This is a genomic window from Butyrivibrio sp. MB2005 (assembly GCF_000424285.1).
In the GTDB taxonomy this organism is placed as follows: domain Bacteria; phylum Bacillota; class Clostridia; order Lachnospirales; family Lachnospiraceae; genus Butyrivibrio.
On the sequence record NZ_AUJP01000008.1, the window covers coordinates 173,015 to 230,685 of the forward strand.

The window sequence follows — 57,671 nt, forward strand, 5'->3', positions numbered from 1 at the left end:
TATAGCATTATATGAATTTCTTGAATTATTATATCGCAATACACAATCGTTTAAGAATAGTCAAGGCGGGTGTCAGTTTTTTAAGAAAGTTCCGTATGATCTAGACATGGTTAATATTGGATCTGGTCCGGGAAGATATGGCATATCATACGAGTATTATGATTCACATGGTTTTAATTTCGCAACAGCTCCACAAAGTTATAAAACGGGTTTTAGTTTGCTAAAAAGATTTAAGAATCATATAAAAAAAGACGCAGTTGTTATAATAATAGTTATGAGTCCGCTATCTTTTGGAAGAAATAATGATCATGATCGTCCAGGATATATGGATAAGTTTTATGGGATTTTACCTAAAGAAGATATAGATAACTATTCGTTATTTCGCTTTTGGGTAACTAAGCATCCGTTAGCGTGTCTTTTTTTTAAAAAAATAAAGAGACTAATTTTTCAAGAACAGAAAGATATTGGTAAGCAAGATGACACAGTACCATCAGTGGTTAATGTTTGGAAAAGTGAGTTCAATTTGACAGATTTATATAATTCTGCGCAGGCGATAAAACACAAAGAAGCATTCATTGAAAAAACGCAGATTTTGAACGATTGCATTGATTTTTGTGAAGAAATGGCATGGCATCCAATTCTTGTTATTCCACCAATACCATCAGAAACTAGGGAGTTTATTAGCTATGATTTTGTAAAAGTCTTTGTTTATGATAATATAAAGCCCGTTCTTAGTAAACACAAGGGACTTAAAGTATTAAACTACTATGATGATGCAAGATTCGATAACGTATGTTTTATGAATGATATATTCATGAATGATTTTGGTAGAGAGAAATTTTCAAAAATCTTATTTACTGATATTCGGAAAGAAGAAGGGATAGTATAAGGAATGTTGCAGGAAAATGGTGTTATGAATGAAATGCCATATTATAAGCTATACAATGGAGTTATGATTCCATTTATGGGCTTTGGTGTAGGTACTGTAAAGCCTGAGATGTCATTAAATAAATATGCGATATTGTATATGAAGGAAAAAGTAAAAAATGTTTTAGTACCTAACTATAAAATTAGTAATAGATATCCTGTAAGAAGAGATATGCTTAAGACTAAGAAAATAGCAGGTGTTATAGATTATGCAGTGGATATATGTGGATGTCGTTTGTTTGATACAGCTAGAGCCTATCAAAAAAGTGAATACTATTTAGGAAACGCCATCAAACCGTATGTACAAAACGATAGAGATGATTTCTTTATTATTACAAAAGTCACAAATCAAGCACAAGCCACACATGGTGTTCGTGAATGTTATGAGGAATCTCTCAAAGAATTACAAATGGAATATGTTGATTTGTTAATGCTACACTGGCCTCAGACAGATACATTTGTAGAAGCATGGAAAGAACTTGAGAATATATATTTCGAAGGAAAATGCAAAGCCATCGGTGTGTGCAATTGTAATATAAAACATTTAGAGATGTTAATGAAAAATTGTGACGTAATACCAATGGTAAATGAAATCGAGTGTCATCCACTATTGCAGCAAAATGATGTCATAGAATTTTGTTCAAAAAATAATATTCAGGTAATTGCACATACACCTACAGGTAGAATGGATAAAAGAATAATTGATGGATTAAAAGATATTGCAGAAATGCATAATGTATCAGTAGCGGATATAATTATGTGTTGGCATTATAAGAGAGGGATTATACCAATACCGAACAGTATAAATACAAGACACTTAAAAGATAATTTTTCAGCAATATCAAAAACAAACCTAACAGACGATGAAATGGAGTCAGTAAAGAAGCTGAACTGTGATGTAAGAATATGGCCGGATCCGGACAATTGCGATTTTTCTGTGTTATAAGGAAGATAATTGAAAATGAAAAGTATTATTAAAAAAATTTATATGGCGATTACAAAACTATGGGGGGTTTCACCAATTAAGTTTATATGGTGGAATTTTTGTTCTAGAAGGATAACGAGACTTGGAAAACATTATATTTACCCATATTTCGGAACGCATATAACAGTGGACAAATCAGCACATATTGAATTGAACGGAGATTTGTTTCTTAATGCATATAAGATAAGAGGTTCAAAGCAAGAATGCCTGGTAGTGCTTCGGAAAGGTGCTAAATGGGTGATTAATGGTGAAACATATCTATACTATGGAGCAGGAGTTCAGGTTCATAATAATGCAGAACTAACCACGGGACGTTTATATATGAATACAGGTAGTATTATAATTTGTGGTCTCAAAATTAATTTGGGTGATGTTGTATCGATGGCAAGGATGTCAAGTATACTGGATGATGATCATCATCCTATATACAATTCGGAAGGAAAAATAATAAATAGTGCGAAAGAGATTGTGATTGGAAATAATGTTTTAATAGGAATGAAGGCATCAATACTTAAAGGGGCTACTATAGGAGATCAATGTGTTATTGGAGCTAATAGTCTTGTGGGAAATATAATTCCTTCTAATACTATGGTTGGGCAAACAGGTGTGAGGCCTATAGCAAAAGATATCACATGGGAGCGATAAAAATGGTAGATGCTTATAAAGGAGAAAAGTGTAATGGATGCAAGATGTGTGCGGATATTTGCCCTAAACATGCAATCAGCTTCCGAGATGATGAAAAGGGATTTTGGTACCCAATAGTAAATTATGATGAATGCATAAGATGTAATTTATGCGAAAAAAAGTGTCCCCATAATAATGAATATGAGAAAAAGAATGATGTTTGCAATACTTATGCAGCGTGGTTGTTGAATGATGAGATAAGACTTAATTGTACGTCAGGCGGTGTGTCATACGCATTTAATAAGTATATTGTGGATAAGGGTGGTTATGCTGTTGGGTGTAGATATACAAAAGACTATAAAGGAGCGGAGCAGTTTGTTGCAAATAACAATGATGATCTATTGCTACTTACGCAATCAAAGTATCTTCAGTCTGATACACAAGGTATATATAGGAGAGTAAAAGAATTGCTCGATTCTGGAAAGCTGGTTATATTTACTGGTGCTCCATGCCATAATTCAGCGTTGAACAATTTCTTAGGAAAAGAATATGAAAATCTGATACAAGTTGAATTTATATGCTTGGGAATTTCTTCGCCTTATGCACACAGGAAGTATATTGATTATTTGGAAGAGAAGTTCAATTCGAAGGTAGTATATTTTAAATCTAAAGACAAGCGATATGGGTGGAATAATTTCGGAACGTATGCACGCTTTGAAAATGGCGAAGAATACTTTTCACAAAGAGGAAAAGATCCCAAAACAGTTAGTTATCATCAAAAACTTACGATTAGAGAAGCTTGCGAGAAATGCAAATGTAAAAGTGATGAGCGAGCGGCAGATATCACAATTGCTGATTTTTGGGGAATAGAGCAAGATGAGAGAAATCCTTATCTTGAACATGGTACATCGGCAATAATTATTTCGTCAAATAAAGGTCAGGAATTCTTTAATCAGGTATCTGATAGTTTGGGATATTATGAAAAAACCAAAAATGATGTTATTAGAGAAAATCCGGCTTTTTTAGAATGTGTAAAGGTTTCAAAGTTCAGTACTGATTTTTTTAAAAATATAGGCAGTATGCCATATGATATGTTGGTAGAGAAATACACAAAACAGGGAAGTACATTTGTAAGGTTTTTGAACCTTATTTTGAGAACTGTAGTAAAACACGTTAAAGGAGATAACAAAAAATGAATGAAAAATTCGAAAAGATTTTTATTGAATCGCTAGGATTGGGAGAGGATTTTGAGGTAACAGAGGACTTGAAACCTGGAGATATTCAAGAATGGGATTCTATGGGGAATCTTACACTTATTGGAAATCTTGAAGAACAGTTTGGAATAGAGTTTTCGTTTGATGATTTAATGAACATATCTAATGTGGGTTCACTAAAAGAAGTTATAAGACGAATGGTAGAAGGGTGAACTATGGTGCAATTAGTAATTGTTATAGGGTATTTCCTTATTACTTTTCTTACCGGAATTTTAGCGCGAAAAAAAACTGTAAATTCAAAAGCGTTTGATGGTGCCGGGTTGGGAATGCTTTTATGTGTAATGGTTGGTGCTGGAGAATGGATGGGGGGAACAGCGACGACGGGGGTATCTGAGTATGGATATATTTATGGTATTTCTGGTGCTTGGTATACAATTGCAAATGGTATAGGGATATGCGTGTTAGCAGCTTTTTTTGCAAAACTGTTTAGAAGCATAGAGAAGCCAACTGTAGCTGGAATAATTGGTAATTATATAGGGCAGAAGGCTAGATTTGTTTCAGCATGTATTCTTATTTTTGTTATGGTTACAGTAGGTACATCTCAGATGATAGCGCTAGGGACCTTAGGTCAGGCGCTTTTTGGTTTTGATCCTAATATTTCAATAATAGTATTAGGGTGTGGAGTTCTTATATATACAGTATTAGGTGGTATGGTTGCAGTAGGCTATACCAATATCCTGCATATGATTGTAATGTATGCGGGGATTGTTCTAGCATTGGTAGTTTCATCAAATAAAGTTGGTGGGATTTCAAATTTAGTAACATCTTTAGATGATTCTTTTTTTTCAATGAGCAGTATTGGTATTCCAAAGGTGTCTTCGTGGGTTACAGCATCTGTTTTGGGAGCGTGCACAGCGCAGGCTGGTCTACAGCCCATTTTAGCAGCTAAAGATGAGAAAACGGCCATCTCTTCATCGTTTTTAATTGCATTATTGGTTGCTCCCTTTGGCATATTCACGGCATTACTTGGTATGATATCAAAAACTATATATCCAAATTTGGAGAATGCAAAGATGGCACTTCCAACGTTATTAATGAATCTATCTCCATTGGTAGGAGGTTTGGTTATGGCTTCTATCTTTGCGGCGATACTTTCTACAGCATCTCCCATTTTTTTATCGTGCGGAACTTTGTTTAGCAGGGATGTATATAGTTACCTTAAGCAGAATAAGACAAATGAAAAGCTGCTTGATTCGCAGGTATTGAAAGTGGCTCGTATCTCAACAGCACTTTTGGGAGGGGGGTGCATAGCAATTTCTGTACTGTTGAGAAATGCATCGACTATTTTGGATATAGTTTATTTTGCATATAGCCTTAGAGGATGCTTGTTTGTTATTTTACTTTTTGGTATTTATTGGAAACAATTACATGAAGAAGCAGCTGTGATTGCTATGGTGTTTTCTGGAATTGTGGGATTAGGTTGGGTGAGTTATAAGAGTATTTTTCATACATACCCTATATTTCCATATTTCTCAGAGACATATGCTACTTTGTTAGTGGCTGTCATCTCAACTGTTATAATTAATACTATCGTAAATCATAATTCAAAGAACTGAGAGTGAGAGGAATCGTAATGGAATCAATTGTAGAATTTTTAGATAAACATTCAAAGGATATGCCAGATAAAGCGGCTGTTATTGCAAATGGAAACAGTGTTAGTTATTCATTGCTTAATACTTATGTTAATAAATATGCTGGATATCTTATCTCATGTGGGGTAAAGCACGGTGATCTTGTTATTACAAGGGCATCACAGACAGTTGAATATGCAGTTCTTTACTTGGCGGTTCATTTGGCAGGAGCTAAAATAGCATCTCTTGAGAAAAACACGCCACATAATGAGTTTATCAGTGTTGCTATGAAATTGAAGGCGGATTGTGTTATTGGAGAAGAATGCGAAGGATGTGAATCAATTCATATCGATAGTCTAAATCTTTTGGAACTTGATAAAAAGGAATTTCCAGTAGAACGGCTAAAATTTCCGAAAGGAACAGACTCAGCTGATATTTTATTTACTACAGGAACAACTGGTACATCTAAAGGTGTTGAATTGTCACATCGTGCACTCGTTGCTACAGCAGAGAATCTTATTAGAGGATGTAAATATAGTGACAATACTTTTTTAATTGTTCCAGGACCATTAAATCATGCAAATGCTATTAGAAAGCTGTTCACTACTATTGTCAATGGCAGTACAATTTATATATTGAATGGTATGTCAAATATCAGAGAGTTTTTTGAAGCACTGGATTATCAAAATGGAAAGGTTGCTTGTTGTTTGCCACCTGCAGCTATAAGAACGATTTTTACGTTGACTAAAGACAAGCTTTCAGATTATAAAGAAAAAATTGACTTCATAGAATCTGCTACCGCTCCATTACCAGAGCCAGACAAAATTAGATTATCTAAGTTGCTTCCATATACTCGATTATATAATAATTATGGCTCATCAGAGTCTGCGTCAGTGTGTATATATAACTATAATGAAGTACGGGGAAAAGATGGTTGTATTGGAAAACCTACAGTTAATGCAGAAATCTTGATTGTTGATGATCAAAAAAAAGCAATTGCATCATCGAAGGATAATGTAGGGCTTATTGCATGTAAAGGTGATATGAACATGAAGGGTTACTGTAATGATGATGTAGCAACTAGTGAGGTCCTTGTAAATGGTATAGTCTATACAAATGATGTTGGATATATAGATGATGAAGGATATGTATATATTATCGGTAGAAAAGGTGATGTGATAAATGTTGGTGGAATAAAGATTGCACCAACAGAAGTAGAGTCAGCGGCTTTAGCAATTGATGGAGTCGATGATTGTATTTGTGTGCCAATTGAAGACAAAATAACAGGCTATGCATTAAAATTACTGGTCGTTTGTAATGATAAATCCGTTTGTTCTGAAAAAGAAATTAAAGAGCAGTTAGCTTCAATGCTGGAGTATACTAAAATTCCTAAAGTGGTTGAAAAAACGGAAAAAATAGCAAGGACATATAATGGAAAATTGGATAGAAAGTTTTATGTGAATGGTTAAAATACGAAGGGCGTGAACGAAAATGATAATAATAGGTATTTGTTAAAAATATATACTATATGCGGTAGTGGGGATGGGAATCTTGATATGGTACAGGTTATTATGCGTGAATACAAAATCAAAATTCTTGAGAATGTCTTACGTATATACGGTTGTTAGATATAGATTTGTGTTACAAGATAATTAGAATCTGTGTCAACCATACTTGTTTTATTGATAAATGATTGTTTTAATATGCAAATAAAATGCATGTGATTAAGAAAACTGGTTTCATCTATATTTATGATTGGAATGTATATGATATTAAAAAATTATTACACTAAAGAAAGTTTACTTCATATCGCTCAGATTAGTATTCTTACATTTGCCACTGAATTATTACTGTCTACAATTGTTTTTTTTATTGGACAGAGTATAAGTTGGCATTTCTTTTTGTGCTCATTTACAATTTCTGTAATAATATGTTCTTTTTCTAATAGTAATAGTCCTAATTGGTGTGAAGTAATAACTGCTCTAATAATATTTGTTGGTTTGTCATGTATTGCTGGATTAGTTTTTGATTATTCATGGGATGGAAATGCTTACCATAAGTTAGCAGTAGGGTTACTAAGGTATCATTGGAATCCGTTAAAATCATTGCCCAGTCTTTCGTTAATAGAAGGGGCTGGAGAGTATTCTGGTAATACTTTGTGGGTGGAGGCATATGGTAAAGCTACATGGATTTTTGGGGCTAGCATTTATTCGTTATCCGGAAATATAGAAAACGGTAAATGCTATACGATGATAGCAATGTTAAGTGCTTTCATGCTGGTCTATTATTATATGGTCAAGAAGAAGCATAGTTATACCAACGCACTAATGATGGCCAGTGTTACTGCATTTAATCCTATTTCCATTCAACAGATGTTTACATTTTATATTGATGGTTTCCTTCATACTATGCTGATTATATTGGTAGTCTCCCTATTAATGTTCGAGGATGATAAAACATTTGAAAGAACTACATCTGTATGTCTAATAGCAGCCTCTATGATTGTGTGTGGGAACATAAAGTTTACGGGGCTACTATATGGGGGGATTTTCTGCATTGCTTATTACATATATGATTGTTATAGACTGATAAGAGGCGATAAGGATTGGCTGCAAAAGGTGCTTAGTGAAAGTGTAGCGTATTTATTTTTGGTATTTCTTACGGTTGCGTGGGGGGGATGTTCAACATACATTACGAATGTTTTGCGACATGGGTCACCAATTTATCCATTGATGGGGGAGGGAAAAGTTGACATTATGTCTAATAATTCTCCTTTTAGCGAAGAAAATCACTTTAAGAATCTATTTCTTTCTTTGTTCTCTAGGGTGGATAATTTTACTGCAGATAGTGGAAAAACTGTTGAATTGAAGGTGCCATTCACATTTTCATTTAATGAGGTCGTGACAAATTGTGATGTGGATGCAAGAGTATCGGGATTTGGTGTTTTTTTTGGTGGATTGTTTATTGCTGCTATTATTGTATTGCTGATATGCTTAGTGAGAAGCAATCATGAAATAGATAGAAATTTAATTATACTGAATGTTTCGGTATGCGTAGGTTTGATGTTTGGAATAAAGGAAAGCTGGTGGGCAAGATATTCACCATATATTTATATGCTTTTGCTGATATCAGTATTTATTTTGCTGGCTAGTGATAAAAGAAAAAAGACTATTGTTGCAACAATATTTACAGTGCTGATATTACTAAATAATTGCCTACCATTATTAGGGATAATAGTTAAGAATTATGATGATTCGAAGGCAATAGATTCATGCTTTCGAGAGTTGAAATCATATGGAATGATTGAGATTCGAAATAAAGCATTTGAAGGTATTTATTTCAATTTTAAGGATTATGATATTTATTATCGTATAAATGAGGAACTTAAGAATGAAGATAATTTAAATACAACAAATTACCGCGGGACAGTTTGGAAGCAGATAAAATGCAAGTAAACTTGATGAGAGATTTGATTTATGAAAAATGACTCAGTTATTGGTAGTAAAACTAACCAACGTAATGATTATATAGATTTTTTACGCGGAGTAGCTGCAATAGGAATAGTTGCAATCCATACAGCTTTTTGGAGCGGAGAGAGTTATACTCCAGAATGGTTCCAGAGTATAACACTTCTACTAGATGTCCCATTTTTCTTTTTCTTGTCTGGATGGGGATCTGGATACAGTAATGTAAGCTTAAAGAAAACTATTAAAAGTCTTAGTGGAATCTGGACCAAATGGATTGTTTTTGTGATTTTTTTAGAAATGGCGTGTGTGATATTGCAGTTTTTGCATGTTTTGGGAGCAAGTAGCGGCTTACTTGATGGCAGAGATTTTGTTAATAATGTGTTCTTTCATGTTGGTTTTTCAGGTTTTCCTGTTGTTGCTGGATCAATTTGGTTTATGCCAGTGTATTTTGTGGTACTTTTATGTAATACAATTATTCTTTGTTTAGTGAGATGTGATTTTTTGGGGGGCAAGGAAATTGAGACATATATATTGATTTTTGTTTTTTTGTTTTTGTGGATTTATAATGGAAATTCTTTTTTGGGGTTAGATACTTCTATCGCTACTTTCCTATTTTATAGTATTTTTTGGACAATAGGATTTTACTTATCTAAGAGCGATTCTGGGCTTAAGTTAAGCAGAATGAAATTAGTTAGGGATGTTGTCATTATCTTGATTGGCGCTATTGTAACAAATTATTTGCAGCATCTTCCAATTTATAATATACAAGCTGCAAAGTTTCCTCCAAGTCCTAAATATGGTATTGTATCTCTTCTTAGCATTGAAATAGCAATATTTGTTCAGCCATTCATCAAGAAAGGTATAATATACAAATTATGTGCTCATGTTGGTAGAAATGCAATTTACTATTTCTTTGCACAAGGCGTTGGTAGTTCTTTGATCTATTATTATGTTAAGCATATGGATATTGAGTATTGGATTGTAAAGTGGACAGGTGCCTTTCTGATTAACCTGGCTTTAACCATAATAATAGCAGAGCTAATGGGATATGCTTATAGACATATATGTAATATGTCTATAAACATTTTTAGAATGATAAGGTTATAGTGTAGAGGGTGATTTTTTATATGTTTAGTAGAATAGATAAACTTAAGAGAATTGCTGATATAATTGCATTGCCTTTTCAAGTTATATTATTCTGTTGTCATTTGATATACTTAGTGTGGTATTTATATAGTCATTGGTATGGATATATGAACGCTGATATAGCAGGAGATTTATTATTAGCGAAGACTCTTGCTGATGAAGATAAGCTTTTTCTTACGCGTAATTGGTGGACTTCGACTGAATTACACCTTTTACATACACAGACTTTACAATCAATTCTATTTCGGTTTACAAGCAGTTTTCGACTAGTTTTTGTCATTAGTTTTATCATATTTGTTATTATGATAACAATAACAAGCTGTTTAATTGTATACCAATTGACCCATAATAAAAATCTGATGTTCATACCAGTGCTGATTTCATTAGCACCCGTAGGTGAATACTGGGCTTTTTTATATCAAGTTCAGGCATATATTACATATGTTTTTTGGTGTTATTTATTTTTGTATCTGATTTTGCAATTGGAGAAAAATGAGATTGCGGATAATTGCAGTAAGCAGCTGCTTTCTATTTTCATCTCGCTTTTATCATTTGCTCTGGGAGCCAGTGGAATTCGCTTTTTTATTCAAGTCATCATCCCTATAATTGTAACCTTTATTTTAGCAAAGAAAAGAAAGCCGATAGAATATATACGTATTATTGTTCCTGCGTTAGCGGGATTTTTGGTTTATGAGGTAATTATTAAACATTTCTACAGTTGTGGGAATCCCGGAAAAATAATCTGGGCTACTAAAGATGCTATAAAAGAAAACTTATATACTCTACCGGTGGGCATTTTAGATGCTTTTGGAGCTCTTAATTTTGCGGGGCAAGAACTTGCTTCCGTAGGGGGAATGCTAGAGCTGGTAAGTGTATGTTCAATAATTGGAGTATATGTAATATGTATTTCACAGTATTTTAGAATACCGGATGAAACTGCCAAAATGACATTTAATATAGGATGGATAGCAGTAGGAGTGACATTGTTTCCTCTTATATTCACATCTATGGGACAGGTGTGGGGACGACCATTAGAGACTCATTATTTAGCAATGAGTCTGTGTTTTATTCCAATTATGTTTGCAGTAGCGATTTCTGAGTCAAATAAAAAGCTATTGTGTTATGGCCTTTTAATATTGTTGGTATTTAGGGTAATACTTGCTGATGTATTAGTAAAGAATGAAGCGATTTCAGATAGACCACAATACATAGAATTTCTTATGGATAGTGGTTATTCATTTGGATATTCTGATGATTATTGGTCAGCAAGTTTGGTAAATGCACTTTCAAATGATGTTGTAGGAGTTGTTCAGGTGAATGAAAGTGATGATGGGATAAAGGTAAGACGATTTAACAATCGATCTGAGTATGATAAATTATCACCTGAATTTATTCTTATTAGTAAAGAAAGTGGTATAGATATACAGAAAGTACAATATGAATTAGAACAAGTCTATGAAGATGATAAAAGATATATTTTTGAGGTTAAATAGAGTATGAAATCAAATAATTCAGTGTTATGGAAAGATTATTTAGGATTGGGATTATTAGTATCTATAATTATATCCCTTTTAGACTATTCACGCGATGGATACTTACATATAGCATTAGTTATTGCGTTCATATTTTTGAGTGGATTAAAGGAATCAGTTCGTCTGTTAATAAGTTTTATAAGAAAGCATCCTATTATAGTTGTTCTTATGGGCATTCTAACAGTATATTTTAGGATATTTAGCAGAACTGAGCCTTTTTCGGATAAATTTTCAGTTTCGGTATATTTACTAATCTTTTCAGGGTATGTTATTGGTAATGTAAGCGATAATATAAAAGAGAACTATGTATTAGTGTGGAAAGCCCTGATGGTGTTGAGTGTTATGGCGCTTTTTCATTATGTACAGGTATTTCAGAATGGTGAGAGGATGAGCGCAGCATTTCAGAATCCCGTTCTGGAGGCAGATGCGATGATAGTGCTTTTGCTTATTTCTGTTTTATATATTGATAATGTATATATGAAGATAGCAGGAATTGTTATAGCCAATGTATGTATAGTGCTGACTTCAGTGAGAGTATGCATGATAATGGCTTTTTTTATTGTTATACTATATGTTTTTATTCACAGGGATATAGTGGTTGATAGAGTTCGTACAATAGATAGTAACAAGAGGAATGTATTGATTGTTGGCGTGGTTATTTGTGGTTTGTTATTGGGTGTTGTGTTTAGGAATGCTTTATTCAATATATTTGTTATAACAGTTACAAGATTTGGCGCTCTTTTCAGAGTGATAAAAGGAGATTTTTCATTAGGAAATGATTATAGTATAGGCACCAGAGTTCTTGCTATACGAGAGATTTTAAAACTGTATCCCGAAGGAACAATTATCGAAATGCTTTTGGGAAGAGGACAATTACATGGTTATTATGCAATTAAAAATTCAATGTCAGAATTGACAGGGGTTAATGCTGCAAGTGAATACGCTGGACCTATAGAAAATACACTTTTATCCATTTTGTATGATTATGGATTGTTATCAGCTGCTTTATATGCTGTAGTATTTATAAAGATCAGTATATCAGCAATAATATCAAAAGATAATACTATAAGAAGGGTTGCTATTTTCTCTTTTTGCATGATAGTACTGAGTCTTTTTGTAGATATGGAGTATTGGATGAATTTATCGTTTGTATTGTTTACAGGCATAGGTATATATATTGGTGCAACTGATAAATTTAATGGTCACTGTGTTAACGAGGGCAAATTATGAATTATAGAGAAAAGATTGAAATAGATTTTAAGGATATGGTGTTGTTTATATCTTTAAAATGGAAAAATATATTAGCTGTTGCATTATTAGGGACAGTTCTTTTGGGTACATATGGTTATAGCAAGTCTAGCGTGGTGATGAGTACTGGGGATGGCTCAAATGATGCAAGATATAATACTATTTATAATTTAAATTCTTTAAGGGAAGGGTTATCTGACATTGATGCTAATAAAGTCGAGACAAGTGCAAATGCTTATCTTTCTTATATGAAAGAATATATTAAAACGATTGACTATACGAAGTCATCAGCGCTTATGAATTTCGATGCTTATAATTTGTCATCTTTTACAGCGTTATATTCCATAGATGATTACTCGCACGCATTTAGAACAGTAGAAGGGTATTTTTATAGTAAGAATGATTCTGATATAGAAGAGGAAAAAAATTCTGATTCTGAATTGCTAATAAGTGATGCTAAAAATATTATTGCGATATATGAAGAATCACTTCTGAATAAAGAGACGGTAGCTAATATCTCCAAGGAATTAGGTGATAAATATACTGAAAGTCAGGTAAAGGAATTTATCAGTGTCGATATTGATGGAGATAGTGTGATGGCCATTTCTGTACTAGGACTTGATGAGACTGATAGTCAGACAGTTATGAACATTTTCCAAAAAAAGATGGAAGAATTAGACAGTGAAATACACAAAACATATAATTATAGTATTAGTTTTGTTGATGAGTATTATAGTATAGGAGAAAATGAGGAACTTCTGAATAAGCAGCGAGCCAATAGTGATTATCTGCAATCACTGACTTATAATATGACCTATCTGAAGACTAATATTCCCAGAACGCAACAGGATTATTTTAATGCGCTTATTGAGTTGATAGATGAAGAACTTATGACAGATATGAGTAATATTTCTGATGTAAATAGTGTTCAAGATATAATAAGCAAGTATTCTTCTACAGTAACTCAGAGGAGTGTTGTTAAGAGCATAAACAAGAAGTACATTGTAGCCGGATTCCTTGCCGGATTCTTTATGATGGTGTTTATATATGCGTTTATGTACTTAATTTCTTCGTGCTTGCGCCTGGCAGAAGATATACGAAATGTCTTTGGAGTTCCTCTTTTTGCGGAACTTAATGATATAAATGAACAGGATAATTTTGAGGTAGCCTTAACAAGTATAGAACTGGCTGCGCGGAAAGATAATTATAGGAATATATGCATTATTGGTTCTTGTGAGGATAATTCTGTAAAAGATTTAAGAAGACAAATGGTGGAGCATTTGATACCGTCAGACTTTTTGGAACGGGTTGATGTTTGTAATAACCTTATGGAGGATTCGACTGAAATACAGAAACTGGATAAAATGGACGCTGTGGTTTTGGTGGAAAAAAAGAATAATTCTAAGTATGAACAAATAGCGAAGGTGATAGAGTTTTGTAACAATTGCGGGGTGCCTATTTTAGGTGCGGTTGTTTGCTGAGGTTGTTGTGAAGAAAATGATGAAACAGTTATTAAAACTATTGAGAGTAAAGCATTACATCAAGAATGTGCTAGTATTTCTTCCAATGTTTTTTGGGGGAGTGATTTTCGAAAAAAATAGAATTATAAATGCATGTTTAGGATTTATAGCTTTTTCTTTTTTATCATCAGTAGTCTATATCATAAACGATTATCGCGATATAGAAAAAGATAGAAATCATCCAACTAAAAGAAACAGACCTTTGGCTAGTGGAGCAATCAGCATAAGAAGCGCAGCGTTGTGCTCCGTGGTGTTGCTTGTAGTGATTATTTCGGTATCAACTCTCATTGGTAATTATATTGCTTCAGCTTGCTTACTTGGGTATCTATTATTGAACGTGCTATATAGCATGGGATTAAAAAATAAGCCGGTCATAGATGTTGTAATCCTGGCGACAGGTTTTGTAATAAGAGTGATTTATGGAGGACTGGTAACAGGGGTTACTATCTCAAAATGGCTATACTTGGTTGTTGTTACGGGTAGCTTATATATGGGACTTGGTAAAAGAAGAAATGAATTGCGGGGGCAGACTGATTCCAGAGAAGTATTAAAGTACTATAATGAGAGCTTTCTTGATAAGAATATGTACGTTTGTGTTGCCTTAGTGAATGTGTTCTATGCATTGTGGTCGATTGAAATGCCTAATCCCAGGATGATATGGACGGTTCCTTTTTTTATTGTTTTGCTTATGTGCTATAGCCTTGATATTGAAGGTGATTCTGATGGAGATCCAGTCGAGGTTATTATTCACGATAAGTCTTTAATGACTTATATTATTATGTATGCGGTATATGTTTTTCTATTTTTGTATATTTTTTGAGAGGAATAAATTATAAGTGATCAAAAAGACAATAAAAGTAAGCTGTTTAAGGGAATTTTACTTGCAAAAAACAAATGCCGGAGAAATAAAGCTAGGAGAGAAAAATGAAAGTTGTACAGGTAGGATACGGTTACTGGGGAGCAAACATTTCAAAGAAACTGGTTGCACTCTCAAAATTTGAGTTCAAGGCGTTATGTGAGAGTTATAGATAATCGAAAGGTTTACCTCTCAGAACTTCATTGTTCTTTGCACGTTTGTTATTACATAGGTGCAAAATATTAGGTGGATAGCTACCGACACTAAATAGGTTCTTAATGGATTCATACATCAACTACTTTAGTCTGATATTACAGGAAGGAAATAAAATGCGAAAAAAAATAAAATTAGTGCCAATCATTTCGGTTATTTTTTCGCTATTACAGGCTATAGGATTATATTTATATCAATACAATTCTTTTTCAATAATTGGTGAATCGTATTTATGGATGAAATTTGTGGCCTTTTTTCTTTGTTCATATGTATTAATATGCTGCTGTTTGTATGGCTTTCGATTTTTTTATTTAAAGATAGTAACTTCTTATATAAACAGGAAGAGCAATGTGGAAAAGCAGGTTAATGATAAGAGAGTGTGTGTAATAACTTTTTTTATCATTTCTTTGTGTTGGGCTCCGTGGCTAATTGCTTTTTATCCAGGATCGGTGTATTGGGATATGACATATCAATTAGAACAGTATTATGGATATTTAGCATTGCAATTTCATCCGCCATTTTCAACATTAATAGCAGGAAAGTGCGTCGATCTGGGTAAGTTATTGTTTGGCTTCGATAATAGGGGAATATTTATATATACAATGCTGCAATTTTTTGTGTGTGCTGCTGCTTGTACTGCCTCTGTTAAAGAGTTAGTAAGGATGAATATTCCTAGATGGGTGGTTTATGTAGCAATTTCATTTTATTCTGCATTTCCTTTTTTTGGTGCGACTGTTCAATGTGTTATGAAGGATACTGTTAATTATGGGCTCACATTACTAGCGTACGTTATGATTTTAAGACTTTATAATAATATTTCCGAGACTCAGTCGTTTAAAAAAACAAATGTATTGTTGTTTTCCACTTTTAGTTTGTTAAGCTGCCTATATAGAAAAGAAATGATATACGTTTTCCTATTGGTATTGGTTGCTTTAGGCATTTATGCTTACATAAAGTCATCAAAAATAAGAACGCTATTAATCCTTATACCAGTATTAGTTTTAGTATTACTATCCGGAACTATAACAAACAAGACTATAGCCAGGGGATATTTTGGGCAAGAATTCTTTGCTGGATCTTCGGAAGGGTTATCGATTCCGCTGCAATTTGTCGCAAGAGTTGCAAAATATCATGATGATACATTGTCCGAAGAAGAAAAAATGATAATTGGCGAGTGTTTTCCATTTGGATATGAGGGAGTTTCCCAAAGCTATAATCCGTATTTATCAGATCCAATTAAAAATTCGTTTAATAATACAAAGGCGAAAGAGAATGGTTTTTGGGAATTATATTGGAAATTACTGAAAAAGAATCCATTTGTCTTTTTAGAAAGTATCTGCGCAGGTGGATATGGCTATTTTTCTATAGTCCCAAATGTCCCGACTACTGTAGATGACGCACCAACTAATGGATTACCAGGAGGACGAATTCCATCTTTGTATATAAATATAGGTGTTGCCGGAGAATATGGTAATTTAAATATATCATTTCACGATAGTACCAGTGAATTTAGGAATTTTTTGGGAAATTATATTTTAGCGTTTCAGCTGCCATATAATTTGCTTTATTCATTTGGCTTTTATACATGGGTAGTTATTCTTTTGGTGTGCATGGTGATGAGAAAAAGTAATATTTTTGCAGTAATACCGTTTATTCCAATTATCTTGCTGATAGCGGTATGTGTAATGTCTCCTGTAAATGATTATGGTAGATATTATATGGGAATTATATTTGCTATACCATTGCTTGCGGGATATTCATTGGAATTGCTGATAAATAAATGAGCCCGGAATAAAAAAGAACAAAGGTATGAGATAAGACTTTAAAAAGAGAGGAAAGTTATTTATGAGAAAGATTGGTAAGGCCGGGGTGTTAGTAGGTATCATAGTGTTAACATCGTTGCTCTATATTGTATACATAGCAGAGACATTTGTTGAAGTACCATATTTATCAGCTTTTGACTTTTTACATATAGCAGAACATTATTATCAGGGAACGCTTACATTAAGTGATTTTATCAATTCATATACTGAGCACGGGATGCTTGGAGCGAATATTATCTTTTTTATAAATGTTGTTCTTTTTCGATTTTCTGTGGCTTTTGAAGAAGTGATAAATGTAATAAACACAGTAGTTTTTTGTGTTGTGTGTGTATATTTATCTTCGAAGGGTGACAATTCAGACGGGAAAATTCTTAATAAGGCAATGTTTTACTTGATGACTATTGTTATGAGCGCGTTTGCTTTTGGACCAATGCAGCAGGGCTTGTCAGGAATGGACATGCAAGTTCGTTTGGGAATGCTTTTTTCCTTCCTGATTCTTGTTTATTATGACAAGGTGCTTCATTCTTGCAAAGATAAGAAAAACATAGGCAAAACTATGCTGATTATATTGGTTGGAACGAATGTTTTTGGCACTATTTACTCTTTTTCAGCTATACCTGTGTCATGTTGTATCGTGATAGCGTTATGGATTAAGAACAGAAAAATTGATTTCTCTGAATTCATAATCATGCTGTTTTGGGCAATTTGTTCTGTGGGTTATTTTTTTGAATATAAGCTTATAGGCTATGGAAATGTAAATAGTGGTAATATTTCTCCTAGTATAATTGATATGCTAAAATCTCCATACGAATTGGCTAGAGGAGCACTTATATACAGTGCTAGTTTTGTGATAGGTTCTGCTCCTTATTATGATGGTTTGATTCCTGTAAAGACTTATGCGTTAGTTGGAATATTGGTATTTTTTGTAATAGTTGCATCAATTATTTGCTTCTTTTGGGCAAAGATGTATGAGAAAACATGGTTGCCATTGTTCATGATTGGATATGCATATTTTGTATGGTTTTTAGCAAGTGCCAGTAGATGGAATACCGGAGCTAAAGAAGGTGTATGGCTAATTAACGAGTGGTATTGGGTACATACCCGTATGGCTTCAATTGCCACAATATGGATAATTGGATATTGTTTCTCTTATGTGAAAGGTATTAGGAAGTCAATACTAATAATTTTTATGTTATGTATGGTAATACCTTTTATTTGGGGCACAGTTAAACAGTACAAGAGAGCTCCGGGAGTGAAGGCATATTATGCAAACATGCAAAAGTATTTGTATGTTGATGATCAGGATTATATGCCTGTAGAAAATGGAACAACGCCGCTAAGAACGTCCTTAGAGGCTTCCATGTATGCAATTGATGTGATGAGAAAATATAGGTTAAGCGTATATAAATACTTTGATGCCTATGAAGGAATGATGTTACTGGAGGATAAACCGATAGATGCATTTAAGTACAGTGAGCAGGAATAAAGTATTAAGAATTATAGAAATAGTACTGTTCTTGTTGTTTATTATGTATGTTATTGCGCATCATAGGCATGTCGGAATGTATTTTGATGATTTTGGCAACGCATCACTTAGTTATGGATATTCAAATCCTGATGTTCATGGAACGAATTATACATTCCGACAGATAGATAATTGAATGGTGCTATCACAACTATATGGGATGGGGAGGCCGCATAATAGGTGCTTTCTTTTGGATGCCGCTTCTAAAGGATGGAGCATCCCTATATAGTGTATGCTCAGCAACCGGCTGATTTTTCAGCCGATGCTTTCGCATAAAATATAACAACAATTGTACCTTGAAAAAATCAAAATCAATTTTTGGAACAAAGAAAGCCTTAGCAGGCTATCCAGGTTCATTGATATAATCGACAGAACAATTGAGCTACGTGTTGTATCTTCACGTTTTGTCATTATCAATCCCAGTCCATGGCTGTGTTTTGATAATCCAAATTTACGCCTGACTTCTATTCTGTCTACGCTATCAATGTATTCTGTACGCTTGTCAACAACTGCATCCTTACCTGGTCTGCCTAGTGCTGGTCCAGCAAGTCTGATTCCACGTTCTTTGCAGTATGCGAGATTGATTCTGTTTCTGTATATCCTATCTGCAAGAACCCTTTCCGGATAATGACCATTTCTTTCGCGGTATCGTTCAATGGCAGGTATCAGCACTTCACTTTCGTTGTATGCCTCAAAGGATATCTTTTCGATTCTGCCAAGACCATTCTCTACGCTCAGGTCAAGCTTAGCTCCGAATTCAACAGGCGCCTTGCTCTTGCCTCTGACGATTGGCCTGATGTATGGCTGAGAAATACTGACTATCCTGTTCTCTACCGTATGGGTGCTATTGTCATGCATGTACGGCTGTTGTTCAACAAGCTTGTCCAATACCGCAAGCCGCTCCATTTGCTTTTCATCTGGACAGTAGCCATAGCTTGCGAGCCAGTCAATGTACTTTCTGTCTCGGCGGATGTACTGGAGTTGCTTTTTTATGGCTTTTCGGATCTTTTTGGCGCTCCTCTTTCTGCTCTTTGCAAGCGAAAGATAATCTTTTCTTGCATTTTCTCTGCACATCCTTGGCCTTTTGAGATTGTACACATAGCAGATGGAGCAGATGATAGCATCGAGATTCTCTCTGGCTTCATTCAGGAGATTTACATCCTGCGGGAACTCGATATTCTGTGGAGCACAGCTTGCATCTATGATCATTGTTCCGGCGTTGCTATTATCAGGCTGATCTTCGTCTGAAGATCCACTATTGTTGCCATCTGAAGGAGTGTTGCTATCGTCATGCTTATTGTTTTCAATGATCATTTCATTAATTTCTGTCAGCTTTTCTTCAGTCAGACGCTTGCGGAATTCAACAAGCAATGATGGTGCAAATGGATGTTCCATTTGGAATCCATGAAGTCCGATGAAGTACTGGTAGTACGGATTCATCTGGATCTGCTCTACGAGCTCTCTGTCAGAATAATCATATTTCTTCTGTATCAGAAGAGCTCCTAATGCCATTCGCAAAGGTTTGGCAGGCATTCCACATTCCGAAGGGAAGAGACCAGCGTATTCTTCTTCGATAGCATCCCATGGAATCATGGAGCTTTCTTTATCCATTTATTCTCAGGATCCAATTTCAGTCATAAAGGCTGATTGAAATCTTTGAGTGTTATTTGACGATTTTGATTCTTTTTATACATGGGAATCTCCGTGTGAGAAGTGCAAGGTTTTTTGATGTAAAATCTACGATTTCCTTGCATCTATTATCTCACGAATAGCCCGCAAAGTCAGTAATATCAAGGGTTATTAATTGTTGAGTACGTACTGATTAGCCTTATATTTGCCCTTTTGATGCGAATTAGGGGTGAGAGAAATATAGTTTTTTCAAATTTTTCGTTAGTGTTTATTTTTATTACTTCATTTTACTTATGGGCCAAGACCACGGGATATGCAAGATATTTTGTGCCTGGATACATACTTTTAACGATTTGTTCGTTTGTAATTGGTATTGAATTAGTTGGATATCTAAATGCTATCGGTAGAAAAAAACTCTATTTTGTGCGTGGATATTACTTGTTGGACTAATAAGTGTTAATCTTATTAAGATTCCGGTTGAAATAGCATATGACTTTAAAGGTAATGATTTTTCTTTTAGATTTGTGACAGATGATGCACTAGAGAAAAATATAAGATATGTCTTCCACGATCGGGATGAAAGTATAGATAAGGTTGACAATGGTACATTTCTTATGCTGGGTGATTTGGCGGTAAATGCCGGAATAGCTGGACTTTTTTCTCAAAATTCTAGAGTATATAGGTATTCGTATCTTGATTCTATAGAAAATGAGAATAGGTTGTTTATAGAAACGCAGATGTGGGATGAAATTGATAATAGTGAAGGGATATATTCTTTTTGCTCCTTTGAGGGATTTAGTAAAAAAATCTTTCAGACTATAATAAATTTGGATTTTATATTGATTCGATGAAGTGAATAGATTATAGCGCATTTCAAAATCAAGCCAAGACGGCGTTAATGCACCTTGTTAAGTCTGATAAGAAGAACTCACTAGTGAAGTTGCCGCTTGTTCATAGGTATAATATAAAAAATGGCGTGCATGCCAGTGGTGGAATCTATATTGGAAGATGTAGAGATTGGTATCGCGGATGTGATTTAAAAGTTGCAGTTTCCGTGAAGTATGATGGAGAAGAAAAGGAAGTTTATTCAATTCCAATTTATGAAGGAGAGTTCTTCCCGTTTGAGTTTGACATTAGTATTGATGATATGGATTATGAGAATGTAATAATATGTTGGAAATGGTATTGTGATGGAGTAGAACAGATAAACGATTCATATCCTATTTATCTGATGAACTACGAGATTAAATAATAAGGTTGGTAGAACAATATGAGCACAAAACGATACGTATATATTGATGTTTGCAAAGGGATAGGAATAATTCTTGTAATAGCAGGACACTTATTTACATATGGTGGTTTGCCTATGAAGATGATTTTTTCTTTTCATATGCCTTTTTTCTTTTTGATTAGTGGGGTGTTTGCAGATAGAAAATATTCAATTTCCAAACTGTTCAAGAGTATATTGGTGCCGTTTGTTTGCTTTTGCGCCATCGGTGGTGCGGTTTCTATGATGATTCCTGCTTGGAGAGGGGGAATAACATTAGCAGCAATAAAATCTACGATGAATTCTCTTCAGCCAGAGATTTTTCATGTTGGACAGATATGGTTTTTGATTGCTTTATTTTGGGTAAAATTGCTATACAGGTTTATTGATTATTATATTAAAGGCGATAAAAATAAATGGTTAATATGCGTTGCGATTATTGTTTTTTTTATGTATTATTTATATTCAATTTGCGCTAGCGTGATAAATGGCAGGCTGCCGTGGAAGATGGATACTGCTTTAATAGGGCTGACATTTTATGTTATTGGATGGATACTCAAGGACTATATATTAGATGATAATAATTGGGTAATAACCTTTGTTATAGGAGTTGCAATTGTCTACTATTATGCCCGCTATAGCGCTGAAGCAATAAATATTTGTAATTATTCCATGGGCAATGATATAGGTCTGTTTATAGCTGTTGCATTTTGTGGTAGTGTTGGCATCATAAGTTTATCCAAATTGTTATGTAGAATATTTAGTAAGATAGGGGTAAACCTTGAGTGGCTGCAGATACTAGGACGTAATTCTTTAGTCGCTTTTGGGATGCATTCTTTATGGCTATATTTATTTGAATTTGTATATTTGAAGATAACAAATATAAAGATAGTGCATATGGAGAATTTAAATACTAAGCAAACTATTATAGGAATTATTTTTGTTTCTTTTTTTACACTTATTACATGTGTTATTTGGGAAAAGTGCGTTAAGAATATTGGCAAAAAGAGAATTTCGGTTAGATAGGTGATGAAGTGTTATTTATTATATTTTTAATATTTTTAGTTGGAAATCTACACAATAGTGATTACATATTGGTTAGTATTAGTTTGTGCGGATTTAATGCTTGCTATACGGCATGGCTATGCAACAAAGCTTGCAACCACAACGGCGTTAAGTATCATTTTTGCAATTCAGTCGTATTATAATATTGATTATATTTCATTAAAAATGAACGATGCTATAATAGTTGGAAAGAATAGAGCGATAGTTGGTGCGCAATCGAATATGTCTGATGGAGTAGTTGTTAGTAGAGAACATGAAAGCTATTACAGACTAGTAGAAAAAGGATTGTTTATTGGAGGCATAGACAACAATACTATCATTGCAATTCCAGACAAATATGGAGCGTATTATGTTGCAGGTCATCCTCCACATGGATTTTATTTGGATTATGAAAATGGTGGATTTGCACGGAGAGATGAAGATGCAGATGATCATCTTACTGAATGGAATAATAGAATTGTATCGCTTGATAAAGTTCAAGAATATATAACGGAGGAGACATCAAAAATTATATGTATGGATTTCTACTGGATGGGTTATACACCTAAAGAGAAAATAGAGGAAAAAATATCAGTAACAAGAAGAATTCCTATAGAAGAAGATGGATTTGAAGCAATGGTGTATGTGAGTGAGTTAAGATAATGTTTATATGGTATTATATACTACGCGAATTTGTTCTATTACTAATTGTATATTTATATAGGGAGTGAAAAGAGAATTTTAATGAAAGTAAAAGTATCAGATTTTATTGCAAATTATTTGGTTGAGAAAGGAATAAGCCATAATTTCACTGTTCCGGGTGGCGGAGCAATGCATTTAAATGTTTCTTTCGGACATCAGGAGGGACTTACTAACATATTTGTACAACATGAGCAGGCAGCAGCTATATCTGCTGAGGCATATTATAGAATTAACAACAGACTGCCGATAGTCTGCTGCACAACAGGCCCCGGTGGTACTAACACCCTTACAGGAGTTCTTGGAGCATGGCTTGATAGTATTCCGATGCTTGTGATTTCCGGTCAGGTGAAATATCAGACTACTGTTAGAAGTACCGGTGAAAATATGAGAATTCTTGGGGATCAGGAATTTGATATAGTTAAAGTCGTTGCCCCTATGACCAAATATGCCGAGATGATTACAAGACCGGAGATGGTGAAATATCATCTTGATAAGGCTATGTATTTAGCAGAACACGGAAGACCGGGACCTGTGTGGCTTGATATTCCGCAGGATGTACAGTCTGCCATGATAGAGGAAGACAGGTTTGTTGAGTTTAATGAGAGCGAGATGGCAAACACCATACCGCATGAGATTTCAGACGTTACTATTAAATTCATTATAGATAAGATTAAGGAATCTAAGCGCCCTGTAATATATACAGGCCCGGAACTTAGAACAGCCGGGGCTTATGAATTATTTAGAAAAGTAATAGAAAAGCTAAACGTACCGGTTGTCACTTGCTTTGATGGAATAGATGTTCTTGAAGAGGATCATCCGCTTTATGTTGGTAGAGCCGGCGATGTTGGTAACAGGTATGGTAACTGGGCAGTTCAGAATAGTGACTTTGTGCTTACAATAGGAAGCCGATTGGGTATGCGTCAGGTTGGCTTTACACCGGAGTCTTGGGCAAGAGAGGCATATGTTGTCATGGTTCACCCGGATCCCTTAGAGGTTACTAAATTCAGAGTTCATGTGGAGCTTCCTGTAAGAAGTGATCCTAAAGTATTCCTGGAGAGGCTGGATGAGACATTAACACAGCCCCTTGAACGTAAGGAAGACTGGTTTGATATATGCAAGAACTGGAAGGACAAGTATCCTGTAGTAGACAAGAAGAGGCATTATGCTGACGGGGATTTTGCCAATGCATATTGCTTTATGAATGAATTATGGCCTCTTGTTCCGGAGAATACTATAATTGCTTCCGCAAATGGTAGTGCATGTGTTGTTGGTGCAAATGCCTTTCTTATAAAGAGTGGACAGAGATTTTTGATCAATAGTGGATGCGCTAGTATGGGATATGATCTTCCTGCAGCAATTGGTGCATGTTTTGCAGGAGAGAAAAGGCCCACTATCTGTCTTTCGGGAGATGGCAGTATTCAGATGAATTTGCAGGAACTCCAGACAGTTGTTTTCCATAAATTGCCGATTAAGATATTTATCATAAATAATGGCGGATACCACTCAATGCGCCAGACTCAGAAGAATCTCTTTCCGGAGTTTTCTAAAGTAGGTGTTGGTCCTGAATCAGGGGATCTGAGCTTCCCTAACATGCACAAGATTGCTGATGCATATGGTTTGCCATATATGCAGATTCATAGCAATGGAGAAATGGGTGAGAAGCTGTCTGAATTCATGAAGCTTGAAGGTTATGGATTATGCGAAGTATTTGTGGACGTGGACCAGGCATTCGAGCCTAAGCCATCTGCAATGAGGAAGCCTGATGGAACTTTGGTATCACCGCCAATGGAAGATATGGCTCCATTTCTTCCCAGAGAGGAACTGAAAGACTTGATGATTATTCCGTTGCTGGATGAGTGAGGTTACTGCGGATGAATGACTTTAATGGTAGAAAGGTATTTCTTACTGGGGCAAGCAGAGGAATTGGAAAATCTATAAAGGACACTTTTGAAGAGCTTGGAGCTACAGTTATAGCACCGACTCATGCAGAAATGGATCTTACGAATAATGGTTCTATTGATGCATATTTTAATGACAATGCAGAGGTACTTAAGAATATCGATACCTATGTTCACTGTGCAGGAAGAAATATACTTTCGGGAATTGACGAGATAACAGAGGATGTCTTTGAAGAGGTATTTCAGGTTAATTTTTTTTCTGCAGCCAGGATTTCTCAAAAGCTTGTAACAGGGATGAAGGATAAACAATTTGGAAGAATAGTGTTTATATCATCTTTATACGGAGCAGTTTCACGAGAACGAAGGATAGCGTATTCTTCTTCAAAACATGCATTAAGCGGGCTTATGAAGACCATGACACTTGAGCTTGCGCCTTTTGGAATTATGGTTAATTCTGTTGCCCCCGGATATGTAATGACAGAGATGACTAAGAAAAATCTATCAGATGATGAGATAGAGAGTATTAAACAGAACATCCCGACAGGGAGATTTCAGGATACGAAAGAGATAGCAGATGCGGTTGCATTCCTGTGCTCTGAGAATAATAAGAGTATAACAGGGCAGTTTTTGGCTGTTGATGGCGGATTTTTGTGTAGATAAGAAGGAGACTATGATAATGGACATTATTGATATCAAATCTAAATTGTATGATTATTCAGTGGAGTTTACGGATGACTTTTCAAAAAATCTTGAAAAGTTTGAAGATACTACTGCTTACGTTATAGATAAGAACGTATATGAATTATATAAGGACAAGTTTTCCGGAGTGGCAGAAGATCATATTTTCCTCATGGACGCAGTTGAGGATAAGAAGAATATGGATACCTGCATGCAAATCATGGAGTTTTGGCAAAAGCTCGGCGTTAGAAAAAACTGGAAGGTTGTTTGTTTTGGCGGCGGAATAACTCAGGATGTTACTACAATTGCAGCTGATCTGTTCCTTCGTAATATTGAATGGTATTTCTTCCCGACAACTCTTTTGTCTATGAGTGATTCTTGCATTGGGGGTAAGTGCGGAATCAATTTTGGAGAATATAAGAATCAGATAGGCGTTTTCTATCCGCCTAAGAGAATTATTATTGATACAAGGTTTATCAGTACTTTATCTGAAGGTGATTATCTGAATGGTTGGGGAGAGATCCTTAAGTTTTCACTGACCAGTGATGAGAAATTCTATGACGAGCTTAAAGCAGAGAAAGAGTATATTCCTTGTGCTAAGATAGGCGAGTATATTCATAAAGGATTATTTGTTAAGAAACTTATCATTGAAGAAGATGAGTTTGAAGCAGATTTAAGACGTGTGCTCAATTATGGTCATACATTTGGACATGCATTGGAGGCATATACACATCATGCAATTCCGCATGGTAAAGGTGTTATCTGGGGAATTGATGTTGTGAATTATATTGCATGGAAAGAGGGACTGATTTCTGAGGATTATTATCTGGATATTAAGAAATTAATTAAGGACTCGTTCCTTAAAGAGGAAATTGTAATCGATAAGCCCCACGATTTATTTGAGATTATCAAGACTGATAAGAAAGTTAAGGGAAATGTGATCAATCTGGCTGTTTTGGATGGCCCCAGTCACTTGATTGTTTATCCAATGAACATAGATGAAAAGTTGGAGAAGCTGTTTGCTGATTATCTGAAGGAGACTCATGAATATTATTGTAATTGATTGCGGAGCTAGTTTCCTTAAGGGGGCTAAGCTTGATGGAACAACCGGAGAGATAATAAAACAGGTTCAAAAGAGTTCTCCTACTGTTCATAGGGATGAGCCCATTACCGATACAGTGCAGATAGATGCGCTGTCTTCTGCAATTATTGATATGATCAGCGAGCTAAGAGGCGAAGACAAAGAGGTTGCATTTGGCTTATCGACAGAGATGCATGGTTTTCTTCTGGCTTTCGAGGATGGCAGGGCTTATACGGATTATATTTCATGGCAGAAGGAATATGGGAAACTCAAAATAGGTGAGAAATCTGCATTTGAGCAGTTATCTGTTCCTGAATATGCTGATGATATAAAAAAGAGTGGAATGCCTTTGAGAGCCGGGCTGCCTAGCTGCAATATGCTCTATTTAAAGGATACAGGATTGTTAAGTATAGAAGATAATCTTGTTTTTTATACTCTTGGCGATTATCTTGTTAAACGGGTATTTGGAGTTGAGATTTGTATACATCCTACTAATGCGGCTGCTTCAGGCTTGATGGATATCACATCAGGAAAATGGAATCACAGATTATTCCAAAAGGTTGCAACGGATAAGATAAGGCTGCCGGAGATAGGAGAGACAAGTACAATATGTGAGTATCAGGGATGCCTTTTTCATCTATTTCCTGCATTGGGAGATCAGCAGGCGGCTTTATACGGTGCCGGTATTCGGGAAAAGGATTCGCTATCATTTAATCTTGGAACAGGTGCGCAGACTAGCGTTATCGTGGACGGTGCTGAGTTATCTGAGGGAATGCAGACAAGACCTTATATTGATGGGAAATATTTAAGGACAATACCTCATTTGCCTTCCGGCAGAGCGTTAAATGTGTACGTGAGGTTTTTGGAGGACGTTTTAGACAGATTTGGATTGAATCCTGATAGTAACGATATATGGGATGTTATGTTAAAGGCAGCTTCGGAGGATAGTGAACATTCTTTGGAATGTGATATGAGTTTTTTCGAGAATCCTATTACAGACCATACATGTGGTAAGATATCAGAGATTGGCGAATATGGATTGACATTGAATAATTTAATGGGATCCATTTTTGATCAGATGATTGCTAATTTTCTCTGGGCGGCTGAGAGAGTACAGCCTGATAAAACGAAAGTGACTAAGTTGATTTTTTCAGGTGGAATAGCAAGAAGAATTAAGCCTATAAGAGATGGTATAATTAAAGCCTATGACGGAATAGATGTCGAGATTGCAGAAAACGAGACACAAAGCGGAGTATATGCATATATAAAGAAGGAGTTAAAGTAATATATGGAAAAACGTATAGAATTATTAGATTGTACACTGCGTGATGGAGCATATATTGTTGATGCCAAATTTGGAACGCCCGCAATTAAAGGTATCATTAGTAAAATGCAGGAAGCGAATGTAGAGATTATCGAATGCGGCTGGTTAAAGAACACGCCTCATGTTGAAGGTACGTCTTTTTTTCATGTGCCGGATGATGTTATTCAATACATTACTAAGCGTGATGAAAGAGTAACTTATGTTACAATGATTGACTGGGATAGATATGATTTGTCGTATCTGCCGGAGTGTGACCACAAATCTATTGATGCTATACGTGTTGTATTCCCTCATGGTAAGCACAGAGAGGGCATTGAGGTTGCAAAGCAGATAAGAGATAAGGGTTATCAGATTTACCTTCAGGCTGCCAATACGCTGGCATATTCCAATGATGATCTTAAAGATCTTGCAAGCGCCATAAATGAATTAAATCCGGTGGCTATTTCTGTTGTTGATACTTTTGGTGCAATGTATGAGGATGATCTGGATAGAATCATAGAGGTTTTGGATGGTTGTCTGGACAGACATATTAAGCTTGGGTTCCACTCTCATAATAATCAGCAGTTGTCATTTGCTCTTACGATGCATTTCGTGGAGAGGCTTCTTAAGATGGATAGACAGTGCATTGTTGATGCCAGTCTATGCGGAATGGGAAGAGGCGCCGGAAATGCAACAACTGAGCTTGTGACCAGCTATTTAAACAAGAAGCATTCCGGAAATTACGATATGAATGCGGTCATGGATGCAATTGATATGTATATGGAAGGATTTAAAGAGAAATTCTCTTGGGGATACTCTACTCCATATTTTATTGCAGGCTTATATTGCTGTCATGTTAATAACATTGCATATCTGCTTAAGAATCACAGAACAAATGCAAGAGATATGAGAAATATCATTGAATCTTTGTCCGAAGATGACCGTAAGAAATATGATTATGATCTCCTGGAGGAGAAGTATTTAGAAAATCAGAATAGAATTGTTGATGACGAAGAAACGATAAATGCTCTTAGAGATAAGTTCAAAGGAAAAGAGATACTTTTCATTGCTCCCGGTAAGTCAGTTACTGAGCAGGAAGAGAAGATTAAAAAGTATATTGAAGAGAAGAAGCCTGTAGTAATTGGTATTAATGCTATTCATCCTGATTATGACTTTGATTATCTTTTCCTTATTGGAGCTGTTAGATATGAATATGCAAAATCTGTGTATCCGGAGAAGTTTAATGCGGTAAAGAGGATTCTCCTTTCAAGCATAAAGACAGTTCCTGGAAGCAACGAGATGGTTATCAATTTTAACCGTGTCATCAAAAGAGGATGGGAGCATTTTGACAATGCTGTAATCTGCGGCCTTAGATTTATGGATCAGCTTAATGTTACTGATATTACTCTTGCCGGATTTGATGGATTTAAGAATAAGTATAATGAGAGTTATGCTGATGCATCCTTACCGACGCTTAATCCTGATAATAAGTGGGATGAGCTTAATGAAGAAATAACAGATATGTTCCTGGATTTTAAGAAGACAACAGAGACTACTATGAGTATTAAATTCCTTACAGAGAGCATTTTTAATAAATAATTAAAGATTTACGAGATAGAGAGATGGTACATAATAAGAAAAAGAAGTTAAGTATAATGATTCCTTGCTACAATGAGGAAGATAATATTCCTGCAATAGGAAATGCGATAGCGGAGGAAATAGAAAAGTCTCTTCCTGAGTATGATTACGAGATATGCTATGTTGATAATGCTTCAACCGATAATACGAGAGAGCATATAGAAAAACAGTGCGCAGAGAATAAGAAATTCAAGGCTATTTATAATGTAACGAATTTTGGTCAGTTTAATTCTCCCTTTCATGGGATTTGTTCTCTTGATGGGGACTGTGTAATCCCGATTTGTGCGGATTTCCAGGATCCTGTAGAGATGATCCCGATATTCGTACATGAGTGGGAGAAGGGACATAAGATTGTAAGTGGTGTTAAGTCATCCAGCAAAGAGAATGGATTTGTATATTTCCTTAGATCCATTTATTACAAGATGATAAAGGAAATGTCATCTGTCAGGATGATTGAGCATTTTACAGGATTTGGTTTATATGACAAGTCATTTGTTAAGCTCCTTAGACAGCTTAATGATCCACTTCCGTTTATTAGAGGAATCGTTGCAGAGTATGGAGAAGGCTTTAATCTCAAGACTATTGAGTACGAGCAGCCACAGAGAAGGGCGGGCAAAACTCACAATAATTTCTTTACTTTATACGATGCTGCAATGCTTAGCTTTACTTCATATACCAAGGTTGGTCTTAGACTTATGACCTGGCTTGGATTTTTAGTTGGAATTATAGATGTAATTGTAGCTATTGTATATCTTGTTCTTAAACTGACGCACTGGAATGAGTTCCATGCAGGTTATGCGCCTATGATAATCGGTATGTTTTTGATAGGCGCTGTTCAGCTGGCATTTATGGGATTTATGGGAGAATATATCCTTAATATCAATTCCAGAACGATTAACAGACCGGTTGTTGTTGAGGAGAAAAGGATTAATTTCGAATCTGAAGAATAAAATAATTAAGGGCTGGTATGCATGAATATCAGCTCTTTGTTGCGTTAAGGAGCATGGCTTAATGAACAATGATAAAAGCGTAATAGTAACAGGAGCCGCAGGTTTTGCAGGATATAGTCTTACGATGCATCTGCTTATGCATAGTTATAAGGTGATTGCGGTTGTTCGTCCGGGTTCTAGGCATAATAACAGGCTTGAACCGGGAAATTTGATGAATACTATTGAGATTGATTCTGACAAATGCGGATTGAGGCCGGAAATAGATGAGGCTATAATTAAGCAAAGGCTTAAGGTAGTTGAACTGGATAGTTCGGAATATTCGAAGTTACCGGAGTTTATTGACTGCGAATGCGAAGCTTTTTATCACCTCACGTGGGCCGGCGGAAGAGATGACTTTCAGGAGCAGATGGTGAATATTGATCAATCTGTTGCCGCGATAGAGGCTGCCGCAAAGATAGGTTGTAAAAGGTTCATTTGTACCGGATCACAGGCAGAGTATGGCGTGTGTAATGATGTTATTACAGAGGAGCTTTGTCCTAAGCCTGTAAATGCCTATGGAGCTGCTAAGGTTGCAGCCATGTATCTGACAAAGAGACGGGCTGAGCAGATTGGTATTGAATGGATATGGGGACGTATTTTCAGTCTGTATGGATTGTATGAACAAGCAGGACGTATGTTGCCGGATTTAATTCGAAAGCTAAGCGATGGCGAGACTGTTTCCTTAAGTGATTGTTCTCAGAATTGGGATTATTTAGATGCCTGCGATGCAGCAGAGGCCATTATAGCGCTTGGAGAACGTGGTAGAAGCGGAGAGATTTACAATATCGCAAGAGGTGATTATAAGCCTCTGAAATCTTTTGTTAAGGAAATGGAAGAGAAGTATAGTAATGGTGGAACAGTTATCTTTGGAGAGAGGGCGAAACCTTATGTTTCTCTTAGCCCCAGTGTGGAGAAGATAAAGAATGATACCGGATGGGAACCGAAGGTTGCGTTTTTGCAGGATTATTCACGTATAATGGATAGAGAATAAAATTATAGAAATATAATGTTGGTATATAAAGGAGATTTGGATCAGAATGAAAGTTGCAATTTTAGCAGGTGGTTTTGGTACTAGAATATCAGAGGAGTCACAGTATAAGCCCAAGCCCATGATTGAGCTTGGCGAACAGCCTATCCTCTGGCATATTATGAAATATTACTCATCCTATGGTTATGATGAGTTCATTATTCTTGCCGGATATAAGCAGTATGTGATCAAGGAGTATTTTGCGGATTATTTCCTTCACAATTCTGATATTACTTTTGACCTTTCTACTAACAATATGACTGTTCACAATAATAATTCTGAGAAGTGGAAGGTTACTGTCGTAGATACCGGACTAAATACCATGACAGGTGGTCGTGTAAAGAGAGTTCAGGACTATATTGGAAATGAGCCTTTCATGCTTACTTATGGTGATGGTGTATGTGACGTAGATCTTGATGCGCTTAGAAAGTACCATGAAGAGCATGGTAAGATTGCTACTATAACAATGGCAAGTATCGCTCAGCAGAAAGGTGTACTGGATGTTAGTAATGGAGTAATCAAATCATTCAGAGAGAAGGATGATTCAGACGGTGCGCTCATTAATGGCGGCTTTATGATTCTTAATCCGGAGATATTTGATTATCTTGAGGGTGATAAAACTATCCTTGAACAGGAGCCTATGAAGAAGCTTGCATCAGAAGGTCAGCTCATGGGATTTAAACACGATGGTTTCTGGCAGTGCATGGATACCCAGCGTGAGAAGCAGAAGCTTGAAGCATTGTGGGAAAGTGGCAAGGCACCTTGGAAGAGGTGGTAAAGATATAATATTTTAAATGGTACTATGATAATAATTGAATGCTTTGTCATGGTGCCATTTTTACTATATAGGCGAAAAGGAATAATATGGCAAAGAATTATTCAGTTTTATTATTTGATTTGGATGGGACACTTACGGATTCCGGTCCCGGTATTATAAATTCATTTGAATATGCTATTAGGAAGATGGGCAATGACGTACCAGATAAAAGTCAGCTGCGAAGATTTGTTGGACCGCCGCTTGAGGAATCTTTTGGTAAGATTCTTGGGTATTCACCGGAGGATACTCAGAAAGCGATAGTATATTACAGAGAGGCCTATTTTGAACAAGGTGGTGTTCTCGAGAACGAGGTTTATCCAGGTATTATAGAACTGCTCGATGCTTTGAAAGACCATGGAAAGAGGCTGGTAATAGCTACATCAAAGAGTGTAAAAGGAACGGACATTGTTCTTGATCATTTTGACCTTCGCAAATATTTTGAATTTGTTGCAAGGCCAAATGGAGAGGATGTTATAACTAAGACTGATGTAATTGATCACGCTCTTGAACAATGTGGCGTAACGGACAAAGCAAATGCCCTCATGATAGGCGACAGACATTATGACATTTCTGCTGCTAAGACTGTAGGAATAGATTCTGTTGGTGTTCTCTGGGGATACGGAAGCAGAGAGGAGCTGGAGACAGCCGGCGCTACATATATTGTGGAGAAGGCGGAAGAAGTGCTAAGCATAGTAGAATTGTGACTGCCCACTTGATAGCAAGATTCTGAAAAGCTGGGGTTTCAAGCTGCGTGGACGAAGTTGAAAGAGCCGAAAGAATACATGGAAATACAAGAAGCTATCGATACACTAGGTTATAAATGTAGATTACAATATGATCTGGAGTATTGGGAGTGACAGTAGAGGAGCGTGACACACACTAATGAGCTCCATATAAAACTTTGTTATTATGAGTGTCATATATTATACCTTGCAATAGAATAATATATGTACAATTGAGATTATGCTTTTAAAAGTTGATACATAAATAAGGAATAATGATGTTAGACGAAGAAAAAAGGATTGACTTAACAAATCATATAGAGATAATAGATTCTTATCTTGACTTTCGTAGCTTTTCTGGGAAAACTCTATTAGACTGGCTAAGGCCATTTATGAACTGTATAGATACTAATGGTGGAATTCCGTATTTAATCAATGGAAAGGATAGATTTAGAGCATCTCCGTTAGCAAGTGCAATAGAAGCATTAAATGCGGTAAAAGTATTCCCTGGCGATGTTATGAGAATACTGTTAGATAGGCTAGTATTCTATAAAAATAATGCAGAAGAGATAGATACTCATAAAGGGCAGGATGTAAAAATAGATGAAGATGAAGAAGGATGGTCTTTGTCAGAAGGGGTATCTGTTTGGTCTACTTCAAAGGCAATAATAGCTATTGCAGGAAGTGATTATTATGATTCGTCTTACAATGATTCTGTTATTGCATCAATGAAATGGCTTGTAAATCAACAGGATATTGAGTCTGGAGGATGGGCATATCAGAATACAAATAATTGTAGTGTTAATATACCTATGACAGCTTTATCAATAACCGCATTACTTAAGTGTTATAGTAACAAAGCGCTGCAATTGGACAATGATAGTGTGGATTTAATTAAGAAGTCTATATCAGATGGTTTGAGATACTTAAATGAAAATAAAAAGACTGGCTTTGGACAAGCGATTTACTGGGAGTTTCAAGAACAAATCTCTTATTTCGCAACGATAAAGAGCTTGCAAGCAATTAATTTGGCGCATGAAGCCAAGATATTGAAACATGAGATTTTTAGTGAAGATGATATACTTAAAAGTCTGAATTATGTGATGAACCGACTGCAGGATTCTGATTGCTTGTGGGAAAATGAGTTGATTGTCAGAGAAGCTGGTGCTAAATATAGCAAACAAAAAAATTATTATTCGTTCACACCGGCATTACTAATCGATTTGTTTGATTTAGGGATTTCACCATATCATCCAAAAGTGATTAATCAGATAAAATTGTTAATAAATGATAGTGAAGATTGGAAAATCGGTGACTATGATAAAAGCTCTGTATGTTCGTTCACATATATAACGGTAATGGTCATATTGATTAAGTGGAGTATTCTTGTTGGTAAAACAAACGCCATAAAATTGTTAACGGATGATAAGAGTGACAAAATCTGGAAATGGCTAGTTGGGTATAAAAGATTTTCATGTACGGCATTTCAGATGGTGAACATATACAAGATATACTTAGGATATTTAGTGATAATCGCTTTTATATTGGCAATAAAAATAGTTCCGATAATAAGCTCGTTATTGATCGGTTTAATAAATTATATCAATATGCGATTGTCGGACATAATGGTTAACGTTATTAGTAGCTTTATTTATCTTGCGATAATAACTGTAATAATGTCTTTGTATAAAAAAACTGTAAGAAGATTCACAAAGCATATTTAGGGGTATTTACAATATGGTTAATATGGATTCATTAAAACAATTGTTGGAAATACTGCGTACAGAAAAGGTTAGATGTGGTATAGGCGGATCATATTTGCTGCAAATGTACGAACTTTGCGATAATCCTCAAGATGTCGATTTTTGGGTGGAGCCTTCTGACATTGAAAAAGTCAGAGAGATTTTTAAAGAGTGTAAAGAAATAAAAGAGAAATTGCAATTACCAGAGCAATATCATTTTAAATTTGAATTTAAGGACATAGTTGCGGATTTTGTGAGTTGCTTTATTACTAAACCAAATCAATATTCTTTCGAATATAATATAAAGCCTGATAGCATAGAATATATGCCGACTGAAAAAGGGTATGAGATTCCATGTACTGCGTTGGAAGATTGGTATATAGTTTATTCTTTGCTGGGGAGAAAGAAGAAAGCAGATATTATAAAGAAATACATAAAGAGCTTACCAAATTCCAGGAGTACATCAGCAATTAAGATAAAAGAAGCTATAGAAGATAGTAACAATACATTGTCAGCAAAAATGAAAAAGGAACTAGATGATTTTGCTATGGATTGTTTACAAGTATCTCTTTTTGATTTTGATTTCTTTGATTTGAAGCCTAAAGATTGAGATTTGGGGGATAAACAAGTGCTACCGATGAGACTGGTAATAACGACAAAATGTAATGGTAGATGTACTTTCTGTCATTCTGAAGGGTATAAGGGCACTATTTCTGAAATGAATAAGAACGTCATTATTGAAAGCTTTAGATTTGCGGCAGAAAAAGATATTAGGCATGTAACATTCACTGGAGGAGAGCCGACTCTGTACGAAGATATTGGAATTATTATTTCCGAAATGCGAGATAAATATCCTTTATTAGATATATCTATTACATCAAATGGTTATGGGCTAGAATTAATAGAAGAATGTGATTTATTTATGATAAATCTTTCTATTTTTTCATTAAAAAAAGAATTAAATGAAACGTATCAGAACGTTGACCCCCATATGGCGTTACATAGGCTAGATAGATGCAACGCAAAGAAAAAAGTAATAAATATATATATTAGTGAGCTAAACATAAATGAGCTAGATGATTTTATTCATGTCGCTGATAAATTTGGTTTTGGTGTAGATTTTCTTATCGATCGAAATAGTAGTTTGCTAGATGTAGTAAAACATAAATTAGGGCAATATGGAGAAATGGAAATACATGGAGATTATACCCCTAAGCTTTGTCTCAATCGCAAAGGAATAAGAATTCGAATAAAGCATCCAGAATATAGTGCAAGAAAGCTACCTCATATTTGTGAAACATGTGATGAATCAGCCATGTGTTTTGAGTACGTATGCGCTGTTAGAGTATACCCAGATAGTAGTACAAGTTTATGTTTATCAAATAAGTATATGTATTCGGATACTGATGTATATAAAAACCTTCAAACGGCTTATTCGCAGATTGAAGATGACTATATTTGAATATGAAAAAAGGATTGCAGTTCTGCGTAGAATATCTGTAAGGACACAGTATAAGGCTATGCCGAATATTGTGATATATTATTAGTTCATAATTGGAGAAGAAAAGTAATATACTAGTTTTGAGCAGATTTGTTTGGTGTGAAGATACTGGTTCAGGATTTGATTTTTGGAAGTATCTTTTTGGAGCTATTCATAGTGATATACAAGTAGAGTCAAAGGGGAATAATTCTGAGCTTAGAAAAGCAGTGGGCAAAATTGAGAATGTAGATAACACATATTACATTTTGATAGACAATGCTGTAGATAATCAGGAAGAGGGGCTCTAAATGATTACCGTGTACAGAATTGGTTCAATTCCAAAGGAAAACTGTTTTTTATAGACAATGCAGATATTCTGCTTGATGACGCTACGAGAGAATATATCGCCAGGGATTGTAATAATCAATATGTGATTATTGGAAGGAATCCTACAGGCCTAATGCTTACTCAGGATAATATATTTGAATTGGAAAGTGAGAAGGTTGGGGAGAAAGTAGTTTTTAAAATCAAATAGTAAAGGATATCAGGAACTATTAAGAGCTTAATTGTAGACAAAGGAACTCAAGGAGAATACATGCAAAATAAGAAAAATGCAATCGTTGCTCAGTCAGGTGGACCAACTTCCGGAATCAATGCAAGCCTTTGTGGTGTTATAAAGGCTGTGATTGAGTCGCAGGAGTTTTGCAGGTGTTATGGAGCATTAAACGGAATAACAGGTGTCTTGAAAGGGAACTATGTGGATCTTACGGAGAAGGCAGAGAAGGATGCTGATTTTCTTGATGATCTCATCAGGACACCTGCTATGTATCTGGGGAGCTGTAGATATAAGTTATGCGATTATAAGGATGATAATTCCCAATATGCATTTATTTTTTCTGAGTTTGAACGGATGAATGTGGGGACGTTTTTCTATATTGGCGGCAATGACAGTATGGATACTGTCCTAAGGCTGTCGGAATATGCATCCAGGATTGGATCTGATGTTAGGGTGATCGGTATTCCTAAGACTATAGATAATGATCTGAGTGTTACGGACCATACTCCGGGATTTGGGTCAGCGGCAAAATATATAGCCACATCAGTTTTGGAGATTGCTCATGATACTGCTATTTATCCCATTAAGTCTGTAACTATCATAGAGATTATGGGAAGGGATGCCGGCTGGCTTACGGCTTCAGCTGCATTGGCTAGGAATGAATATTCTAAAGCGCCCCATCTGATATATTTGCCTGAGACCTCTTTTGATAAGGAAGCATTTTTACAGGATGTCAGAGAGGCACTTGATGCCAATGACAATGTGGTTATAGCTGTATCTGAGGGAATTCGAGATAAGGATGGCAACTATATTACTGCCAGTGAATCAGCTATAGACAGCTTTGGACATCAGCAGCTATCTGGCGCAGGTAAGGCGCTGGAATTCCTTATTAAGGAGAATATCGATGTTAAGGCAAGGTCTGTGGAAGTAAATATCCTGCAAAGGTGTGCTGCCCACTCTCTAAGTGCAGTGGATATAGATGAGTCCTTTAAGCTTGGGCATAAGGCTGTGGAGGCGGCAGAGGCTGGCGAAACAGGCTGTATGACAGTAATTAAGCGCCTTGGCGATGAACCTTATGAGGTGACTTATGGATTCGAGCCCATCGGTAATATTGCAAATAAAGTTAAATCTGTTCCAAGAGAATGGATTAATGATGATGGAAATGATGTTAAAGGTGAACTGATTAGTTATTTAAGACCTCTAATTCAGGGTGAGGTTGCTATGAAATACCGGGACGGCCTGCCAAAGTATGTTGATATTATAGGGCGGTAAGGTGTTTGGGTATTTTCATAGTTTGATATCCGGATATCCGAGAAGTATCCAAGAAATGGAGGCAACCAAAAAGCAACCAATGCCCGAGCCACTGTTGGAGAGTATCAAAGCGCATTGGAAGAAATGGCAAAGCTGTTAGTAAAATAATTACGGCACTATTGTAAAAAAAATGCAATAGTGCTATTTTTGTTTTATGGAGGACGATTATGCTTACAAAATTTCAGGTAGAAAATTTTAAAAATTTCAAAAATAAATTTGTATTGGATTTCACAAAACCATATAACTATGAGTTCAACAAAGAAGCAATATCAAATGATGGCAACATTATCTCTAAGGGAATTATCTATGGTCCGAATGGTAGCGGAAAGTCTAATCTTGGATTGGCTATTTTTGATATAGTAGCGCACCTTACAGATACAAACATAATATATGATAGATATACATTTTATTCTAATCTCGACAATAATAAGAAGAAGGTGACATTTAAATATAACTTTGTCTTTGATGGTCATTCATTGGAGTATGAATACCAAAAGAGAAATATTTTGGATTTGGTGTATGAAAAGCTATCAATTGATGATGAAATGGTAGTTGATTACAATTTTGACGATGTTGAAGGTTATACTACTCTTGAAGGAGCAGATAATCTTGTTTTGAGCAATGGAACCTTTAACAGAGTTTCTCGTGTGAAATATATTTTTAGTACAGCTATCTTGAAAGAAAATGAGATAAATAGCGTATTCAAACAATTTGGGGAATTTGTTAATAGAATGCTTCTTTTCTATTCTCTCGATAACCGTGGCTATCAGGGATTTAAAGTTGGAACGGAGGGTATAGCTGATTATATTGTTTCAACAGGTAAAGTTGCAGATTTTCAGAAATTTTTGAGTGATGAAGGGATTCAGTATTCTCTCACTGGGAAGGAAGTTGATGGATCGAAGCAGATTTATTGCAAGTTTAAAGGTGGAGAAGTGAATTTCTTTTCTGTTGCGTCAACTGGAACGATTTCCCTTACATTATTTTATTACTGGTATTTGCAGATGAAAGAGCTTGCTTTTGTCTATATTGATGAATTTGATGCCTTTTATCATTTTGAGTTGGCTTATTCACTTGTAAAGCTATTAAAGAAAGTAAAGAATTGTCAGATAGTTCTTACAACACATAACACGGATTTGCTTACGAATGATTTGCTGCGTCCTGATTGCTATTTTGAGATAAATGATAATCGTATTAAATGCTTAGCAGATAAAACAGAGAAGGATATTCGAAAGGCACATAATCTACAAAAGATGTACAAGGCTGGAGTGTTTAATGAATAAAGAGCGAATAGCAATAGTTGTTGAAGGTGATGTCAGAGAGATGGGAATCTTTGACAATATAAAAAATATATTTTTCAAATCTGAAAATGTTGATATCATACCTTTTCCGGCAGGAGAAAATATTTATATGCTATGGAAGCAGCTCAAGGAAGACGATTTTCAGACAGATATTATTGAGGTTATTCGTGAGAAGAACAAGAAAGCTTCAAAGATAATTGGAAAATATACAAGAGATGATTTTTCTGAAGTATATCTGTTCTTTGATTTTGATTGTCATCAAGATAATTTGGGAAAAGAGCAGGATGCGGATGTTGTGTCAGAGATGCTTGAGACATTTGATAACGAAACAGAAAATGGGCTTTTATATATAAATTATCCTATGGTGGAAGCAGTAAGAGATTATTTAGAGGGAGAGTGTGAAACTCCAACACGATGTTTCGTAAATGCCCAGGATATCAAGAATTATAAGAATCTAAGTGCCAATAATAGTGGTCATGGAAACACAAATAAATATACATTTAGTGATTGGGCTCAGATTATAGATACATATATTAGAAGAGTAAGTTGCCTGGGGGAAAGAGAAGAGATCTATAGCTATTATGAATACAAACAAGCAGTGACACCATCTGAGATATATTCATATCAGAGTATGCATGTAAACAATGGAAAAGTTTTTGTGTTATCGGCATTTCCGGAGTTTTTGCTTGATTATAATAAAGAAACATTTTGGCAGGCAACGGTCAAACACAATAAAAATAAGCGTACAAAATGTGGGTATTAAGAGAAGAATTGTAAGGAAAGCACATTCCAAAAGGAGGGATATGGCGCTGCATAATCTGCGGCTATGAGTGGGTAGGAGAGCAACTTCCGGATGATTTCATCTGTCCTATCTGCAAGCATCCCAAGGCGGATTTTGAGAAGATTGTAAAGTGACATTTTAACCAAAATATGGTATAAAGAAGGTCTGATTAAAAACAGATTAGTTTTTTGTGAATAAAGGAGATATACATGGCTACACAGGAAGAAGCAAAGAAACAGATACTGGATTTGGTGGCAGATTATGCTAAGACTTATCACAATCAGAACAAGGAGTTCAAGGAGGGAGACCGCATCTCATATGCATCTCGTGTATATGATGAGAAGGAGATGGTTAACCTTGTAGACAGTGCTCTTGAGTTCTGGCTTACATCAGGAAGATATACTGATGAATTTGAGAAAAAGCTTGCAGAGTACTTGGGAGTAAAGCACTGCGCACTCGTTAACTCTGGATCATCAGCTAATCTTGTAGCTTTTATGACACTTACCTCACCTCTTCTTGGTGATAGAAGGGTTAATAGAGGTGATGAGGTTATAACTGTTGCAGCAGGCTTCCCTACAACTGTAACACCTATCATACAGTATGGCGCGGTTCCGGTGTTTGTAGATGTTACAATTCCCGGATATAACATAGACGTTAACGAACTTGAGAAGGCTCTTTCCGATAAGACCAAGGCTGTTATGATCGCACATACACTTGGTAATCCTTTTGATCTTAAGAGTGTTAAGGAGTTCTGTGACAAGCATAACCTCTGGCTTGTTGAGGATAACTGTGATGCCCTTGGTTCTCAGTATGAGATTGACGGGGAAAAGAAGTTCACAGGTACCATTGGTGATATCGGAACAAGCAGTTTCTATCCGCCGCACCACATGACTATGGGCGAGGGCGGCGCTGTTTACACAGATGATGCGCTTCTTAATAAGATTGCAAGATCTTTCCGTGACTGGGGCCGCGACTGCGTATGTCCTTCAGGCTGCGATAACCTTTGCGGACATCGTTTTGATAAGCAGTATGGTGAGCTTCCTCTTGGTTATGACCACAAGTATGTTTATTCACACTTTGGTTATAACCTTAAGGCTACTGATCTTCAGGCTTCAATAGGATGCGCTCAGCTTGATAAGTTCCCAAGCTTCGTAGAGAGAAGAAAATATAACTTCAAGTTCCTTAAGGATCTACTTATTAAGGGTGGTGCTGAGGATAAGCTTATCCTTCCTGTTGCTACTGAGAATTCAGATCCAAGTTGGTTTGGATTTATCATGACCTGCAAGGAAGGTGTTGACCGTAAGAAGGTTGTTGATTATGTTGAGAGTCATGGAATTCAGACACGTATGCTTTTTGCAGGTAATCTTACTAAGCATCCTTGCTTCGATGAGATGAGAGCAAGTGGCGAGGGCTACAGAGTAGTCGGTGATCTTGCCAATACAGACAAGATTATGGCAAACAGCTTCTGGGTAGGCGTATATCCCGGAATGACAGACGAGAAGCTGTCATATATGGCAAAGATTATTCTTGAGGCTATTGCATAATGAATTTTATTTGGAAAATAATTGAAACTATAGCAGGAGCGGTTTTCCGCTTCTGCTTTCGCATAATAGGAAAAGAGTATACGGATTCGGTTCATGAGTCTTTGATGCAGTTTGTAAAGTTCGGAATTGTAGGTGTGAGTAATACGGTGATCTCATATCTTCTGTATACGTTCTCGCTGTTAGCTATGAGACAGTTCGGACTGTTTGGTGATGTGGATTACCTTGTGGCAACAGTGATTGCATTCATTTTGAGTGTGCTTTGGTCATTTTACTGGAATAATAAGATGGTCTTTGTTATGGAAGAAGGCCAGAGCAGGAATTTGTGGAAGGCACTTATCAAGACATATATTTCTTATTCTTTTACAGGGCTGTTTTTGAATAGTATTTTGATGGTGCTTTGGGTACAGGTATTTCATATATCTGAATTTATTGCGCCGATTATTAACTTGCTGATCAGCGTGCCGGTTAATTTTATTATCAATAAGTTTTGGGCATTTAAGACGGAAGATAAGAACTAAATTGTTTTACGAGAGGAGAATGGTGATGGATTTTGGCAGGATGAAGGATTTTTATGGTGGAAAGAGGGTTTTCCTTACAGGACATACTGGGTTTAAGGGCAGCTGGCTCTCAGTTATGCTGAAGATGATGGGAGCAGAAGTATACGGCTATTCTCTGGCACCGAATACTGATCCTGATCTTTTTGGAATACTTGGCTTATCTGATGAGATTCACAGCACTATTGGGGATATCAGGGATTTTGAGGCTTTGGAGAAGGCTTATGTTGAGGCTGATCCTGATGTTGTGCTTCATCTTGCTGCGCAGCCAATTGTTCGCGATTCCTACAAGGATCCGCGTTATACATACGAGACTAACGTAATGGGTACTGTGAATATTTTAGAGTGCCTTCGTAAGCACCCTGGGGCAGTGAGCTTTCTCAACGTGACTACGGATAAGGTGTATGAGAACAACGACCTTGAGAACCACGGCTTTAAAGAGGATGAGAAGCTTGATGGATATGATCCATATTCCAATTCCAAGAGCTGCTCTGAGCTTGTGACACATTCCTACAAAAAGTCATTTTTCTCAGAGGCTGGTTCACCTGCTATTTCTACAGCTCGTGCAGGTAATGTTATTGGTGGAGGAGATTTTGCAAATGACCGTATTGTTCCTGATTGCGTTCGTGCGACAATAAAGGGTGAGAGCATTATCGTTCGTAATCCCTATTCTACTCGTCCTTATCAGCATGTGCTTGAGCCTCTGGCAGCTTATCTTATGATAGCTATGGAGCAGGCTTATGATAAGAAGTATGCAGATTACTACAACATCGGACCTCGCGATGAAGATTGCATAAATACAGGTGATCTCGCTGATTTCTTTGTAAAGTATTGGGGAGAGCCTGCAAGCTGGAAGAACATGGCTGAAGAAAACGCACCTCATGAAGCAAGCTTCCTTAAGCTAGATTGTGCTAAGGCTCGTGAGACTTTCGGATGGGAACCTGTTTGGCATGTTGAGGATGCTATCCGTGAAACGGTTGCTTGGTACAAGGCCTGGAATGCTGGTAAGGATATGATGGAGTTTACTAAGGGACAGATAGAGAGCTTTATTGGATAAAAGTAGCGCTGTGATAATCACAGCGCTATAATATTTTTTGAGACTAATGTAATATTGAGATGCAGGGATAAGTGTGACAGCAAAAGTATCAGTAATAATACCTATTTACAATGGACAAAACTATATAGATGAGATTTTTCGACAGTTGCTATCTCAGACCTATCAGAATCTGGAAGTGATTTTGGTTGATGATGGATCTGCTGATGATTCTGCCAAAATAATAGAAGAGCACATTAGGTCGTGTGTTTCTAAAAAGGGAACTAATGGAATGGTATTTAAGCTTATCAGCCAGCAGAATACTGGGCAGGGCGGTGCCCGTAATCGCGGGATTGATGAAGCAACCGGGGATTATCTTCTTTTCATGGATCAGGACGACAGGATTAAGGATGACTATATCGAGAAATTACTTGGAGTTGCAGAACGAGAAGTCAGCGATATAGTAATCTCAGGTTATGAGCATGTCACTGTTTCTGGTGAAGTCAGGGAACATGTAGAGCTTATAAATAATGCGTGGTGCCGCTTTATGAATATAACTCCATGGGGCAAGATTTACAGGCGTGATTTTGTAGAGAGAGAGAATATCAGGTTTTTACCTGTGCCTCTTGGGGAGGATATATATTTCAATGTACTAAGCTACTCCCATACTCAGAAGGTGTCATACACTGATTATGTGGGATATCAGTGGGTGATAAATGATGGATCTGTTTCCAATACAGTTCACAGGGCTGTCAGTGAAGAGTCTCACATTTTAACACTTTTTGATGCCCTTGCGGGAATGGACGGAGCTGATAAGTGGATGAGGGATGAGCAGTTCGAATTTTTCATGCTTAAGACCGGTATCTTCCACATCCTATATGCGGCGAAGGGTACAGATGCAAAGGCTCTTATTAGTTATAGAGATGAAGTGTTCAGTTGGCTTAATGAGAAGATGCCGGGGATAGAGAGAAACAGGCTGATTACTTTTAAGGGACCTGAAGGAGAAAGAAGTAGTGTGGCAAGAGCCATATATATTTATATGAAGCTTAGGCGGATGCATCTTGACGGAGTTTTCCTAAGGATGTTTCGCATAGGAAGAGGATAGATTTTGAGTGCTTTTGTAAATGTGCTTATGTGCACATACAATGGAGAAAAGTATATAAGGCAGCAGCTTGATTCAATTTTGAGCCAAAGCTATCGGGATTTTTGCATATATGTAAGGGATGATGGTTCAACTGATGCTACTGTGGGTATTGTAAGGGACTATGAAAAGGGGAATCCGGGCAAGGTTGTTTTGGTTGAATCACCAAATCATCTTGGTTATCCCGATTGTTTCTGGGATGTTCTTGCTAGATGCCCTAAGGCGGATTTTTATGCTTTTAGTGATCAGGATGATGTGTGGCACGAGGATAAACTTTCCAGAGCAGTGGAGAGTTTACAGAAAGAGAATGCTACTGCACGTCCTTTGTTATACATCCATGATTACGATAACTGTAATGGCAATCTTGATCTAATAAGTCACCATGTCCTTGGAAGTACAGATATTCTGAATGATTACAGTGTTTTGTATTATACCTATGCATCAGGTTTTTGTATGGTTATAGATAATACCATGAGAGATATGCTTTTGTCACTGAATCTGATTGGCAAGTCTATGTACCATGACGAATTGTGTATTTGGCTTTCGCATTTTCATGGAGATATTTTGTATGATGATAGTGTTCTTACAAAGTATCGCCGTCATGAGTCGACTGTAACCGAGTATGGAAATGGCGTCATGACTCTGATTTCTAACTGGCTTCGTCGTGAGATATTCGGCCCTGAGTTTGGGTATAAGTGTAAGCGAATTCGAACCTTCCTTAAGCTTGAGAAGAATCTTATGAATGATGACGGCTTTGGTCTGGTTGGGAAGCAGGGTATGAGTAAACGTGTCATGAGGGACTGGTATTTGCTTTCGGGTGGCAAACGGAATCTATATAGATATTTTGCAAGATTGTTTTATCCTATGCGGCTTCGTCCTTCAGTTGGAGGAGAAGTTGCCCTTAGACTTATGTTTTTGATGAATCGTAAAGGCTAATCGCATGGTTTTAGCATAAATGTGGAGGCTCAATGAAGAGGTTTATTTCTGAAAAAAGATATTCTGTGATATTGTCAGTTGCCATTACGGTTTTACTGTATTACAGCCATGCTATGTCTACTAATATAGGTATAGATGCTGAACAATTCATTGGTGGCGATTATGGTAAAGAGTGGCTTCTTAATGGGCTTGGCAGATTTGGATTTTATTATTCTTCTCGTTTGATCAATATTGGTGGATATAATGTTTATTTAAATGGTCTTCTCTTTTTGATGTTTTTTAGCGCAGCCACCGTTATTTGGTGCTATGTGCTTGAAAAATTTTCTGGAGGTTGGAATGGCCCGCTATATCCGCTTTTTTCGGCAATCTTTGTTTCTTATCCTATATGGATGAATCAATTCTATTTTTCTCATCAGCAGGCCTCCATGACCATTGCTCTGTTTTTGCAGTCAATCTCTTTTGCACTGCTTTTTGATGTTTTAGAGAGTAGATGCAAAAGTAAAACTGTAGTTGTTAAAGTTGTGATTTCTGTATTGTTCGCTGTTTGGGCTTTTGGAACGTATCAATCCTTTGCAGGAATGCATCTTGCATGTGCTGCAGCTTGTCTTATGCTTTATCTTGATGTTTTGGCGGAGAAGACAGAAGATCACAAAGAAGTACATAAGGCATTTTGGAAAGCTGTTCTGATCTTCGCAATACATTTTATTGTGAGCTTTATTATCTATGAAGTGATCCTCAAGGTGTTTAATTGGGGAAGCTCTGATTATTTATCATTTGGATGGGAAACTCAGCCATTTTCAAAGGTGGTAAGAAGAATCTTTAGGGATCTTCAGAGAGCTCTTTTGGGGCAGCGTACCTACAGTGGCTATATTCTGCTTGCAGGCTTGGTAGTTATTATGTTTATCAGAATTGTGGATATTGTTAGGGGAGAATGTAAGTTTAAAGGCGCGGCTTTAGTTGATTATTTTCTGATTCTTGTAGGGAACCTTCTTGCCATGATCTCACTTAATATAGTTACGGGGAATATTCCTGCTACGAGAGCCAGATTTATGGTCGCTTTTACGACGGCGTTCATTGGAACATACGCTGTAAATCTTGCCTACGAAAAAAGAGAGCAATTGATAGGGAAGTGCTCCTTTAGCGTGCTTGTGGTAGTTGTTTGTATCTCTTTGTTTATGCAGGTTGGTAAGCTACAGAAACTAATATATACAAATGATGTTTGTAATAGTCAGCAGTACGAAGTAGGATCGGACCTCGTTAGTCTCATCAAATATAGAGGTGGCTGTGAGAATCCAATGCCTACATTTTTCATTGGTAGATGGGAAGCGCCGCTGAATGCTGCATGCGAAAAGAGTGCCCAGATCGGTGAATCCAGTTTTGCATATAGGTATGATGAAAGCGATAAGACGTCAGGATCAAGAAGGTCGGCGTTATACTTAAATGCTGCTTTTGGAACGGAATTTATTAATGTAGAAGATGAAGCCATGAAGGCAAGAGCGGTAGAGATAGGAACTACCTTGGATATGTATCCTTCGGATGGTTGTGTATATGTTGGCGATGACATAATAGTGGTTAAGCTTTCTGAATAATTGGGGATTTGCATTTGAATAAAGCAGGAAGAATTATCATATCTTTGATATTGGGAATTATATATGGAGCTATGTACAGCGTGGGTAAGCATATGACTTCTGCAGGTACGCTTCATGGATTTAAGGCAGAGATTTTTTCTCTGCTTTTATCTATTGGTGTAGGAGTTGTGGCCTCCTATGTTATTATTGCATTGCTTGATTGGTATAGGGACAGGGCTTTGCTGGCTGTTGAAGCTGCTTTTAACTGGAAGGTGTTTTTGAGGGACTGGGCGATCATTTTCCTTTGCTGGATTCCTATATGGCTTGCTGCATATCCGGGATTTTTCTGTTACGACCAAAGCGGGATCTATGATATGTATTTGGCAGGTGAGATTACGGCAAAGCATTCTCCTCTTTTGTATTTCATAATAGGGTTCTTTATTGATTGCTTTTACAAAATGTCAGGCGACTATAACCTCGGCATTGCAGTATATGTTGTTTTGCAGATGCTTGTAGTGTCATGCTGTCATGCCTATTTGCTTTCTTTTGTGAGAAGTAGGTTAAGTGGCAGGAAGGTTCTGTGCGCTATTTTGTTGCTATATTATGCATTGTTTCCTGTTATTTCCATGTTTGGGGCGTGCACCACAAAGGATGTCTTATTCAGTGCATTTGCAGAAGTTGTGGTAATTCTTGTATGCAAGATTTTGGATTCGCCTGAGACTAACCTTGGATTCGGTAGTGTGGCGTTATGCTTTTTACTTGTTGCAAGTCTGATGCTCTTGTGTAGAAGGAATGGAATTTATGCCTATGCTTTGGCAATCCCTTTTGCGGTTTTCTTTTGCAGATCAAAAAGGATCTTCGCAACGCTGCTGTTTGTGGCAGTTTTGTGTATCAATGTGTTCATAGTAAGTTTTGTATATCCACTGTGCCATGTGAAAGCGGACAAGGGACTTGATATGTACTGCATTCCTATTCAGCAGCTTGCCAGAGCGTATAACTATGACAATGAAGTTTTTACTGCCGAGCAGAAGGAGCTGATGAATAAGGTTTTTAATGAGCATAGCTTGAATAATTACTGCCCTGTTTCTGCTGATAATGCCAAGTATAAATTCAAGACGTCCAAATATTTGAAGAACAAGGCTGAATATCAGAATTTATGGCTGTCCATTGGAAAAAAGGCTCCTATTACTTATATCGATGCATTTTTGATGAACACGCTATATGCCTGGTACCCGGACAGTGTTATTGATGGGTATCAGCAGCTTGGTGATGCCTGGGGCTGGGGGCACATGTATTCTGAGACAGAGACTTCGTACTTTTCATGTGACGTTGAGAGCCCGGGAACATTTGATTCAAAGCTGCCCTGGCTGTATGATAGATTGTTTTATATATCAAGATACGTTTCGTTCCAGAAGATACCGGTATTATCATGGCTGTTCTCAGTTGGCGCCATGAACTGGCTTCTGCTTTTTGTGGTAGCATATTTGATTTACAAAAAGGAATTCGATAAGCTTGGAAGTCTTATATATCCTGTGCTGCTTGTTGCTACGGTTTTGTTTGGTCCAATGGTTCTTGTCAGATACTATTTGGTGAATTTTTACCTTATGGCATTTCTTGTTATGTGTCTTGTTACACCCGGCAGAAAAGGGACGCAGATAAGATATAAATAAAATGCAAATACTAATATTATTTGTACTTCATGTATTTTATATAATAATTATTTTCGCACATTTGCTTAATTTTCTATGAAATTTAGCAAATGTGTATTTAATTTTGTCAAGTAGTTGTGTACAATACAAGAGAGGGGTGTTTTGAAAATATAAGGAGACGAAGGATTTATGAGCAAATACATCAAAAACATAAATGCTTATCTTTCTGACCAAAGAATACGCCAAAAGTTTTTGAGTGCTCGAACCGGAATGTCAGAGGATAAGATATCAAAACTACTTAATGAGAAACAGAAGGTGACTATGGATGAAATGGAGCTTTTGGCAGAAGCTCTTGGTAAAGATGTTTCTTTCTTTGCGGAGGAAAGAAGCATGGAGGAGACTTATTCATCACCTGTTTTAAATTATGCTTTTTATGCAGGAGAACCGGGGCCAGATCAGGTAAAATGTGCCATGAAATTAGTCGAGTTTATAGAGAATATTGATGAGGTATTGTCGAGTAAACTATGGTATGAGACGGCGGGTGTGAATTCCTATGAAATTTGAGCGTTTTAGGAGTATTGTAGAGTTTAATAAGGCTAATATGAATAAAGTCACGGATAGTATTCGTGACTTTTATTCTAGTGTTGGAATAGATAGTGATGGCACAATTCTTAATATCCCTCAGATAGTAAGGCAAGAGGCAGGCAAGCGAAGGTTCATTATTCTTGAGATGCCACTTAAGGATAAGGAAATAGGAGCAATGCTTTACAGGAGTGATTTCTGGGGATACATTTTTGTGAATTCTTCACTTTCTAGAGGTAACGTTAATTTTGCCATGTGTCATGAGTTTTACCATATATTGTATGGCACTAATATAGTCAAACAGACGATAGAGCTCTATATCGGACAGGAATATGTTGAAGATACGCATGAAAAAGTGGCAAATTTATTTTCCGGAATGATGCTTATGCCGGAAGAAAGTTTTAGAGAGAGGTATAAGCAGTTTCGCGCAGATTCGGATAATAACTCTGACTTGGATACTATCTGTAAGCTGATGAATTATTTTAAGGCTCCCTACATGGCAGTATTGATTAGGTGCTATGAACTGGATTTGATGGATGCTTCGGGGGAATCCTTAAAGAAACTACTGAATAATACAAGTGAGACGGTAGAAGCAACTTTTGACAGGAACTGGTTGGATAAGGATATCATCCGCAGTACTTCAAGAAATGATTATGAACGATTAAAGGAATTGGTAAATGATTTTGCAAAAAAAGCAATAGAGGATGAGATATTATCCAAGGGAAATGTAGAGCGCATTTTGAAGAATATGGATAAAATATCCGGTGAATTTATGGAACAAGGAAGTGTGAAGTAACCATGGCAAAAATATATCATAATCCTCCGGATAATTTGTCAGAAATAAAGCAGTATGCTGTGACCGACAATGTTGATCAGATTATTGGGGCAAAAACAATTATATTTTATGATGCATGTTCCTTTAGGTTCCATATGAATGTTGGTAATCTTAGTCCGATTGTGGAATTCCTGAAATCTTTAGATGGTACGGTGTTTTTGACGATCACGGTTCTAATGGAGTTGTCTTCACGTACAGGGAAGCTGGAAGAGAAAGAACTGGCATACTTATCGTATCTCAAAGATAATGGGATTAAGATTGCTGTGATGTTTGAGGAAGAATTTTATGATGTTCTTCGTCTTTGCTTTACTGACACAGAGAAAGTAAATGGATTTTTATCTGAAGCCGTAAAGATATGTGTTCCAAGCGGCTCATTATTAAAAGAGAATATAATCCGGGAAGAGAGTTTAAAGAAGCAGCTGTACCAGAATCCGGGAAGTAATACACTTTTAGCCAAAACTTTTTTTGATTTTGCCAGAAATGGGAAAACGGAGAGTGATAATCTGGGAGAGATCATGATCGTGACATGCATGATGCTTCTTAGCAATATTCCTGCAAGTGATTACAGAATTTTTGCTATTTCTGATGATAAGGGGGCAATCAGGTTATTTGGTAAAATGAGGAATCGATTGCGAAACTCTTCAAGGGAGATGGCAGTAATATCTTCTCCTGCATTGTGCTGGCACATCTGGATAAAGAAAAATGAGATAGATGTTAAGAGAGAAGATATTCTTGATATACTTAGTAAAACAACACGCGGTGGACAGATAAAGGTTTTGTGTTCAGCGATGTATGAAATGAATCCGGTTGAAAAAAAATTTACGGCTGAGGAGTTGTCTAAGAAAATATGCGATAGTAAGGGATTTAGAGTGTATTCATAGAAGTGGTAATAGTTATGCTTCTGTAGTTAGTGTGAAAAGGGGAAGGAAGAGCAGAAGGAAGTCTTGAAACTTTATGCTCATTGGTTAATGATGGGCTGCTTGACATTAAGGAAGCTGCCAGGAGAATGAATATGACGGAAAAGGCATTTGGTAAGAGCCTTAAAAAGATTTACGGATAATATAAATGTAACACTATAAAAGAAGTTGCATTATTTTTATAACATCAAAAGGAGGACTCCAAAATGGCTGAAATGAACACTAAGGCAATGTATAAGTTATCTTACGGATTATTTGTTTGTACTACAGTGCGTGGTGATAAGAAGAATGGCTGCATCATCAACACGGCTATTCAGGTGGCATCAGAACCCAATCGTATTTCTATTGCTGTGAACAAAGCAAACTTTACCCACGATATGATAAAAGATACCGGTGTTTGTAATGTATCTGCTATCAGTAAAGATGCAAGCTTTGATTTGTTCAAGCATTTTGGATTCCAGTCAGGTCGTGATGTAGATAAGTTTGGCGCAGACTATGATGCTTCCAATTATGCTATGGCTGAGAATGGTGTGCCCTATATTACAAACGGAACCAACGCATACTTCTCTCTCAAGGTTGAGCAGGAGGTTGATCTTGGCTCTCACACTTTATTCATCTGTGAGCCCACATTTATGACAGTTCTTTCTGATACTGCATCCTGCACTTATGAATATTATCAGAGCGACATTAAGCCAAAACCGGAAGCTGTTGGCACCACTCCTAAGGGTGAGACGGTTTGGCGCTGCCGGATCTGCGGCTATGAGTGGGTTGGAGAAGAACTTCCCGATGACTTCATTTGCCCTATCTGCAAACATCCCAAGGCTGATTTCGAGAAGCTGATAAGATGAGGATTATGCGGAATTTGGAATAGAGGATAAACAATTTATTGAGCTGTTTTACAAAAAAGCAACCGATAAGCAACCAAAAAGCAACCGTCACAGTTGCTTTTTGGTTGCTTTTTTGCTATGATCACTGTGAATAGGAACCGTATTATACGAGGACATTATGTATGTATTTTAGTGATAGATCAAGAGAAGAGCTTATCAGAGAGCTTGAGAGCCTTCCTAAAGGAAACATATCATATAAGAATATTCGTGGTGCCAAGAGGATGTACCTTGGTGGTAAGTATATTAAGGCTGCAGAAGAGCTGGCGATTATGTCTCAGATCGAGCGGAGGAACAGGATTGAAGCTGAGCTGAAGGGACAGCTTTCAGGGAATGGGCTTTCAGAGAGTTCCCCTTCATTTGGCGTAGGGTATCTTACTAATGTTATCAGTGGTAACAGGTTACAGGATTATGTAGATAGCGTGAAGGTGTACAAGAGGAGAGAGTGCTTTAGTAGTCTGTCCGCTTTTCTTGATTCTGACATATCAGGGAAGGTTTGCCTTGTATACGGGCTTCGCAGAACCGGTAAGACCATTATGATCTTCCAGGCTATATCTGATCTTGATTTAAGTAAAGCTGCGTATATCAAGATTATGCCATCCGACAATATGTCTATGCTTAACAGGGATTTGATGACCCTTTCCGGGCGGGGATATAAATATGTTTTTATTGATGAGATTACTCTGATGAGTGATTTTATCGATTCTGCATCACTTTTGTCAGATGTATATGCCATGGGTGGTATGAAGATTGTATTGGCTGGAACGGATTCTCTGGGCTTTGTTTTCTCAAAAGATGAAGAGCTCTACGATAGAACTGTCACAATTCATACGACGTTTATCCCATTCAGAGAGTATTCCTCACTCCTTGGAATAAATGATATAGATGAGTACATCAGGTATGGCGGGACCTTTCGCGTGGGCGAGACGGATTTTGATGATCCTTTGCTAAATGATGAGGGTATTTCTTTCCGAGATGATGAGACCACCAGGAGATACATAGATACTGCAATTGCCCGTAATATTCAGCACAGTCTAGCGTGTTATAAGAATGGTGAGCATTTCAGGCATCTTGTGGATTTATATGAAGCGAATGAACTGACGAATGCCGTGAATCGAATAATTGAGGACATGAATCATAGATTTCTGGCATCTGTTATTACAAGGGATTTTAAGTCACATGATCTTGGCTCGGCAGCTCAGATTGATAGAAAGCGTGCTGCTGCAGAGAACAGACTTAGTATACTTGATCAGGCTGATACGAGTGGTGTGATTTCCAGGTTTATGGAGATTCTGGATATAAAGAATAAAGATGATTTGACGGTAAAGATCACTGAGGATCATGTGGCAGAAATTAAGGAATATTTAAGGCTTCTTGATCTTATAGTCGACTGTCCTTCGGAAGGTATAGGCTGTAGTGCGGTTGAACATATCATCTTCACTCAGCCGGGCATGAGATATTGCCAGGCACAGGCTCTGGTTTACTCTATTATGAAGGATGAAGCATTCAAGAAGTTCTCAATCTTGGAAAAAGACAGACTTTGCAACATAATCCTTGAAGAAGTAAAGGGCAGAATGCTCGAAGATATCGTCCTTCTTGAAACTCAGAAGAGGCTTCCCAGAGGAAAGAGAGTATTTAAGCTCATCTTTGCTGTTGGTGAGTTTGATATGGTTATTGCTGATGAAAAGGCACTTACCTGCGAGATATTTGAGATAAAGCATACGGAGAATGTTTTTGTGGATCAATATAAGAATCTTGTGGATAATGAAAAATGTCTGTTGACAGAACATGACTTTGGTACAATAACTAATAAGACGGTCATTTACCGCGGGGAAGATACTGAGGTGGATGGGATTAACTATGTGAATGTTACCGGGTATCTTTCTAATCTGTAATTTTGAGGAAATTGTTAAGGTTTATGAGTAGACAAGTATTTACTGCAAAAGATCACACTTTTACGATCTGCGCGTATGGAGAAAGTGAATATATAGAGGAATGCATACAGTCCGTGACGTCCCAGTCGCTTCAGACAAATGTAATTTTGTGCACATCGACGCCCTCTGAGTTTTTGGAGGGACTTGCTAAGAAATATGACATACCCTATTTTGTGAATGATGAGCGGAAGTTTAACAGTGATATCGCAACAGACTGGAATTTTGCTATTAGCTGCGCGGAGACGAGACTTGTCACCATAGCTCATCAGGATGATTTGTATAAAAGGGATTTTGCCAAAAAGGTAGTGGAACATTTTAATGGCACAAAGAGGCCACTAATTGCATATACCGATTATGCGGAGCTTAGGAATGGAGTAGAGGTTTCTGATATAAAGAATCTTAATATCAAAAGGATTATGCTGTTTCCATTAAGACCAAGGTTCATGTGGGCTTCCAGGTTCATGAGGCGAAGGATGCTTTCCTTCGGCTCTGCGATATGTTGTCCATCGGTTACCTATGTTCCTGAGAACCTTACCAATCAGCTTTTTATTCCTGGATACAAGGGCGGCATAGACTGGCAGGCATGGGAGAGGTTTTCAAAGCTAAAGGGCGAGTTTGTTTTTGTAAATGACATACTGATGGTTCATAGGATTCATGATGATTCTGAGACCACTGCCCTAATAAATGGCAATACCAGGACTCAGGAAGATTTTGAGATGTTCTGTAAGTTCTGGCCAAAACCTATAGCCAGAATCATTGAACATTTTTACAAGAATAGCGAAGAATCCAATAATTTATGATATAATGTTGTGTCAAACTTATAATATTTGATGGTTGTGACGGAAAGGAAGAAAAATGGCTAAAAAAGCACTTATAACAGGAGTAACTGGTCAGGATGGTTCATACCTTGCAGAGTTTTTACTTGATAAGGGATATGAAGTTCACGGAGTAATCCGTCGTTCGTCCGTTGATTATAGAGAGAGAATTGCACACCTTGAAGGTGTTCCCGGTTTCCATCTTCACTATGGAGATCTTGGTGATTCCATGAGTATCATGCAGGTTGTAAGTAACGTAAGACCTGATGAGATATATAACCTTGCTGCACAGAGTCACGTTCAGGTTTCTTTTGATTCACCTGAGTTCACGGCAGACGTTGATGCAACAGGTGTACTTAGAGTTCTTGAAGCTGTTCGCCTTTGCGGACTTGCTGATACATGCCGCATTTATCAGGCATCTACTTCAGAGCTTTATGGTAAGGTTGAGGAAGTTCCTCAGAATGAGAACACACCTTTCCATCCCTACAGTCCTTACGCTGTTGCCAAGCAGTACGGCTTCTGGATTGTGAAGGAGTACAGAGAAGCTTACAATATGTTCTGCTGCTCAGGTATTTTGTTTAACCACGAGTCAGAGCGCAGAGGTGAGACCTTTGTTACAAGAAAGATCACTCTGGCTGCTGCCCGCATTGCTCAGGGCAAGCAGGATAAGCTCTATCTTGGTAACCTTGATTCACTCCGTGACTGGGGATATGCCAAGGATTACGTAGAGTGCATGTGGCTCATTCTTCAGAATGAAAAGCCTGAGGATTTCGTTATTGCTACAGGCGTTCAGCATTCTGTTCGCGAATTTGCTACACTTGCATTCCATCATGCAGGCATTGAGCTTGAGTGGCAGGGCAAGGATATTGATGAAAAGGGTATCGACAAGGCTACAGGTAAAGTGCTTGTAGAGGTTAGCCCTGATTTCTACAGACCTACAGATGTTGTTAACCTTTGGGGTGATCCCACTAAGGCAAAGAAAGAGCTTGGCTGGAATCCCACCAAGACAAGCTTTGAAGAGCTTGTTGAGATCATGGTTAAGCATGATATGGAGAAAGTGGCGGTTGAGCGTGCAGGCGAGCATATTAAGATGAATCTTGCTGAGTACCTTGAGAAGGGCGTTGTGAAATAATATGAACATAATTCTTTTATCCGGTGGTTCCGGACAGCGTCTTTGGCCCCTTTCCAATGATGTAAGGTCAAAGCAGTTTATCAAGATTTTTAAAGATGAGAATGGCACCTATGAGTCCATGGTTCAGCGTGTTTACAGACAGATCAGGGAGGTTGATGCTGATTCTAACGTTACTATTGCGACCAGTAAGACTCAGGTTTCTGCTATAAATAACCAGCTTGGTCCTGATGTAGGCATTTCAATTGAGCCCTGCAGAAGGGACACTTTCCCTGCAATCGCTCTTGCAAGCGCATATCTTCACGACAAGCAGGGTGTAGCTATGGATGAGCCTGTAGTGGTTTGCCCTGTTGATCCTTATGTGGACAGAGCTTACTTTGAGGCTCTTAAGAAGCTGTCAGACCTGGCTGCCAGCGGCAGTGCAAACCTTACACTTATGGGAATCAATCCCACATACCCTTCTGAGAAGTATGGCTATATCATTCCTGAAGATAAAAATGAAGTATCCATGGTAACAGCATTTAAGGAAAAACCCGACGTAGAGACAGCCAGGGATTATATCGAAAAAGGTGCTCTTTGGAATGGCGGTATCTTTGCTTACAAGCTCTCATACCTTCTTAATAAGGCTCATGAGCTTATAGACTTCACAGATTATGATGATCTTTTTGCAAAGTACGAGACTCTTGATAAGATCTCATTTGACTATGCAGTAGTTGAAAAAGAGTCCAGCATCAATGTTATCCGCTTCGGTGGCATGTGGAAGGATCTTGGAACCTGGAATACTCTTACAGAAGCTATGCAGGAGAATGTTATTGGCGATGCGCTTCTTAACGAGAACTGCGAGAATGTCCATGTTATTAACGATATGAACGTTCCTGTAATCGTTATGGGCATCAAGAATGCCGTGATTGCTTCATCTCCGGAAGGTATCCTTGTATCAGATAAAGAGCAGAGTTCCTATATCAAGCCTTTCGTTGAGCAGATCGAGCAGCCCATCATGTTCGCTGAGAAGTCATGGGGCAGCTATCAGGTTATAGATGTAGAGAAGGATTCAATGACCATCAAGGTTACTCTTAACCCTGGTCATTCCATGAACTATCACAGCCACGACAGAAGAGACGAAGTGTGGAACATCGTTCGCGGCTCAGGTAAGACCATCGTTGATGGTATCGAGCGCAATGTCTCAGCCGGAGATGTAGTTGCCATGGCAGCAGGTTCAAAGCACACTGTCATCAACACTGGTGACGAAGTCCTCCAGATCATCGAGGTCCAGCTCGGCTCTGAGATATCAGTAGAGGATAAGCACAAGTTTGAACTTTGATGAACTTTTGATAGATTATTAATAACAGATAGTAGATGCCGTTTTATACCTGGTCGGGTATAAAACGGCGTTTTGCGTATATAGAGTTGATTATACCGCTAAAGCGTTATATAATAAAATAACGTTATAGCGGTATTGGTTCAAAGCTGATTTTG

At 36.9% G+C, this 57,671-nt stretch carries 49 protein-coding genes and 2 pseudogenes (1 of these 51 cut by a window edge); 50 read left to right on the plus strand and 1 reads right to left on the minus strand.

Annotated elements, in window-relative coordinates:
* The 15 genes from G610_RS0104305 to G610_RS0104380 all read left to right on the plus strand — a co-directional run.
* Positions 1-889, plus strand: partial view of a hypothetical protein gene (locus G610_RS0104305; RefSeq protein ID WP_026523801.1) — the 3' portion only. It extends 41 nt beyond the left edge of the window; only the last 889 of its 930 coding nucleotides appear in the window; the start codon falls outside the window, past its left edge; it ends in the stop codon at positions 887-889.
* A 3-nt stretch (positions 890-892) separates the two neighbouring features.
* Positions 893-1,873, plus strand: coding sequence for an aldo/keto reductase family protein (locus tag G610_RS19660; protein WP_051197612.1), 981 nt, complete (start codon positions 893-895; stop codon positions 1,871-1,873).
* 15 nt (positions 1,874-1,888) lie between these two features.
* Positions 1,889-2,557: an acyltransferase gene (locus G610_RS0104315; protein WP_026523802.1), complete on the plus strand. Its 669-nt coding sequence runs from the start codon at positions 1,889-1,891 to the stop codon at positions 2,555-2,557.
* 2 nt (positions 2,558-2,559) lie between these two features.
* Positions 2,560-3,732, plus strand: coding sequence for a Coenzyme F420 hydrogenase/dehydrogenase, beta subunit C-terminal domain (locus tag G610_RS19665; protein ID WP_051197614.1), 1,173 nt, complete (start codon positions 2,560-2,562; stop codon positions 3,730-3,732).
* Positions 3,729-3,962 carry an acyl carrier protein gene (locus G610_RS0104325; RefSeq protein WP_026523803.1) on the plus strand — a complete coding sequence of 78 codons (234 nt, stop codon included), beginning with the start codon at positions 3,729-3,731 and terminating at the stop codon, positions 3,960-3,962. Before G610_RS19665 ends, G610_RS0104325 begins: the two co-directional genes overlap by 4 nt.
* A 3-nt stretch (positions 3,963-3,965) precedes the next feature.
* The gene (locus tag G610_RS0104330; RefSeq protein WP_026523804.1) at positions 3,966-5,366 is read left to right on the plus strand and encodes a sodium:solute symporter family protein; all 1,401 of its coding nucleotides are present in this window, start codon (positions 3,966-3,968) and stop codon (positions 5,364-5,366) included.
* Positions 5,367-5,383: 17 nt separating this feature from the next.
* Complete coding sequence (locus tag G610_RS19670; protein ID WP_051197617.1) at positions 5,384-6,850, plus strand: class I adenylate-forming enzyme family protein; 1,467 nt, start codon at positions 5,384-5,386, stop codon at positions 6,848-6,850.
* A gap of 297 nt (positions 6,851-7,147) precedes the next feature.
* A complete protein-coding gene (locus G610_RS0104340) occupies positions 7,148-8,836 on the plus strand; it encodes a hypothetical protein (protein WP_035796903.1) in 1,689 nt (562 codons plus the stop codon).
* 21 nt (positions 8,837-8,857) lie between these two features.
* Positions 8,858-9,955: an acyltransferase family protein gene (locus G610_RS0104345; protein ID WP_026523806.1), complete on the plus strand. Its 1,098-nt coding sequence runs from the start codon at positions 8,858-8,860 to the stop codon at positions 9,953-9,955.
* Positions 9,956-9,975: 20 nt separating this feature from the next.
* Positions 9,976-11,487, plus strand: a complete 1,512-nt coding sequence (locus G610_RS0104350; protein WP_026523807.1) for a hypothetical protein — start codon at positions 9,976-9,978, stop codon at positions 11,485-11,487.
* A gap of 3 nt (positions 11,488-11,490) precedes the next feature.
* Positions 11,491-12,756 carry a hypothetical protein gene (locus G610_RS0104355; RefSeq protein WP_026523808.1) on the plus strand — a complete coding sequence of 422 codons (1,266 nt, stop codon included), beginning with the start codon at positions 11,491-11,493 and terminating at the stop codon, positions 12,754-12,756.
* On the plus strand, positions 12,753-14,255 hold the full coding sequence (locus G610_RS0104360) for a hypothetical protein (protein WP_026523809.1): 1,503 nt from the start codon (positions 12,753-12,755) through the stop codon (positions 14,253-14,255). The genes G610_RS0104355 and G610_RS0104360 overlap by 4 nt, the downstream gene beginning before the upstream one ends.
* A gap of 16 nt (positions 14,256-14,271) precedes the next feature.
* Positions 14,272-15,114 (plus strand): decaprenyl-phosphate phosphoribosyltransferase, encoded by an 843-nt coding sequence (locus G610_RS0104365; RefSeq protein WP_242829613.1) that lies wholly within the window; start codon positions 14,272-14,274, stop codon positions 15,112-15,114.
* A gap of 599 nt (positions 15,115-15,713) precedes the next feature.
* A complete protein-coding gene (locus G610_RS0104375) occupies positions 15,714-17,147 on the plus strand; it encodes a DUF6020 family protein (RefSeq protein ID WP_155830950.1) in 1,434 nt (477 codons plus the stop codon).
* Positions 17,148-17,208: 61 nt separating this feature from the next.
* Positions 17,209-18,672: a hypothetical protein gene (locus G610_RS0104380; RefSeq protein ID WP_026523812.1), complete on the plus strand. Its 1,464-nt coding sequence runs from the start codon at positions 17,209-17,211 to the stop codon at positions 18,670-18,672.
* A gap of 294 nt (positions 18,673-18,966) precedes the next feature.
* On the opposite strand, the pseudogene G610_RS19675 reads toward G610_RS0104380, so the two are convergent.
* Positions 18,967-20,345: pseudogene (locus G610_RS19675) on the minus strand (IS5 family transposase).
* Positions 20,346-21,238: 893 nt separating this feature from the next.
* Here G610_RS19675 and G610_RS0104395 point away from each other — a divergent pair.
* From G610_RS0104395 to G610_RS0104565, 35 genes and pseudogenes are all read left to right on the plus strand, one after another.
* A complete protein-coding gene (locus G610_RS0104395) occupies positions 21,239-21,592 on the plus strand; it encodes a hypothetical protein (RefSeq protein WP_026523814.1) in 354 nt (117 codons plus the stop codon).
* A gap of 18 nt (positions 21,593-21,610) precedes the next feature.
* Complete coding sequence (locus G610_RS0104400) at positions 21,611-22,633, plus strand: acyltransferase family protein (protein ID WP_026523815.1); 1,023 nt, start codon at positions 21,611-21,613, stop codon at positions 22,631-22,633.
* Between the two features lie 96 nt (positions 22,634-22,729).
* On the plus strand, positions 22,730-23,314 hold the full coding sequence (locus tag G610_RS0104405) for a hypothetical protein (RefSeq protein ID WP_026523816.1): 585 nt from the start codon (positions 22,730-22,732) through the stop codon (positions 23,312-23,314).
* An 81-nt stretch (positions 23,315-23,395) separates the two neighbouring features.
* The gene (locus tag G610_RS0104410) at positions 23,396-25,213 is read left to right on the plus strand and encodes a thiamine pyrophosphate-binding protein (protein WP_026523817.1); all 1,818 of its coding nucleotides are present in this window, start codon (positions 23,396-23,398) and stop codon (positions 25,211-25,213) included.
* An 11-nt stretch (positions 25,214-25,224) separates the two neighbouring features.
* Positions 25,225-25,911, plus strand: coding sequence for an SDR family NAD(P)-dependent oxidoreductase (locus G610_RS0104415; protein WP_026523818.1), 687 nt, complete (start codon positions 25,225-25,227; stop codon positions 25,909-25,911).
* A gap of 16 nt (positions 25,912-25,927) precedes the next feature.
* Positions 25,928-26,992 (plus strand): 3-dehydroquinate synthase family protein, encoded by a 1,065-nt coding sequence (locus G610_RS19680; RefSeq protein WP_051197619.1) that lies wholly within the window; start codon positions 25,928-25,930, stop codon positions 26,990-26,992.
* Positions 26,973-28,295: a sedoheptulokinase gene (locus G610_RS0104425; RefSeq protein WP_026523819.1), complete on the plus strand. Its 1,323-nt coding sequence runs from the start codon at positions 26,973-26,975 to the stop codon at positions 28,293-28,295. The genes G610_RS19680 and G610_RS0104425 overlap by 20 nt, the downstream gene beginning before the upstream one ends.
* Positions 28,296-28,298: 3 nt before the next feature.
* Positions 28,299-29,912: a hypothetical protein gene (locus G610_RS0104430; RefSeq protein WP_026523820.1), complete on the plus strand. Its 1,614-nt coding sequence runs from the start codon at positions 28,299-28,301 to the stop codon at positions 29,910-29,912.
* Between the two features lie 23 nt (positions 29,913-29,935).
* On the plus strand, positions 29,936-30,901 hold the full coding sequence (locus G610_RS0104435) for a glycosyltransferase family 2 protein (protein WP_026523821.1): 966 nt from the start codon (positions 29,936-29,938) through the stop codon (positions 30,899-30,901).
* A 61-nt stretch (positions 30,902-30,962) separates the two neighbouring features.
* Complete coding sequence (locus tag G610_RS0104440; RefSeq protein ID WP_026523822.1) at positions 30,963-31,931, plus strand: NAD-dependent epimerase/dehydratase family protein; 969 nt, start codon at positions 30,963-30,965, stop codon at positions 31,929-31,931.
* 46 nt (positions 31,932-31,977) lie between these two features.
* The gene (gene rfbF, locus G610_RS0104445) at positions 31,978-32,745 is read left to right on the plus strand and encodes a glucose-1-phosphate cytidylyltransferase (RefSeq protein ID WP_026523823.1); all 768 of its coding nucleotides are present in this window, start codon (positions 31,978-31,980) and stop codon (positions 32,743-32,745) included.
* A gap of 86 nt (positions 32,746-32,831) precedes the next feature.
* Complete coding sequence (locus G610_RS0104450) at positions 32,832-33,488, plus strand: HAD-IA family hydrolase (RefSeq protein WP_026523824.1); 657 nt, start codon at positions 32,832-32,834, stop codon at positions 33,486-33,488.
* 296 nt (positions 33,489-33,784) lie between these two features.
* Positions 33,785-35,230, plus strand: a complete 1,446-nt coding sequence (locus G610_RS0104455) for a hypothetical protein (protein ID WP_026523825.1) — start codon at positions 33,785-33,787, stop codon at positions 35,228-35,230.
* Positions 35,231-35,243: 13 nt separating this feature from the next.
* The gene (locus tag G610_RS0104460) at positions 35,244-35,858 is read left to right on the plus strand and encodes a hypothetical protein (RefSeq protein WP_026523826.1); all 615 of its coding nucleotides are present in this window, start codon (positions 35,244-35,246) and stop codon (positions 35,856-35,858) included.
* 27 nt (positions 35,859-35,885) lie between these two features.
* Entirely contained in the window at positions 35,886-36,710 is an 825-nt protein-coding gene (locus tag G610_RS0104465) for a radical SAM protein (protein ID WP_242829614.1), read from the plus strand.
* A 119-nt stretch (positions 36,711-36,829) separates the two neighbouring features.
* Entirely contained in the window at positions 36,830-37,036 is a 207-nt protein-coding gene (locus tag G610_RS0104470) for a hypothetical protein (RefSeq protein ID WP_026523828.1), read from the plus strand.
* Between the two features lie 287 nt (positions 37,037-37,323).
* Positions 37,324-38,556 carry a 6-phosphofructokinase gene (locus G610_RS0104475; protein ID WP_035796907.1) on the plus strand — a complete coding sequence of 411 codons (1,233 nt, stop codon included), beginning with the start codon at positions 37,324-37,326 and terminating at the stop codon, positions 38,554-38,556.
* Between the two features lie 206 nt (positions 38,557-38,762).
* Positions 38,763-39,875, plus strand: a complete 1,113-nt coding sequence (locus G610_RS0104480; RefSeq protein ID WP_026523830.1) for an AAA family ATPase — start codon at positions 38,763-38,765, stop codon at positions 39,873-39,875.
* Positions 39,868-40,656 (plus strand): hypothetical protein, encoded by a 789-nt coding sequence (locus tag G610_RS0104485; protein WP_026523831.1) that lies wholly within the window; start codon positions 39,868-39,870, stop codon positions 40,654-40,656. Before G610_RS0104480 ends, G610_RS0104485 begins: the two co-directional genes overlap by 8 nt.
* A gap of 35 nt (positions 40,657-40,691) precedes the next feature.
* Positions 40,692-40,808 (plus strand): annotated as a pseudogene (locus G610_RS23880) (rubredoxin-like domain-containing protein); the annotation flags it as partial.
* A gap of 75 nt (positions 40,809-40,883) precedes the next feature.
* Positions 40,884-42,218, plus strand: coding sequence for a lipopolysaccharide biosynthesis protein RfbH (gene rfbH / locus G610_RS0104490; protein WP_026523832.1), 1,335 nt, complete (start codon positions 40,884-40,886; stop codon positions 42,216-42,218).
* On the plus strand, positions 42,218-42,736 hold the full coding sequence (locus G610_RS0104495) for a GtrA family protein (RefSeq protein WP_026523833.1): 519 nt from the start codon (positions 42,218-42,220) through the stop codon (positions 42,734-42,736). Before rfbH ends, G610_RS0104495 begins: the two co-directional genes overlap by 1 nt.
* Before the next feature lie 25 nt (positions 42,737-42,761).
* The gene (rfbG, locus tag G610_RS0104500; protein WP_026523834.1) at positions 42,762-43,829 is read left to right on the plus strand and encodes a CDP-glucose 4,6-dehydratase; all 1,068 of its coding nucleotides are present in this window, start codon (positions 42,762-42,764) and stop codon (positions 43,827-43,829) included.
* Positions 43,830-43,902: 73 nt separating this feature from the next.
* A complete protein-coding gene (locus G610_RS0104505; RefSeq protein WP_026523835.1) occupies positions 43,903-44,910 on the plus strand; it encodes a glycosyltransferase family 2 protein in 1,008 nt (335 codons plus the stop codon).
* A 3-nt stretch (positions 44,911-44,913) separates the two neighbouring features.
* Positions 44,914-45,882 carry a glycosyltransferase gene (locus tag G610_RS21975; protein WP_051197621.1) on the plus strand — a complete coding sequence of 323 codons (969 nt, stop codon included), beginning with the start codon at positions 44,914-44,916 and terminating at the stop codon, positions 45,880-45,882.
* A 32-nt stretch (positions 45,883-45,914) separates the two neighbouring features.
* On the plus strand, positions 45,915-47,471 hold the full coding sequence (locus tag G610_RS0104515) for a glucosyltransferase domain-containing protein (RefSeq protein ID WP_026523836.1): 1,557 nt from the start codon (positions 45,915-45,917) through the stop codon (positions 47,469-47,471).
* A gap of 14 nt (positions 47,472-47,485) precedes the next feature.
* A complete protein-coding gene (locus G610_RS0104520) occupies positions 47,486-49,120 on the plus strand; it encodes a DUF6020 family protein (protein ID WP_026523837.1) in 1,635 nt (544 codons plus the stop codon).
* Positions 49,121-49,288: 168 nt separating this feature from the next.
* Positions 49,289-49,663 carry a helix-turn-helix domain-containing protein gene (locus G610_RS19690; protein ID WP_035796910.1) on the plus strand — a complete coding sequence of 125 codons (375 nt, stop codon included), beginning with the start codon at positions 49,289-49,291 and terminating at the stop codon, positions 49,661-49,663.
* A gap of 37 nt (positions 49,664-49,700) precedes the next feature.
* On the plus strand, positions 49,701-50,477 hold the full coding sequence (locus tag G610_RS0104530; RefSeq protein ID WP_196809805.1) for an ImmA/IrrE family metallo-endopeptidase: 777 nt from the start codon (positions 49,701-49,703) through the stop codon (positions 50,475-50,477).
* A gap of 2 nt (positions 50,478-50,479) precedes the next feature.
* Positions 50,480-51,397 (plus strand): hypothetical protein, encoded by a 918-nt coding sequence (locus tag G610_RS0104535; RefSeq protein ID WP_026523839.1) that lies wholly within the window; start codon positions 50,480-50,482, stop codon positions 51,395-51,397.
* Between the two features lie 251 nt (positions 51,398-51,648).
* Positions 51,649-52,281, plus strand: a complete 633-nt coding sequence (locus G610_RS0104545) for a flavin reductase family protein (protein WP_026523840.1) — start codon at positions 51,649-51,651, stop codon at positions 52,279-52,281.
* 161 nt (positions 52,282-52,442) lie between these two features.
* Entirely contained in the window at positions 52,443-54,212 is a 1,770-nt protein-coding gene (locus G610_RS0104550; RefSeq protein ID WP_026523841.1) for an AAA family ATPase, read from the plus strand.
* Between the two features lie 23 nt (positions 54,213-54,235).
* Positions 54,236-55,051, plus strand: a complete 816-nt coding sequence (locus G610_RS0104555) for a glycosyltransferase family A protein (RefSeq protein ID WP_026523842.1) — start codon at positions 54,236-54,238, stop codon at positions 55,049-55,051.
* 55 nt (positions 55,052-55,106) lie between these two features.
* Complete coding sequence (gene gmd / locus G610_RS19695; protein ID WP_051197623.1) at positions 55,107-56,198, plus strand: GDP-mannose 4,6-dehydratase; 1,092 nt, start codon at positions 55,107-55,109, stop codon at positions 56,196-56,198.
* A 1-nt stretch (position 56,199) separates the two neighbouring features.
* Complete coding sequence (locus G610_RS0104565) at positions 56,200-57,516, plus strand: sugar phosphate nucleotidyltransferase (protein ID WP_026523843.1); 1,317 nt, start codon at positions 56,200-56,202, stop codon at positions 57,514-57,516.
* Positions 57,517-57,671: the final 155 nt, after the last annotated feature.

What these genes read in the sequence shown, in the direction of transcription:
- G610_RS19660 (WP_051197612.1), top strand. Translation starts at nt 893, where the DNA reads ATGTTGCAGGAAAATGGTGTTATGAATGAAATGCCATATTATAAGCTA.
- G610_RS0104315 (WP_026523802.1), top strand. Translation starts at nt 1,889, where the DNA reads ATGAAAAGTATTATTAAAAAAATTTATATGGCGATTACAAAACTATGG.
- G610_RS19665 (WP_051197614.1), top strand. Translation starts at nt 2,560, where the DNA reads ATGGTAGATGCTTATAAAGGAGAAAAGTGTAATGGATGCAAGATGTGT.
- G610_RS0104325 (WP_026523803.1), top strand. Translation starts at nt 3,729, where the DNA reads ATGAATGAAAAATTCGAAAAGATTTTTATTGAATCGCTAGGATTGGGA.
- G610_RS0104330 (WP_026523804.1), top strand. Translation starts at nt 3,966, where the DNA reads ATGGTGCAATTAGTAATTGTTATAGGGTATTTCCTTATTACTTTTCTT.
- G610_RS19670 (WP_051197617.1), top strand. Translation starts at nt 5,384, where the DNA reads ATGGAATCAATTGTAGAATTTTTAGATAAACATTCAAAGGATATGCCA.
- G610_RS0104340 (WP_035796903.1), top strand. Translation starts at nt 7,148, where the DNA reads ATGATATTAAAAAATTATTACACTAAAGAAAGTTTACTTCATATCGCT.
- G610_RS0104345 (WP_026523806.1), top strand. Translation starts at nt 8,858, where the DNA reads ATGAAAAATGACTCAGTTATTGGTAGTAAAACTAACCAACGTAATGAT.
- G610_RS0104350 (WP_026523807.1), top strand. Translation starts at nt 9,976, where the DNA reads ATGTTTAGTAGAATAGATAAACTTAAGAGAATTGCTGATATAATTGCA.
- G610_RS0104355 (WP_026523808.1), top strand. Translation starts at nt 11,491, where the DNA reads ATGAAATCAAATAATTCAGTGTTATGGAAAGATTATTTAGGATTGGGA.
- G610_RS0104360 (WP_026523809.1), top strand. Translation starts at nt 12,753, where the DNA reads ATGAATTATAGAGAAAAGATTGAAATAGATTTTAAGGATATGGTGTTG.
- G610_RS0104365 (WP_242829613.1), top strand. Translation starts at nt 14,272, where the DNA reads ATGATGAAACAGTTATTAAAACTATTGAGAGTAAAGCATTACATCAAG.
- G610_RS0104380 (WP_026523812.1), top strand. Translation starts at nt 17,209, where the DNA reads ATGAGAAAGATTGGTAAGGCCGGGGTGTTAGTAGGTATCATAGTGTTA.
- G610_RS0104395 (WP_026523814.1), top strand. Translation starts at nt 21,239, where the DNA reads ATGCACCTTGTTAAGTCTGATAAGAAGAACTCACTAGTGAAGTTGCCG.
- G610_RS0104400 (WP_026523815.1), top strand. Translation starts at nt 21,611, where the DNA reads ATGAGCACAAAACGATACGTATATATTGATGTTTGCAAAGGGATAGGA.
- G610_RS0104405 (WP_026523816.1), top strand. Translation starts at nt 22,730, where the DNA reads ATGCTTGCTATACGGCATGGCTATGCAACAAAGCTTGCAACCACAACG.
- G610_RS0104410 (WP_026523817.1), top strand. Translation starts at nt 23,396, where the DNA reads ATGAAAGTAAAAGTATCAGATTTTATTGCAAATTATTTGGTTGAGAAA.
- G610_RS0104415 (WP_026523818.1), top strand. Translation starts at nt 25,225, where the DNA reads ATGAATGACTTTAATGGTAGAAAGGTATTTCTTACTGGGGCAAGCAGA.
- G610_RS19680 (WP_051197619.1), top strand. Translation starts at nt 25,928, where the DNA reads ATGGACATTATTGATATCAAATCTAAATTGTATGATTATTCAGTGGAG.
- G610_RS0104425 (WP_026523819.1), top strand. Translation starts at nt 26,973, where the DNA reads ATGAATATTATTGTAATTGATTGCGGAGCTAGTTTCCTTAAGGGGGCT.
- G610_RS0104430 (WP_026523820.1), top strand. Translation starts at nt 28,299, where the DNA reads ATGGAAAAACGTATAGAATTATTAGATTGTACACTGCGTGATGGAGCA.
- G610_RS0104435 (WP_026523821.1), top strand. Translation starts at nt 29,936, where the DNA reads ATGGTACATAATAAGAAAAAGAAGTTAAGTATAATGATTCCTTGCTAC.
- G610_RS0104440 (WP_026523822.1), top strand. Translation starts at nt 30,963, where the DNA reads ATGAACAATGATAAAAGCGTAATAGTAACAGGAGCCGCAGGTTTTGCA.
- rfbF (WP_026523823.1), top strand. Translation starts at nt 31,978, where the DNA reads ATGAAAGTTGCAATTTTAGCAGGTGGTTTTGGTACTAGAATATCAGAG.
- G610_RS0104450 (WP_026523824.1), top strand. Translation starts at nt 32,832, where the DNA reads ATGGCAAAGAATTATTCAGTTTTATTATTTGATTTGGATGGGACACTT.
- G610_RS0104455 (WP_026523825.1), top strand. Translation starts at nt 33,785, where the DNA reads ATGTTAGACGAAGAAAAAAGGATTGACTTAACAAATCATATAGAGATA.
- G610_RS0104460 (WP_026523826.1), top strand. Translation starts at nt 35,244, where the DNA reads ATGGTTAATATGGATTCATTAAAACAATTGTTGGAAATACTGCGTACA.
- G610_RS0104465 (WP_242829614.1), top strand. Translation starts at nt 35,886, where the DNA reads ATGAGACTGGTAATAACGACAAAATGTAATGGTAGATGTACTTTCTGT.
- G610_RS0104475 (WP_035796907.1), top strand. Translation starts at nt 37,324, where the DNA reads ATGCAAAATAAGAAAAATGCAATCGTTGCTCAGTCAGGTGGACCAACT.
- G610_RS0104480 (WP_026523830.1), top strand. Translation starts at nt 38,763, where the DNA reads ATGCTTACAAAATTTCAGGTAGAAAATTTTAAAAATTTCAAAAATAAA.
- G610_RS0104485 (WP_026523831.1), top strand. Translation starts at nt 39,868, where the DNA reads ATGAATAAAGAGCGAATAGCAATAGTTGTTGAAGGTGATGTCAGAGAG.
- rfbH (WP_026523832.1), top strand. Translation starts at nt 40,884, where the DNA reads ATGGCTACACAGGAAGAAGCAAAGAAACAGATACTGGATTTGGTGGCA.
- G610_RS0104495 (WP_026523833.1), top strand. Translation starts at nt 42,218, where the DNA reads ATGAATTTTATTTGGAAAATAATTGAAACTATAGCAGGAGCGGTTTTC.
- rfbG (WP_026523834.1), top strand. Translation starts at nt 42,762, where the DNA reads ATGGATTTTGGCAGGATGAAGGATTTTTATGGTGGAAAGAGGGTTTTC.
- G610_RS0104515 (WP_026523836.1), top strand. Translation starts at nt 45,915, where the DNA reads ATGAAGAGGTTTATTTCTGAAAAAAGATATTCTGTGATATTGTCAGTT.
- G610_RS19690 (WP_035796910.1), top strand. Translation starts at nt 49,289, where the DNA reads ATGAGCAAATACATCAAAAACATAAATGCTTATCTTTCTGACCAAAGA.
- G610_RS0104530 (WP_196809805.1), top strand. Translation starts at nt 49,701, where the DNA reads ATGAATAAAGTCACGGATAGTATTCGTGACTTTTATTCTAGTGTTGGA.
- G610_RS0104535 (WP_026523839.1), top strand. Translation starts at nt 50,480, where the DNA reads ATGGCAAAAATATATCATAATCCTCCGGATAATTTGTCAGAAATAAAG.
- G610_RS0104545 (WP_026523840.1), top strand. Translation starts at nt 51,649, where the DNA reads ATGAACACTAAGGCAATGTATAAGTTATCTTACGGATTATTTGTTTGT.
- G610_RS0104550 (WP_026523841.1), top strand. Translation starts at nt 52,443, where the DNA reads ATGTATTTTAGTGATAGATCAAGAGAAGAGCTTATCAGAGAGCTTGAG.
- G610_RS0104555 (WP_026523842.1), top strand. Translation starts at nt 54,236, where the DNA reads ATGAGTAGACAAGTATTTACTGCAAAAGATCACACTTTTACGATCTGC.
- gmd (WP_051197623.1), top strand. Translation starts at nt 55,107, where the DNA reads ATGGCTAAAAAAGCACTTATAACAGGAGTAACTGGTCAGGATGGTTCA.
- G610_RS0104565 (WP_026523843.1), top strand. Translation starts at nt 56,200, where the DNA reads ATGAACATAATTCTTTTATCCGGTGGTTCCGGACAGCGTCTTTGGCCC.